Source organism: Streptomyces sp. NPDC087215, from assembly GCF_044744885.1.
GTDB lineage: Bacteria > Actinomycetota > Actinomycetes > Streptomycetales > Streptomycetaceae > Streptomyces.
Map to the genome: position 1 here is coordinate 96,809 of NZ_JBIUZD010000013.1, position 56,055 is coordinate 152,863.

Genomic DNA, 56,055 nt, shown 5'->3' on the forward strand with positions numbered 1-56,055 from the left:
GCGCGACCAGCAGGGTCAGCGCCGTCGACGCCAGCGCCTGCCAGAGGGTGAAACCGAGGACGTCGAGGATCTCCGGGCGGGCCAGGGTCTCCCCGATCCGGCCCAGCCGCCAGCCGCCGTCGGGCCGCAGCCCCCGGTCCACGATCGACACGACGGGCCAGGCGAAGAAGACCGCGAAGAACGCGACGGGCAGGGCCATCAGGCCCAGCCGCGTCACGTTCCCCCGGACGTCGCGCGCTACTTCACGACCAGCGACGACCACTGCTGGATCCACCCGTCACGCTTCGCGGCGATCTTCTCCGGCGCCATCGTCTCCGGCTCGCCCACGACCACGCCGTGCTTCGTGAACAGCTCGGGAAGCACCGCGTCCGTCACCACCGGGTTGACGAACATCTGGAGCGGCATGTCCTCCTGGAACTTCTTCGAGATCAGGAAGTCGATCAGCGCCTTGCCGCCCTCGGGGTTCTTCGCCCCGTTCAGCAGCCCCGCGAACTCGGTCTGCCGGAAGCAGGTGCCGGTGGACACGCCGGTCGGCGCCACCTTCGGCCGCGGCTCGCCGTAGAGCACCTCGACCGGGGGGCTGGAGGCGTACGACACGACCAGCGGCCGGTCGCCCTTGGCCTGCTTGCCGCCGGCCGAACCGGAGAACTCCTGGTTGTAGGCCAGCTCCCAGCTGTCGACGGTCTTCACTCCGTTGGCCCGGAGCTTCGACCAGTAGCCCGGCCAGCCGTCGTCGCCGTACTTCGCGGCGGTGCCGAGCAGGAAACCGAGCCCCGGGGACGACCGCTCGGGGTTCTCCACCACGAGGAGGTCCTTGTAGGCGGGCTTCACCAGGTCGTCGAAGGTGACGGGCGGCGCCAGCTTCTTGTCCGCGAAGTACTTCTTGTCGTAGTTGACGCAGATGTCCCCGGAGTCGACCGGGGTCACCCGGTGCTCCTTGTCCAGCCGGTACGCGGCCGGGACCCGGTCCAGCCCCTTCGCCTCGTACGGGACGAAGATCCCGTTGTCGAGAGCGCGGGACAGCAGCGTGTTGTCGACGCCGAAGAAGACGTCACCCTGCGGAGAGCCCTTGGTCAGGATCTCTTTGTTCACCGCCTCGCCCGCGTCCCCGCTCTTGAGGACCTTCACGGTGAAACCGGTCTGCTTCGTGAACTCCGCCAGCACCTCCTTGGAGGCGTTGAAGGAGTCGTGGCTCACGAGGGTCACGGTCTTCGGCGCGGGCGCGCCGGACTTCCCCGCCGCGTCGCGGGCGTCGTCCGCCCCGCACGCGGCCAGCGTCGTGACGCCCAGCGCCGCGACGAGCGCGACGGCGGCCGCCTTCTTGGTGCTCACTGACATTCCTCCTGGGTGTGACCAGGAAGAGACGCGGCCCCGCCCACCCGGAGGTGGGCAGGGCGCAACAGCTCGAGTTACGACCGAACTTCCTACCCAGAATGACCTGGGCGAGGTTCAGAGGGTCTGCGGCCTGACGGTCACCGCACTCTCAGCGCTGTGGCGCTCCCCTGTCGGAATATGAAGATGTGTTCGACCTCAGAGTACAAGGTCAGCGTTCGGAGGCCGCCAGCTGTCCACAGGCGCCCTCGATCTCCTGGCCCCGGGTGTCCCGCACGGTCACGGGCACCCCGTGCCGGGCGATGGCCTCGACGAACGCCTTCTCGTCCTCGGGACGGGACGCGGTCCACTTCGAGCCGGGCGTCGGGTTCAGCGGGATGAGGTTGACGTGCACCCGCTTGCCCTTGAGCAGCCGCCCGAGGAGGTCACCGCGCCAGGCCTGGTCGTTGATGTCCCGGATGAGGGCGTACTCGATCGAGATCCGGCGCCCGGACTTCTCCGCGTACTCCCAGGCCGCGTCCAGCACCTCCCGCACGTTCCAGCGGGTGTTCACCGGCACCAGGGTGTCGCGCAGCTCGTCGTCGGGCGCGTGCAGGGAGACCGCGAGACGGCACTTGAAGCCCTCGTCGGCGAAGCGCAGCATCGCGGGGACGAGCCCGACGGTGGAGACGGTGATCCCGCGCTGGGAGAGGCCGAGCCCGTCCGGCTCGGGGTCGGTCAGCCGCCGGATGGCTCCGACGACCCGCTTGTAGTTGGCGAGCGGCTCGCCCATCCCCATGAACACGATGTTCGAGAGGCGGGCGGGCCCACCGGGGACCTCGCCGTCGCGCAGCGCGCGCATCCCGTCGACGATCTGGTGCACGATCTCGGCGGTCGACAGGTTCCGGTCGAGGCCCGCCTGTCCGGTCGCGCAGAACGGGCAGTTCATCCCGCACCCGGCCTGCGAGGAGATGCACATCGTCACCCGGTCCGGGTAGCGCATGAGCACCGACTCGACCAGCGTGCCGTCGTGCAGCCGCCACAGCGTCTTACGGGTGGTGTCGTCGTCGCAGGACAGGTGCCGCACCACCGACATCAGGTCGGGCAGCAGCTCCCCGGCCAGCTTCTCCCGCGAGGCGGCGGGGATGTCGGTCCACTCGGCGGGGTCGTGCGCGTACCGCGCGAAGTAGTGCGCCGACAGCTGCTTGGCGCGGAAGGGCTTCTCGCCGATGGCGGCGACGGCCTCCTTCCGCTCGGCGGGCGACAGGTCCGCGAGGTGCCGCGGCGGCTGCTTGGCACCGCGCGGGGCGACGAAAGTGAGTTCTCCGGGGGTCGGACGGGCCACGACGGGCGTCTCCTCAGGACGACGAGGTCTGGCACCACCCGACGGGCGGGGAACCACGGCGGCGCACTGCCGGAGCCGGGACCTCAGGATCACCCCCGCGGCAGCGGGGCGTACGAAGGGCCCGCGACGCGGTGCGCCACGAGCCCTTCCAGAGTACCCGCTGTCCGTCAACCCGTTCCGACGAAGAGCGCGAGCAGCAGCCAGACCACCGGCGCCGTGGGCAGCAGCGAGTCCAGCCGGTCCATGATGCCGCCGTGACCGGGCAGCAGCGTGCCCATGTCCTTGATGCCCAGGTCCCGCTTGATCATCGACTCGCCGAGGTCGCCGAGCGTCGCGCTCGCCGCCACCGCGAGGCCGAGGACCAGACCCTGCCACCAGACGCCGTCGTCGATCAGGAACCGCATACACAGCGCGCCCGCCGCCATCGCGAACACCACCGCGCCGACCAGACCCTCACGGGTCTTTCCGGGGCTGATCCTCGGGGCCAGCTTGTGCTTGCCGAACCGCCAGCCGATCGCGTACGCCCCCGTGTCGCTGACCACGGTCAGGAGCAGGAACGTGAGCACCCGCTGCGGACCGTCGTCGGCGGACAGCAGCAGCGCCACGAAGGTCGCCAGGAACGGCACGTAGAACGCGGCGAACACACCCGCCGTGACGTCCCTCAGATACCCCTCGGGGGGCTCCGTCATCCGCCATACGAGCACCGCGAGCGCCGTCAGGGCCATCACCACCCAGGCGCCCTCGGCACCCCGGAGGTAACCGGCGACGACCATCGCCGCGCCGCCCACCGCGAGCGGCACCAGCGGAGCCTTGATCGCCTTGCGCTCCTGGAGGCGGGAGGTCAGCTCCCACAGGCCCACGACCACGGCGACCACGAGCACGCCGACGAACGCCGGCTTCCAGAACAGCGACGCGATGATGACGACGCCGAGTCCGACCCCGACCCCTATGGCCGCGCCCAGATCGCGCCCCGCGTTCTTCTTCTGCCGGGGCTCCGCGGGCGGCCCGGACGGCGGAGGCGGAGTGGGGCTGGGCATGGGCTCCTGCGGGTGCTCGTGCGGCGTCTCGTCACGGAACAGGGGACCGCTCGGGTGAGCGGCCCCCCGGCCGTGATCGTCCTGGAATCCGCCGGCGGGAACGTCGGGCACGATGGGCATGGGGCGAGTCTGCGGTGCCCCGTGCCGATCGTGTGCGGGACCCGCCGGGACGGGCCCCTGGTCGGGTCCCCCACGGCCGGAACCGGCCGGGGCCCCCCAGGAAGAGTCGTTCATCAGACCTCGAGCAGCTCGGCTTCCTTGTGCTTGAGCAGCTCGTCCACCTGCGCGCCGTACTTCGCGGTGGTGTCGTCGAGCTCCTTCTCGGCGCGGCGGCCCTCGTCCTCGCCGACCTCGCCGTCCTTGACGAGCTTGTCGATGGTCTCCTTGGCCTTGCGGCGGACCGCGCGGATCGAGATCTTCGAGTCCTCGGCCTTGCCCTTGGCGACCTTGATGTACTCCCGGCGGCGCTCCTCCGTCAGCTCGGGGAACACCACCCGGATGATGTTGCCGTCGTTGCTCGGGTTGACCCCGAGGTCCGAGTCGCGGATGGCCTGCTCGATGTTGCGCAGCGCGCTCTTGTCGAACGGGGTCACCACGGCCATCCGGGGCTCCGGGACGGAGAAGGAAGCCAGCTGGTTGATGGGGGTGATGGCGCCGTAGTAGTCCGCCACGATCTTGTTGAACATCGCCGGGTGCGCACGGCCGGTGCGGATCGCGGCGAAGTCCTCCTTGGCGACCACGACGGCCTTCTCCATCTTCTCCTCGGCCTCGAGGAGGGTCTCTTCGATCACCACTTGCTCCTGCGTGTCGTCGCGTTGGGTCCTGCACGGTGTACGACCGGCAGGGCTCTGTCCATCCCCTTGCGGGGGGGTTTCCCCGGTTCGGGTCAGGCCCGGGTGCCCTGGTCGCTCACGAGTGTGCCGATCTTCTCACCCTTCACCGCGCGAGCGATATTGCCCGTGGTGAGGAGTTCGAAGACGAGGATCGGGAGGTTGTTGTCCCGGCACAGCGTGATGGCGGTGGCATCGGCGATCTTGAGGTTGCGGGAGATCACCTCGCCGTACTCGAGCGCGTCGAACTTGACCGCGTCGGGGTTGGTCTTGGGGTCGGAGTCGTAGACGCCGTCCACGCCGTTCTTGCCCATCAGCAGGGCCTCGGCGTCGATCTCCAGGGCACGCTGGGCGGCGGTCGTGTCGGTGGAGAAGTACGGCATTCCCATGCCCGCGCCGAAGATCACGACGCGCCCCTTCTCCAGGTGGCGCACGGCGCGCAGCGGAATGTACGGCTCGGCGACCTGCCCCATGGTGATGGCGGTCTGGACGCGGGAGTCGATGCCTTCCTTCTCCAGGAAGTCCTGGAGGGCGAGGCAGTTCATCACGGTGCCGAGCATTCCCATGTAGTCGGAGCGGGCCCGGTCCATGCCGCGCTGCTGGAGCTCGGCGCCCCGGAAGAAGTTGCCGCCGCCGATGACCACCGCGATCTCCGCGCCGTCGCGGACGACGGCCGCGATCTCACGCGCGACGGCGTGCACGACGTCGGGGTCGACGCCGAGGCCGGTGCCGCCGGAGAATGCCTCTCCTGACAGCTTCAGCATGAAGCGGCCGGTCTTGTCACCGTTGCCGCTGTTGTCGCCCTGTACGGCGCCCTGGTTCATGGAGATCTCCTCGTGCACATACGAAGGAGGCCATTGCCTTGGGTCCTCGCGGTATCCCGTGCGGCAATGGCCTCCTCGTCAGATCTGCGGTCGTCCTGCGCGGGCGCGGACGACTGCTTCAGACCCTATCGGGGTCCGGTGTCCGTCGCGTTCGCGGACGGACTCAGATGCCGACCTTGATGCGGGTGAAGCGCTTCAGGGTGACACCGGCCTCGTCCAGGATCTGCTGGACCGACTTCTTGCTGTCCAGGGCGTACGCCTGGCCGAGCAGGGTGGCGTCCTTGAAGAAGCCGTTGACGCGACCCTCGACGATCTTCGGGAGCGCGGCCTCGGGCTTGCCCTCGGCGCGGGTGGTCTCCTCGGCGACGCGACGCTCGGTCTCGACGATCTCGGCCGGGACGTCCTCACGGGTGAGGTACTTCGGCGCGAAGGCGGCGATGTGCTGGGCGACGCCCTTGGCGACGTCGGCGTCGGCCTTGTCGAACTCGACGAGGACACCGATCTGCGGCGGCAGGTCGGGCATCGTGCGGTGCATGTACGCGTAGACGAAGCCGTCGGCGTACTGCGCGAAGCGGTCGAGGACGATCTTCTCGCCGAGGTTGGCGTTGGCCTCGTCGACGTACGCCTGCACGGTCTTGCCGGCCTCGATCTCGGAGGCGAGCAGCGTCTCCAGGTCGGCCGGGGCGGTGGCGGCGACGTGCTTGGCGAGCTCGGCGGCGACGGCCTGGAACTTGTCACCCTTGGCGACGAAGTCCGTCTCGCACTTCAGCTCGACGAGGACACCGGAGGTGTTGTCTTCGGCGATGAGGGAGACCACGGCGCCGTTCTCGGCAGAGCGGCCCTCGCGCTTGGCGACGCCCTTCTGACCCTTGATGCGCAGTGCCTCGACGGCCTTGTCGACGCTGCCGTCGGCCTCGTCCAGGGCCTTCTTGCAGTCCATCATGCCGGCGCCGGTGAGCTCGCGGAGCTTCTTGACGTCAGCGGCGGTGTAGTTCGCCATGAGTCTGTTTCTCTCTCGAAGTCTGAAAGATCGGGCGGGTCCACGGGTGAACGGCGGGGGCTTCGTGGGCCCCCGCCGTCAACACCCGAAGGTCCTGAAGGGTCAGGCCTGCTCGGCGTCCGCGGCCGGAGCCTCGGCGGCCGGGGCCTCGGCGTCGGCGGCCGGGGCCTCGACGGCCTCGACGGCGGCCGGAGCCTCGGTGGCCTCGGCGTCCGCGACCTTCTCGGTCTCGGCGGAGGTCTGGACCTCAGCGGCCTCGACGGTCTCGTCGGCCTTCTTGTCGCCCTCGAGCAGGTCGCGCTCCCACTCGGCGAGCGGCTCGCCCGCGGCCTTCTCGCCCGGCTTCGAGTCACCGGTCGCGGCACCGGAGCGGGCGATGAGGCCCTCGGCGACGGCGTCGGCGATCACGCGGGTGAGCAGGGTGACGGAGCGGATCGCGTCGTCGTTGCCCGGGATCTTGTAGTCGACCTCGTCGGGGTCGCAGTTGGTGTCGAGGATCGCGACGACCGGGATGTGGAGCTTGCGCGCCTCACCGACGGCGATGTGCTCCTTCTTGGTGTCGACGATCCAGACGGCGCTCGGGACCTTCTGCATCTCGCGGATGCCACCGAGGGTCTTCTCCAGCTTGGTCTTCTCGCGGGAGAGGACCAGGAGCTCCTTCTTGGTGAGGCCGGAGGCGGCCACGTCCTCGAAGTCGATCTGCTCGAGCTCCTTGAGGCGCTGCAGACGCTTGTAGACGGTCGAGAAGTTGGTGAGCATGCCACCGAGCCAACGCTGGTTGACGTACGGCATACCGACGCGCGACGCCTGCTCGGCGATGGCCTCCTGCGCCTGCTTCTTCGTACCGACGAACATGATCGAGCCACCGTGCGCGACGGTCTGCTTGACGAACTCGAAGGCGCGGTCGATGTACGACAGCGACTGGAGCAGGTCGATGATGTAGATGCCGTTGCGCTCGGTGAAGATGAAGCGCTTCATCTTCGGGTTCCAGCGACGGGTCTGGTGACCGAAGTGGACGCCGCTCTCCAGCAGCTCCCGCATCGTGACGACGGCCATGGCCATCTCCTTGGTTTTCTCGGTTGTTTTGTCCTGACGCCCCGGCGCGCCATGCCCACGAGGGACCGAAAGGCGCTGCCACGGCCGGTGAGGGCAGTGGCGGGGCGTGCGAAGTCGACCCGGTGACCCGGGTCGCCATAGGAAGTGTACGGGACCGGTGGAGCAGCGGGTGACGGCGCTGTCCACAACGGGTGGGCGGTCCACAGGAACCGCTCGGGCCCGGCGGAGGCCGGGCCGGGGCGGGAGTCTGGCCCCATGTCTTTCACCACCACGGTCCTGACCCTCGCCCTGACCCTGCCCTCCGGGCTCCTGGGCCCCGGCCCCGGCCCGATGGGGCCCCACTCCGGCTCTCCGGCGTCGGTCTTCGGCTCTCCGGTGTCCGGCTTCGGCCTTCCGGTGTCCGGCTCCCCCTGGCCCGGCTCCGTGTGGCCGGTGGGGCCTCCGCCTCCGCCGGTCCTGCGTGGCTGGGAGCCGCCGCCCGGCCCCTACGCCCCCGGCCACCGAGGGGTGGATCTCGCCGCCGTGGCGGGCACCCCGGTGCTGGCACCGGTCGCGGGCACGGTCGCCTTCGCGGGTCCGGTGGGCGGCCGGGGCGTTCTCACCCTGACGCTGCCGGGGACGGGGTCTCCCCCGCTGCGCACCACGTTCTCACCGGTGGCTCCGCTGGTGGCGGTGGGTGACCGGGTCGCTCCCGGCACTCCGGTCGCCCGGGTGGCCCCCGGCACCCATTGCGCGCGGGACTGTCTCCACTGGGGCCTGCTGAGGGGCGAACGCTATCTGGACCCGCTCGTCCTCATGGAACGGGAACCGTCCCGTCTGCTGCCGCTCCCGCCCCTGCCGCCGTACGCCTACTGAGGCCGATCCGGGGGCGCTCTCGGGGGGCGCTCCGGGGCCGACGGTCCGGGGCTCCCGGAGGCGGAGTCCGGTGGAGGCTTCGGGGCGCTCCGGGGACTCCCAGCGGGGGGGGCAGAGCCCGATGTCGCCCCGGACCGGGCCGGGACGAGGTGGCGGGTCCTCCCCCCGGGGGAGAGGAGGTCCGGTGTCGGGCGGCTCAGGCGGCGGAAGCGCCGTCGGGGACCCCGTTGACCCCGTGCAGGGCCATGGCGACCGCCGCCTCGGCGATCTCCGTCGGGTCCTCGGCCACGCCGAGTTCGATGCGGCGGACGGCCGCGTCGACGACGCCCTGGAGGAGCATGGCGCCGAGGCGGGGCTGTCGCTGGCCCAGCTCGGCGAGGGCCTCGACGATCATCGCGACGAGGCCGCCGTGGGAGGCCCGGATCTTCTCGCGGGCGCCGTCGTCCAGCTCACTGGCCGAGATGGCGACGACCGCGCGGTGACGCCGGTCACCGACCAGTTCCAGCTGGGTGCGGACGTACGCCTCGACCTTGCCCTGCGGGGTCCCGGCACCGTCCATGGCCAGCTCGACCTCGGCGGCCCAGACCGGGAAGTCGACGGCGCACAGTTCCTCGACCACGGCCGCGCGCGACCGGAAGTACTCGTACACCGAGGAACGGGCCAGGCCCGTCCGCTCGGCGAGGGCGGGGAAGGTCAGCGCCTCCGTCCCGCCCTCGGACAGCAGGGATCGCGCGGCGTCCAGGAGGGCGCCGCGCTGCATCGTCCGGTGCTCGGCCACCGAGGCCGCTCGAATCCTGGGCACGGGTCCACTGTACGACCGGCCGGCGGCGGTCAGCGTCCGACGTCGGCCAGCTTGGCCCGGAGCTGGAGGACGGACTTGGTGTGGATCTGGCTGACACGGCTCTCGGTGACGCCGAGGACATGGCCGATCTCGGCCAGGGTCAGCCCCTCGTAGTAGTAGAGCGTGACGACGGTCTTCTCCCGCTCGGGGAGCGTGTTGATGGCGCGTGCGAGCAGCCGGCGCAGCTCGCGGCCCTCGGCGACCTCGACCGGGTTGTCGGCGGCCGTGTCCTCCAGGGTGTCCATCAGGGAGAGCCGGTCGCCGCCCTCGCCGCCGACGTGCAGCAGTTCTTCCAGCGCCACGACGTTCGCCAGGGACAACTGGCTGAAAACCGCGTGCAGTTCCTCCAGCGTGATGTCCATCTCTGCGGCCACCTCGCTCTCCGAGGGGGTGCGCCTGAGCTGGGCTTCGAGGGTGGCGTAGGCGCGCTCGACATTGCGCGCCTTCTGGCGCACCGAGCGGGGGATCCAGTCGAGGGCGCGCAGTTCGTCGATCATGGCGCCGCGGATCCGGGTGATCGCGTAGGTCTCGAACTTGATGGCACGCTCGACGTCGAACTTCTCGATGGCGTCGATGAGGCCGAAGACCCCGGAGGAGACGAAGTCGGCCTGTTCCACATTGGACGGGAGGCCGACGCTGACGCGTCCGGCGACATATTTGACGAGCGGCGAGTAGTGCAGGATCAGCTGCTCCCGCAGGCGCTCGTCTCCCGTGTCCTTGTACGACCGCCAGAGCTCGTCGAGGGAGGTCGGTGCGGGTGGCCGCACGGTGCCCCGGGCCGCTGGGGGCACCGCAGCACGGTCAGACCCGGAGGTGTGCTGGGGCATGTGTTGCCTTGAGCCGTTCTGCTGTCGGATGTGCAGATGTGGGTGTCCTGGGGGGAATCCTGGTGAGCGTAGCGTGAGTGGGGCGTAGCGGTGAGCGAACATCGGCGGATCGCGCCGCGCCGGGGGACCACCGTCGTTCATGCCTTCGAACCCGGGCCGTGGCGCGCGTCGGCCCTCCGGGCGCCGCCGAGAGAACTCGCTTGTTCATCTGCATCACCCTTTCACCCGAATGCTGCGGGTCAAGTACCGCCTCGCCGCGCGTTCGACGCCGGGGTGGCGGTGTTCGCCAACCGCCAGCCCTCCCCGTGCCGTTGGACGAAGCCCAGGGAGTGGAGTTCGTAGAGCCTGGCGAGGGTGTCGTCGGGGGCGGTCCCGGCCCGCCGGGCGATGTCGGTCGTGGGGGTGGGTCCACCGGCGGGGACCGCTTCGAGGACCTGCCGGGCGGCGGGGGCGAGGAGATCGCGGGGAAGGACCGGTCCCCGGCGCGTCGGGGTGAGCTGCCCCATGGCCCCCACGAGTTCGACGACCTCGTCGGCGTCGCTGACGAGAGTGGCCTCGCCCCGCAGGAGTTCGTGCACTCCGGCGGAGAGCGCACTGGTGACGGGGCCGGGGACACCCATGGTGTGGCGGCCCAGGCGCGCGGCGACACGGGCGGTGACGAGGGAGCCGCTGCGGTGCCGTGCCTCGATGACGACGGTTCCCCGGGTGAGGGCGGCGATGAGCCGGTTCCGGAGGATGAATCGGCTCGGCGTGGGATGACTCCCCGGCGGCAACTCCCCTACGACCAGGCCCTGTTCGGCGATGCGGTCGATGAGCTGCTGATGGCCCCGGGGGTAGGGGGTGTCGACTCCGCAGGCGAGGACGGCGACGGTGGCACCGCCCGCGGCGAGCGCCCCCCGGTGGGCGGCGCCGTCGATGCCGTAGGCCGCTCCGGAGACGACGACCCAGCCCTGGCGGGCGAGGCCCGTGGCGAGCTCTGTGGCGGTGTGGGCGCCGTACGGGGTGCAGGCGCGGGCGCCGACGAGGGCGACCGACCGGAGGGCCCAGGTCCGCAGGTCGGCGGGGCCCCTGACCCAGAGGCCGAGGGGGCGGGTGTCTCCGAGGTCGTCGAGTTGACGCGGCCATTCGATGTCCCCGGGGACGACGAACCGGCCACCGAGCCGGTGCACGGTGTCGAGGTCACGGACGGGGTCGGCGGAATTGGCGCGCATACGCCAAGAGGCGACGCGTTTCGCCCCGGTCCCGGGAAAGGAGTCGTCGCCCGGCCCCGGGAACGCGCCGGTCACGGCGGACGCCCGGGAGGTGCGCGTGAGGGACGGGGCCCCGGTGGTACCGGCGAAACCTGCGGCGTCCGGGGTGCCGGAGCTGTCCGGGGTGCCGGAGCTGTCCGGGGTGCCTGGGGCGCCCGAGCTGCCCGGGGCATCCGCGGTGCCCGGGATGCCCCGGGCGTCCGCGGTGTCTGAGGCACCCGGGGTGCCTGGGCCGTCCGTGAGGTACCGAGCGGGGTGGGGTTCCCGGTCTTCCGCGGCGCCGGGTCGGGCCGGTGTCCCGAGGAGGTGGGCGAGGAAGCCGATGGCTCCGTACCGGCGGAGCCATCGTCCCGCGTGTTCGTCGCCGGGTTCGACGGCCCGGCTGAGGGCGGCGCGGGCGAGCCGCTCGTCGGCGGAGGGCCGGAGGGTCATGAGCGCTCCCCCGTCGTGACGGGAACGCCCCGGGGGACGCCGGTGCGCAGTTCGAGGGCGAGGGCGACGTCCTGGTGGTCGGGCCGGTCGTGGCCCACGAGGTCCGCGAGGGTCCAGGCGACCCGGAGGACCCGGTCGAGCCCCCGGGCGGTGAGCAGCCCGCGCTCCATGTCGCGCTCCGCCTCGGCGAGGGCCCCGGGGGCCGCCGGATACCGGGTGCGCAGTTCGTGGCCGGGGATCTCGCTGTTGACCCGCCAGGGGGTGTCGGAGAGTCGGGCGGCGGCGCGGGCGCGGGCCTCGCGGACGCGTTCGGCGACGGCGGCGGTGCTCTCGCCCCGGCCTCCCCTGCCGAGGAGGTCGGCGCGGGTGACGGGTTCGGCCTCGATCCGGAGGTCGACGCGGTCGAGGAGGGGTCCGGAGAGACGGGCCTGGTAGCGGCGGACGACCGCGGCGGTGCATTCGCAGCCGGAGCCGTGCCGGGTGTGACGCCCGCAGGGGCAGGGGTTGGCCGCCAGGGCGAGGAGGAAGCGGGCGGGGAGCCGGACGACTCCGGCGGCGCGGGCGATGACGACGTGTCCGGACTCCAGGGGCTGGCGCAGGGCGTCGAGCGCCTTTCCCGAGAATTCGGGAGCTTCGTCGAGAAAGAGGATGCCCCGGTGGGCGAGGGAGACGGCGCCGGGTCGTGGGAGGCCGTTCCCGCCACCGACGAGGGACTGCATGGTGGCGGAGTGGTGGGGTGCGCAGTAGGGGGCGCGGCGGACGAGGGGCTGGCCCGGCGGGAGGAGGCCCGCGACGGAGTGGACGGCGGTGACTTCGAGGGCTTCCTGTCGGGTGAGGGGCGGGAGGATGCCGGGGAGCCGCTCGGCCAGCATGGTCTTCCCCGCGCCGGGCGGGCCGGAGAGGAGCAGGTGGTGGCTGCCCGCCGCGGCGACTTCGAGGGCGCGGCGGGCCCGGTGCTGTCCGGCGACGTCGGCCAGGTCGGGGCCTTCGGCGGGGTCGGCGGTGAGTCCGGTGCCGAGGCCCGCGCCGGGGACGAGGAGCCCGGCGAGCATGGAGTCCGGGCGGCCCTCCTCGGTGGGTTCCTCCTCGGGGACGGGTTCGTCGGTGAGGACGGCGATGAGCTGGCGGAGGCTGCGGATGCCGAGGACGGAGACCCCGGGGACGAGGGAGGCCTCCCCCGCGGTCTGTTCGGGGACGACGACCTGCTGGTATCCGGCGTCGGCCGCGGCGAGGACGGCGGGCAGGGTGCCGCGGACTGGCCGGACGCGTCCGTCGAGCCCCAGCTCACCGATGAGGACGAGGTCGGCGATGGTGCGGGGGTCGATCCGTTCGGCTGCGGCGAGCACCGCGGCGGCGACGGCCAGATCGAATCCGGAGCCGCTTTTGGGGACGGACGCCGGGCTGAGGCCGACGGTCAGTTTCTTCTGGGGCCACTCGGCGCCGGAGTTGACGACGGCGGCGCGGACGCGGTCACGGCTCTCGGTGAGGCTCTTGTCCGGGAGACCGACCAGGGTGAAGGCGGCGACGCCCGGTTCGAGGTCGGCCTGTACCTCGACGACGACGCCTTCGACGCCGACGAGGGCCACGGAGCAGGTGCGGGCGAAGCCCATCTCAGGCCACCCCCCGGGCGTGGGTGAGGACGGGGGCGCCCCGCCGGGGAAGGACGATGCCGACGAGGTCGATCCGGACGCCGCCGTCGGGCGCGGGGGTGTCCGTGCGGTCGAGCCAGCAGTCGGCGAGGCGGCGCAGGCGCGCGGCCTTGTGGGGTGTGACGGCGGCCATCGGGTGCTCGTAGGCGCCGTGGCGTCGGGTCTTGACCTCGCAGATCACGAGGGTGTCGTGATCGCGGGCGACGATGTCGATCTCGCCGGTGCGGCCGCAGCGCCAGTTGCGGGCGAGGATGCGCAGTCCGGTGGCGGTGAGCCGTCGGGCGGCCAGTTCCTCGCCGTACCGCCCGAGGGCCCGGGTCTCGCGTGACCTGCCCGTTCCGCCCGGCGGCCGGGCCGTGCCGCTCGTCGTGGCCGTACGCCGTGTCCCGTGCTCGGGGCACGTACGCCGCGCCGGGCACGTACCGTCCGCCGAGGACACCCGCCCCGTGCGGCACCTCGGGTCTCCGCCGGACGCCTGGTCCTCGGGTCCGGTGCGATCCGAAGATCCGGTGCGATCGGTGGGGCCGGTGCGATCCGTGGGGCCCGTGCGGTCCGTACGGCTGGTCTCGTGGGTCGTGTTCATGTGACCACCTCCGTCACCGACTGTGACGGAGGTGGGCGGATCGTGTGCGGCGCTGTGGACGGCCGGAGACCTGTGGAAAACCCGCTCACCCGGGCGGGTGAGGCGGGGTCAGCTGCCGGGCAGTTCGAGGTCGCTCTTGTTGAGCTCCTCGATGTTCACGTCCTTGAAGGTGAGGACACGGACCTGCTTGACGAACCTGGCCGGCCTGTACATGTCCCAGACCCAGGCGTCGGCCATGCTGACTTCGAAGAAGACCTCGCCCTGGACCGAGTGGACCTGCATCTCGTAGTCGTTGGTGAGATAGAAGCGCCGCTCGGTCTCGATCACGTATTTGAACAGCCCGACGACGTCGCGGTACTCCCGGTAGAGCTTCAGCTCCATCTCGGTCTCGTACTTCTCGAGGTCCTCGGCGCTCATGGCATGTTCCCCTTCAGCCGTGCGTCCCCCCATTGTGCGCCAACCGTCCGCGCCCCTAGACGATTTCCGGGGCGAGGACCACCGGTGCACTCGGAGGTCCCTCGTCGAGCAGCGTGCGGAGCAGCTCGGCGAGTCTGGTCGGGTACACCGTCTCATGGGCCGCGGACAGTTCGGCGGAGGTCCACCATCTGAGGCCCGTGACGCTGCGCGTCTCCAGCTCGGTGAGGGCCTTGGGCCGGGGCTCGGCCTCGGGTCCCCGGGTGCGGGCCAGGTAGTACCACTCGTCCTGCTCCCAGCGCCGCCCGTCGAAGGGGAAGGCGCAGTACCGCTTCCAGAGCACCGGGCCGAGGTCCACATCGGTGATGCCGGTCTCCTCGGCGAGTTCACGCCGGGCGGCCTCCTCGTGGCTCTCCGCGCCTTCGAGACCGCCGGCCGGGGGTGAACCACCAGGTGTCTCCGGGGTCGTCGGGCTCCCGTCCGTGCATCAGGAGGACGCGGTCGTCGGGGTCGAGGAGGATCACCCGCGCGACCCTGCGCCGGGCCCCCGCCCCGCCCTCGGACTCCGTCGTCGCTCCGCCGCCGCCCGGCCCCACCGGGTCTGCGGTCCCCGCGGCCCCGCCGTCCGTATCCGTCATGTCCCCACCTTCTCGCGCCGTCCGGCCGCCCGGGGTCCCGTCGGGGGCCGCTTCGTGAAGAGCCGGGCGACCGGTCCGTACGCGGCCCCGAGGAGGACGAGGACGGCTCCGGCGACGACGGCGGTGAGGAGCGGGCGTACGGGCCCGGGTTCGGAGACACCGCCCGGCAGTCCGGTGAAGCCCGTGGGCCGGTCCAGGAGCCCCTCGGCGGGCCAGACGACGGCGTCGACACGGGCGACGACGGCCGAACGGGGCACGGAGCCCCGCCCGGTCTCCTGGAGGTGGGTCCGGGAGTCCAGGGAGGTGAACCGGTCGTCGCCGAGCAGGAAGAGGTCCTCCCCGGGGACGGTGACGGAGAACCCGGTGCCGGAGGCGACGACCCGCCCGCCGGGGCCGGGGCTCAGATAGGGCTCCCGCACGGGTGTGCCGTCGACGGTGAGGCGGCCGTCGCGGTCGCAGCAGGCGACGGTGTCCCCGCCGACGGCGACGACCCGCTTGACCACGGGCGAGTCGCCCCAGAGCGGGTCGTGGAAGACGACGACGTCCCCCCGGCGCACCTCGGCGCCGTCGACGCGTTCGGCGAGGACACGGGAGCCGACGGCGAGGGTGGGGGTCATGGAGTCGGTGGGGACGGTGTACGGCTGGTAGACCAGGGCTCCCCAGACGAATCCGCCGAGGAAGAGCACACAGCCGACGGCCACGGCCAGTCCCGACAGCACGCTGCCGGAACGGCCGTGGCCGCCCTTCGTCCGTACGTTTCCGCTCATGCGCGCATCCCGGGGTTCGGTGACGGGTCCCGGTCCGTCGACGGTCCGGGACGGCACCCTACCCGCGGGCCGCTACTCGGCGGTACGCCGGTCGGCGAGCTTCTTCCTGCGCCAGAGGAGCAGCGGCAGGGCTCCGGCGACGCTCGCCGCGCCGAGCGGGGCGACGGCCATGGCCTTGTTGAGCTCCGGGTTGTCGAAGATGCCCGGGACCGGCAGGGTCGCCCAGCGGGTCACCGGCCAGGCGATGACCACGGCACGGCCGACGACCTCGTCGCTGGAGACGGTGCCGCCGCCGGGGAGCTGCTGGTGGAAGCGGGAGTCCAGGGAGTTCTGCCGGTTGTCGCCCATGACCCAGATGCGGCCCTCGGGGACCTTGATCGGGCCGAAGGAGTCCTGGCAGGGCAGCGAGCCGGGGTACAGGTAGGAGGTCTCGTCGAGCGCGACGCCGTTGAGGACGACCTTGCCGCCCTCCTTGCAGGAGACGGTGTCGCCGCCGACGGCGATGACGCGCTTGATGAGGTCCTTCTCCTCGGCGGACGGCATGAGTCCGATGAAGCTGAGGAACTTCTGGACCACGTTGGGCTCGGGGGCCGTCTGGCCTTCGAGCCAGCCGCCCGGGTCGTGGAAGACGACGACCTCGCCGCGCTCGGGCTCGGAGCCGAACCAGGGGGTGAGCTTGTCGACGAGGACCCGGTCACCCTTCTGGAGGGTGTTCATCATCGATTCCGAGGGGATCGAGAACGCCTGGACCAGGAAGGTCTTGATCAGCAGGGCGAGCACGAGGGCGATGCCGACGAGGAGCGGCAGTTCCTTCCAGAAGGAACGCTGCTTCTTGGGGCCCCTGCCGGCCCCGCCCGCCGTGTCGTCGTCGCCGGGGGCGCCGCCGCCCGGTGTGCCGCCGCCCGGCTGCGTCTGCTCGTCACCCGTCACGTCGTCACCCGTCGTGTCATCGCGGAAGGCCCCGTCGGCCCCCTTGTCGGGCCCATCGTGTCCGGATCGTGCGCCGACGGCCAAATCCCCCACATCCACTCCTCAGTCCGTGCGAACGCCCGCCCCGGAACAGGGACAGGCCCACCACTCCCATAACGAGCAGAAGTTCCGCAGGGGTCGGGAGCCCGGGGAATCCGTTCAGATTCCGCTGAGACACACTATGCGACAGATCGTTCGCGGAATCGGAACTCGTACGGTTGTCCGGGACGGTGGCGAAGGTGTCCCGTTCCTCCAGGCTCCGCCAGTGCCCGAAGGGCCAGGCGATCACCACGGCACGCCCCACGACCTGCTCCTCGGCGACGGTTCCGCGGTCCTTCTCGTCGAGGTGGAACCGGGAGTCCGCCGAGTCGGAGCGGTGGTCGCCGAGGACGAAGATCCGGCCCGGGGGGACCTCGACCGCGAACGGGATGCTGGACGGCGGGTTCCCCGGGTGCAGGTACGGCTCGTCCAGGGATACGCCGTTGACGGTGAGGCGGCCGTCCTTGTCGCAGCAGACCACCCGGTCGCCGCCGACGCCGATCACCCGTTTGATGAGGTCGCGGTCGTCGGCCGAGGGCAGCAGCCCGATGAAGGTGAGGGCCTGCTTGGCCTGCTTGACGCCGACGGGGTCGTCGGCGGGCGGGACGGTGTCCGGCGGGAGCCAGTCGCCGGGGTCCTTGAAGACGACGACGTCGCCGCGCTGGGGGCGGGAGCCGAACCAGGGGGTGAGCTTGTCGACGAGGACCCGGTCGGAGATCCGGATCGTCTGCTCCATGGAACCGGAGGGGATGACGAACGCCTGGACCAGGAAGGTCTTGAGGACCAGCGCGATCAGCACCGCCACGGTGATCAGGACGGGGATCTCCCGCAGCGCGGAGCGCTGCCGCCGTCGCTTGACCCTGCGGGCGAGCCTGCGCCGGTCGGCCCGGCCGGGCAGCGCCTGGCCGCCGTCCGGTTCGGCGGCGCGACCGCCCGGTGGCCGTCCCCGGCTACCCATGGGCGCCTGTCCCGTGCCCGCCCCCGGGCGGGGCCGGTACGGCGTCGAAGGCGCCGCTGCCCGCCACGCCGGACCAGCGGCCGAAGGGCCAGGCGATCCAGTCGGCGCGGCCGACGACCCGGTCGACGGGGACCATGCCTCCGCCGGGGCTGCCGAGGTGGTCGCGGGAGTCGCTGGACTGGCTGCGGTGGTCGCCCATGACCCAGAGCCGGTCGGGCGGGACCACGATGTCGAAGGGCACGCTGGACGGCTCGTCGCCGAGCATCACGTACCGCTCCTGGACGGGAACGCCGTTGACGGTGAGGCGGCCGTCCTTGTCGCAGCAGACCACCCGGTCGCCGCCGACGCCGATCACCCGCTTCACGAAGTCGGTCTCGTCGGGCTCGGCGAGCCCCAGGGCCGCGGCGCCGTCGCGCAGGAAACCGGTGACCGGATCGCCCTGCGGCCGTTCGCGTACGAAGGAGCCGGTGCCGTCGAAGACGACGGCGTCCCCCCGGCGCGGCTCATCGCCGAAGCGGTACGCCAGCTTGTTGACCAGGATGCGGTCGCCGACCTGGAGCGTCGGCTCCATGGAGCCGCTCGGGATCAGGAAGGGCTGGAGCACGAAGTGGCTGAGGAGCAGCAGGAAGACGACGCAGGCGCCTCCCACGAAGGCGGTGCGCCGCCAGGAGGACCGGGGGCCGGGGCCGGGGTCCTCGGAAACGCGCGCGGAGCGCGACCCGTCCTCCGTGCCGGAAGAGGGGTCGCGCTCCGTGGGCTGTGCTTCGGTGTCCATCGCTGGCAGAGCCTATCCGGCCTGCCTGTGCGGGGCCCCGGAAGCTCAGGGCGTGCCGGGAGCCGGGGCTCAGCGGTCGCGCTTCTCCTTGATCTTGGCGGCCTTGCCGCGCAGCTCGCGCAGGTAGTAGAGCTTGGCGCGACGGACGTCACCGCGGGTCACGAGCTCGATCTTCTCGAAGATCGGGCTGTTGACCGGGAAGGTGCGCTCGACACCGACGGAGAACGAGACCTTGCGGACCGTGAAGGTCTCGCTGACGCCCGAGCCCTGACGGCGGATGACGACACCCTTGAACTGCTGGATGCGGGAGCGGCTGCCTTCGATGACGCGCACGTGGACGTTCACGGTGTCGCCGGGGCGGAAGGCGGGGAGGTCGGAGCGGAGCGAACCCGCGTTGACCTGGTCGAGCAGGGAGGCCATGGAGGTCTCTTTCCTCGCTGATGCCACAGGCCATCAGCGGTGCGTTCGAAGGTGATGATGTGGTGTCGGCCGTTTCGGACGGCGTCGTTCCCCCTGTGGCAGGGGCGCACGCCGGACGGACGACAGCGGCCTATTCTTCCACGTCGTGGAGCCTGCGCCAAAATCGGCCACCGGGCTCGGGGGCCCAGCCCAGGATCGAGAGGATCTCCCGGTCCTTCTTGTCGAAGGCCGAGGGGTCGCAGCGCTCGATCAGATCGGGCCGGTTCGCGGCGGTGCGCCGGAAGGCCTCGTCGCGGCGCCAGCGGGCGATCCTGCCGTGGTGGCCGCTGACGAGGACGTCCGGGATGCCCCGGCCGCGCCACTCGGGGGGCTTGGTGTAGACGGGTCCTTCGAGGAGGTCGGCCATGGCGCCGGGCGCGAAGGAGTCGTCCCGGTGGGACTCGGCGTTGCCGAGGACTCCGGGCAGGAGACGGGCGACGGCCTCGGTGACGACGAGGACGGCGGCCTCCCCGCCCGCGAGGACGTAGTCGCCGATGGAGACCTCGTGGACGGGCATCCGGGTCGCGTACTCGTCCATGACGCGCCGGTCGATGCCCTCGTAGCGGGCCGGGGCGAAGATCAACCAGGGGCGCTCGGACAGCTCGACGGCGAGTTCCTGGGTGAAGGGGCGGCCGCTGGGGGTGGGGACGACGAGGACGGGGCCGTGGGCGCCGCCCTCGTAGCCGTCGGCGAGGGTCTGGTCGAGCGCGTCGCCCCACGGGTCGGTCTTCATGACCATGCCGGGTCCGCCGCCGTACGGGGTGTCGTCGACCGTGTTGTGCCGGTCGTACGTCCAGTCCCGCAGGTCGTGGACGTGGACGTCGAGCTGTCCGCGCGCGCGGGCCTTGCCGACGAGGGAGACGTTCAGCGGTTCCAGGTACTCGGGGAAGATGGTGACGACGTCGAGCCTCATGCCTGGCCCTCACCGGACTCGTCACGGGACTCGCCACCGGACTCGGCCCCGGTCGTGCCACCGGTCCTGTCGGCGGGCCGCTCGTCGGACTCCTCGCGGGAGGAGACGATCTCGGCGGCGTCGTCGATGAGGCCGGGCGGGGGGTCGATGACGGCCCGCTGGCCCTCCAGGTCGATCTCGGTGACGATCTCCCCGACGAACGGGATCATCAGCTCGGTGCCGTCGGGGCACTCGACGATGAAGAGGTCCTGGGACGGCAGGTGGGAGATCTCGGTGATGCGGCCGATCTCGGTGCCGTCGGCGAGGACCACGTCGAGGTCCATGAGCTGGTGGTCGTAGTACTCGTCCTCCTCCTCGGGCACCGCCGTGGGGTCGACCTCGGCGATGAGGAGGGTGTTGCGCAGGGCCTCGGCGCCGGTGCGGTCGCGGACGCCCTCGAAGCGCAGCAACAGACGGCCGCTGTGCACCCGGCCGGTCTCGATGGTCAGCGGCCCGACGCCCGCCGGTTCGGTCAGCAGTACGGCACCGGGGCCGAGCCTCAGCTCGGGCTCGTCCGTCCGCACCTCGACGGTGACCTCGCCCTTGATGCCGTGGGCGCGGCCGATCCGCGCGACTACCAACTGCACTGCTCCACACTCTCCTGTCACACAGCTCGTACGACCTGCTCGTACGACAACGGGCCGGGGCGGGCTCTTCAGCCCTCCCCGGCCCGTGCCGGCACAACTCAAGGAAATACTGCCGACCTGCTCAGCGGACCTGGTCCACGTCGACGAGGTCGACCCGGATGCCGCGGCCGCCGATGGCGCCCACGACCGTACGCAGCGCACGCGCGGTGCGGCCGTTGCGGCCGATCACCTTGCCGAGGTCGTCCGGGTGGACCCGGACCTCCAGCACGCGACCGCGACGCAGGTCGCGCGAGGCGACCTGCACATCGTCGGGATTGTCGACGATGCCTTTCACGAGGTGCTCGAGAGCTTCCTCGAGCATGATCAGGCCTCGGTCGACTCGGTGGACGCGGCCTCGGCCTCGTCCGCCTTCTTGTCGGCCTTCTTGGCCTTCGGGGTGATGGCCTCACCCTTGTCGTCGCCGCTTTCGAGGGCCTTCGCGAACTCGTCGAACGACGCGCGCCTGGCCTCCTTGGTGGCCGGGACGAGCAGGGCCTTCTCCGGGGCCGGGAGGCCCTTGTGCTTCTGCCAGTCGCCCGTGAGCTTGAGGATGGCGAGAACCGGCTCGGTCGGCTGGGCGCCGACGGACAGCCAGTACTGCGCACGCTCGGAGTCGACCTCGATACGCGACGGGTTGTACGTCGGGTGGTAGAGGCCGATCTCCTCGATCGCGCGACCGTCCCGACGGGTGCGGGAGTCGGCGACGACGATGCGGTAGTGCGGCTGGCGAATCTTGCCGAGGCGCTTGAGCTTGATCTTGACTGCCACTGGAGTGGTGTCTCCTGGTCTTGACGTGGTTGGGCACTTTGAGATGCCACGTGGGGTTGCGGTACTCGGATGCCCGATGGACGCGTCAGCCGGAGGAGAGAGGGGTCCTGTGCGACTGTCGAGTACAGCTAGCCATTGTGCCACACACCGCGAGGTCAGCTCGCGGCGCCCACGGCCTCCGGGATGCGGAACGGCTTGCCGCAGCCGCCGCAGACGATCGGCGCCTGGGCCAGCACCGAAGGCACCACCCGGACGTTCCGCCCGCAGTCGCAGACGGCCTTGACGCGCACGCCGCCGCCGGAGGAGCCGTGCCGGGCCGCCGGGCCCCGGAAGGAGCGCTTGGTGTCGGCCGCCGTGGCGACCGTGTGCGCCTTGAGGGCGCGCTGGAGCCGCTCGATGGTGGGCCGGTAGCGGCGCCTGGCCTCGGGGTTGAGCGTGACCAGGGAGAAGCCGCTGCTCGCGTGCGGCTCCTCGGGGTGGTCGAGGCCCATCTCCTCGGCGATCGCGAGGAATCTGCGGTTGTGGTACCGGCCTGCGCGGGAGGTGTCGCGGACCCCCCGGGCGGCGGCGATGCCGTGGACTGCCTCATGGAGCAGTCGTTCGAAGGAGAGCTCGGCGCCGCAGGCGGACGAGGACTCTCCGATCAGGGACTCGGGCGCGGCAAGGTCGGGCAGCTCGGGGTGGTGCCGCTGAATGTCGGCCCACGCCTGTGCCAGCTCTGCGGCGAGAACAGGTGGTGTCGTGCTCACGTCGCTTACAACGAGCCGAAGCGCCCTCGGGTTCCATTCCGGGGCATCCCAAATATTTTGCACGTACCCGTCAGTTGCCGTTGATGCGTCGGGACGAGGGCCAGTGCGCAGATCTGTGGAGAAGTCGCGCAGGGCGCGTCAAGCCGGTGCGTAGCGGCGCATACGCCCCGCGTGCGGCGGGGGGTCGCGCGCCCCTGAAGGGGCGGTTCCCCGTACCCGGGCCCGGCGGACGGGCGGGGAGCGTGGCAGGGACCTTACCGGGTCCCCGCGCGCGGGTGCGCACCGCCCCCGTCCCGGCGGCTCCCCCGGGCGAACCGGTCCGGCGCGAGCACTGGACGCGGCCCCGGAAGCGCAGTTCCCTGACTACGGGGGGCAGTCGTCCGCATACGGATTGGAGCGCTTCTCCATGACATCCGCACTCGTCCCGCACCACCCCGCGCGTGACTGGGCCGAGATCCAGGAACGGATGCTCGTCCCGCTCTACGAGGCGGTGTACGAACGTCTCGGCGTGGGCGCGGGGTCCCGGGTCCTGGGGCTCGGCTGCGGTTCCGGCCTCGCGCTCCTGATGGCGGTGGCCCGGGGTGCCCGGGTCACCGGCGCCGACCGGGACCACGCGCGCGTGGAGCTGGCCAGGGCGCGGCTCCCGAAGGACGTCACGGTGACCCCGGAGGCGCCGGAGGCCGGGGCCCACGACGTGGTCACCGCCTTCCACGCGACCGCCGGGCTCCTTCCCGAGCTGGTGGCGCTCACCCGTACGGCGCAGCCCGGGACGACCGTCGTCCTCGCGGGCTGGGGGCCGCCCGAGCGGTGTGCGGCGGAGCGGGTGCTGCGGGTAGCGGCGCGGCTCGCGGACCGGGCCCCGGAGGCCGGGGCCGATCCTGACCGGCTGGCGGCGGCGGCCGGGCTGCGGCCGGCGGGTTCGGGTCGGGTGTCCTGTCCCTTCGGGTACGCGAGCGGGGCCAGCGCGGTGCGGGGTCTGTTGTCGACGGGCGCGTTCGACGAGGCGGTCCGGGTGGCGGACCCGTCCCGGGTGGAGAAGGAGATCGAGGAGGCCCTGGCCCCGTACGTGCGCCCGGACGGCACGGTGTGGATGGCGAACGTCTTCCGGTACGTGGTGGCGCGCGTGGCGTAGCCGGACCGGCGTGGACGGCCGTACGCGTTCCGCCCGCTCACGGGCCCGCGCCCCGCCCGAGGGGTCTCCAGCGGGGTCGTGCGCCCCGGCCGCCCGCCCACGGCCTCGCGCGCCGCGCATCCCCGTGGCCGTACGCCCCGGGTCCGCGCCGGGTCTCCGGCGGCCGTACCCCCGCACTCCGTCGGCCCGCCCGTGGGCCGTACGCGCGTCTCCCTGAGGGGGCCGCCGTACCGCCCCGTCGTCCCCCGCCGCCGTGCGCTCTCCTCGTTCAGCTCCCGCCGTCCTCCTTCCGCAGGCGCGGGATGCCGGCCGCGCGGTAGGCGGCGGCCTCCTCCAGGGTCTCGTTCTCCAGGAGCGCGGCGGCCAGCGCGTCCAGGCGGCCCCGGTTCTCCCTGAGCTGGCGCAGGGCGCTCTCGTAGCACTCGTCGACGATCCGGCGCATCTCCGCGTCGACGGCGTCGAGGGTCGCCGGGGCGGCCGAGAGCCCGTAGGCCTGCTGGGCGTCGGCCGGGATCGCGGTCAGCCGGCCGACGGTCTCGCTCATGCCCCAGCGGCCGACCATGCCCCGGGCGATGCCGGTGACCTGCTCCAGGTCGCTCTCCGCGCCGGTGGTGACCACCCCGTAGACGACCTGCTCGGCCGCCATGCCGCCGAGGGCACCGATGATCCGGCCGCGCAGGTACTCCTCGGTGTAGGCGTACTTGTCGGCGTCCGGGGTGGAGAGGGTGACGCCCAGGGCCCGGCCGCGCGGCACGATGGTGATCTTGCGGACGGGGTCGGCGCCGGGCTGGAGCATCCCGAGGAGGGCGTGCCCGCTCTCGTGGTACGCGGTCCTGCGCCGCTCCTCTTCGGGCATGACGAGCGGTCGTTCCGCGCCGAGCTGGACCTTCTCCAGGGCGTCGGACAGGTCGGACTGGGTGACGGCCTTCTGCTGCCGCTTCACGGCGAGGAGCGCGGCCTCGTTGGCGAGGTTGGCGAGTTCGGCGCCGGTCATGCCGGGGGTGGTGCGGGCCACCTGCTCCAGGTCGACGTCCCCGGCGAGGGGGATCTCGCGGGTGTGGATCCTCAGGATGGCCTCGCGGCCGCCCCGGTCGGGCGGGTTGACGTGGACGACCCGGTCGAAGCGGCCGGGCCGGGTGAGGGCCGGGTCGAGGACGTCGGCCCGGTTGGTGGCGGCGAGGACGATGACGCCCTCGGAGCCGGTGAAGCCGTCCATCTCGGTGAGGATCTGGTTGAGGGTCTGCTCGCGCTCGTCGTGGCCGCCCATGCCGGCACCGCCGCCCCTGGCCCGGCCGATGGTGTCGATCTCGTCGATGAAGATGATCGCGGGGGCGACCTTGCGGGCCTCGGCGAACAGTTCGCGCACCCGGGAGGCGCCGACACCGACGATCATCTCGATGAACTCGGACGCGGAGGCGGAGAAGAACGGCACCCCCGCCTCGCCCGCGACCGCGCGGGCGAGCAGCGTCTTGCCCGTTCCGGGCGGGCCCGCGAGGAGCACGCCCCGGGGCATCTTGGCGCCCATCTCCCGGTACGCCTGCGGGTTCTTGAGGAAGTCGACGACGTCGTTGAGCTCGCCCTCGACCTCGTCGATGCCCGCGACGTCGGCGAAGGTGGTGCGCTGCTCGCCTTCGAGCTCGACCGGTTTGGGCGGGGTCTTGCGGCCGAGCATTCCGCCCGCGCCGCCCATGCCCGCGCTCATCCGGCGGGCGATGAACACCCACAGCACGACGAGCAGCAGCATCGGGGCGAGGGAGATGAGGAGGTTGGCGAGGAAGCTGCGCTCCTGGACGACGGGCTCGGCGGTGACGGTGACCTTCTGCTGGGTCAGCTGGGCCCAGAGGTTGTCGTCGGCGAAGGCCGGGCGCTGGGTCTGGAACTTGGTGTAGTCGCCCTTGCCGTCGGGGACGGGCTGCTTGTTCTTCAGCTCTCCCTGGATCGCGTCGCCCTTGGAGTAGATCTTGGAGACGTTCCCGGCGGCCACCTGCTTGTCGAACTCGGTGTACGAGATCGTCGGCCCGCCGCCCTCGTTGAAGAACGACAGGACGATGTTGGCGAGCAGATAGACCACGAGCGCGGTGAGCACCAGGCTGCGCCAGCCGCCCGGCATCCGGCGCTTGGGCGGCGGGGGCGGCGGTGCCCCTTCCGAGCGCCAGGGCTGGTCGGTCCGGTCGCGCGGGGGTACGGGGTTGGCCACGTGGCTCTCCTCGGGGCGGCAGTGGCCCCAGTATCGAAGAGCGGGCGGCGGGCGGCACGGCGGACGGTCCCGAGGGGTGACGGCGGGCCGGGGACGGTTCCAGAGGGGTTCCGGGGCTGGTCCGAGGCGGGTCCGAGGCGGGTCCGGGCCGGGTTCGGGGCCGGGTCCGGGTGAGGCGGGGGGCGCCGCCGGGGCGCGTAGGGCGGGCGCGAAGACCGTCGCGGCGCCGGGCCCCGCGGTGCGGCCGACCGGGCTTCGTGGGCGGGAAGCGGCCCGGAGCGGTCGCGCACGGTCGCGCACGGGCGAGGAGGGGCCCGGAGGCGGCCCCGTACCCGGAGCGGCCCTTACCGTCCCCGTCCCCGTCCCCCGAGCGGCCCCGACCTGCCCCGGACGGCGAAGAGGGGCCCGCGACGGTTCCGTACCGTCCCGGGCCCCTCCCGCTCAGGGCCTCACGGCCTCATCGCGCCTCATGACCTCGCGGCCCGGTCCCCCGGGCCGCACGGGTCACTGCATGAACTTCTTGAACTCGTCCGGCAGCTCGAAGTCCTGCGGAGCCTGCCCGGCCGCCGGGAGGCCGAACGCGCCGCCCTGCTGCGCCTGCTCGCGGCGGTCGGCCGCCGCCTGCTCCTCCGCCTTGCGCTTCATCGGGTTGCCGCTCTTGCGCTTGCCCTTGGCCTGCTTGATCTGCTTCTTCTGCCGACCGGGCCCGCCGCCCATGCCGGGCATCCCCGGCATACCGGGGAGGCCGCCGCCCTGCGCCATCCGGGACATCATCTTGCGGGCCTCGAAGAACCGCTCGACCAGGCTCTTGACCGCGCTGACCTCGACGCCGGAACCCTTGGCGATACGGGCGCGGCGGGAGCCGTTGATGATCGTCGGGTCCTGGCGCTCGGCCGGGGTCATCGACTTGATGACGGCGGCGGTGCGGTCGACGTCCCGCTCGTCGATGTTGGCGATCTGCTCCTTCATCTGACCCATGCCGGGCAGCATCCCGAGGAGCTTGGAGATGGAGCCCATCTTGCGGACCTGCTCCATCTGCGCCAGGAAGTCGTCGAGCGTGAACTCCTGGCCCTGCTTCGAGGCGAGCTTCGAGGCCATCTTGGCGGCCTCTTCCTCGTCGAAGGTCTGCTGCGCCTTCTCGATGAGGGAGAGCATGTCGCCCATGCCGAGGATGCGGGACGCCATGCGGTCCGGGTGGAACGCGTCGAACTCGTCCAGCTTCTCGCCGTTGGAGGCGAACATGATCTGCTTGCCGGTGACGTGCGCGATGGAGAGCGCGGCACCGCCGCGGGCGTCGCCGTCGAGCTTGGAGAGCACCACGCCGTCGAAGCCGACGCCGTCGCGGAAGGCCTCGGCGGTGTTGACCGCGTCCTGGCCGATCATGGCGTCGACGACGAAGAGGACCTCGTCGGGGCTGACGGCGTCGCGGATGTCCGCGGCCTGCCGCATCAGCTCCTGGTCGATGCCGAGGCGGCCGGCGGTGTCGACGACCACGACGTCGTACATCTTGGTCCGCGCGTGCTCGATGGAGTCCTTCGCGACCTGGACCGGGTCGCCGACGCCGTTGCCCGGCTGGGGGCCGTAGAAGGCCACGCCCGCGCGGTCGGCGACGACCGAGAGCTGGGTGACGGCGTTCGGGCGCTGGAGGTCGCAGGCGACGAGCAGCGGGGAGTGGCCCTGGCTCTTGAGCCAGAGGCCGAGCTTTCCGGCGAGGGTGGTCTTACCGGCGCCCTGGAGACCGGCGAGCATGATCACCGTGGGCGCGGTCTTGGCGAACCGCAGCCGCCGGGTCTCGCCGCCGAGGATGGCCACGAGCTCCTCGTTGACGATCTTGATGACCTGCTGGCTGGGGTTCAGCGCCTTGGAGACCTCGGCGCCGAGGGCCCGCTCCTTGACCCGGGAGATGAACGCGCGGACGACCGGCAGGGCGACATCGGCCTCGAGGAGGGCGATACGGATTTCCCGGGCCGCGCTGTCGATGTCCTGCTCGGTGAGGCGGCCCTTGCCCCGGAGGGACTTGAAAGTCGCGCTGAGGCGGTCGGAAAGCGTATCGAACACGGTGGTCGCGGTCCTCGGGTCGGGGCGGATGGTCGCCCCCAGGGTATCCGGCCCGGGGGCGGGGCGGCCCGCTACGGTCGGACCGGTCCGGCGGGACCCTCAGCGCAGTGCCGTCTCCAGGGCGCGGGCCAGGTCGATCGCCTCCTCGTCGGGGAGCGGGGTGCCGTCGGGACGGGTCACGTACAGGGTGTCCACGGCGTTGGCGCCGAGGGTCGAGACATGGGCGCTGCGGACCCGTACCGCCGCTCCCTCCAGGGCGCGGCCGACGCGGTGGAGGAGGCCGGGGGCGTCCTGGGCGCGGACCTCGATGACGGTGGCGAGGCGGGAGCCCGCGGCGGCGACGGTGACCCGGGGCGGCGGGGCGGCGAGGCCCCGGCGGCGGGGGTGGGCCGCCTCGCGTTCGGCGAGGCGGGCGGTGATGTCGAGGGTGCCGTCGAGGGCGCGGACGAGGTCGGCGCGGAGCCGGGCGGCCTCGGGCAGGGAGCCGTACTCGGCGGCGACCCGCCAGTCGAGGACGAGGACGGTGCCGGTGCCGAGCTCCCCGGGGAGGGCGACGGCCCGCAGGTCGGCGGCGCGGACGGTGAGCCGGTGGAGGGCGAGGACCCCGGCGACGGCGGGCAGGACGCCGGGCCGGTCGGGGACGGCGATGAGGAGTTCGACGCCGACGGGTTCGGGGGTGTCGGGGTCGAGGGGCTGTTCGGCGCGGGCGCGCAGGGTGAGGACGGGTTCGCCGGTGCGCAGGGCCTCGACGGCGAGGCGTTCCTGGTCGGCGCCGGGGGCGGCGGCCTCGGGGTCGGGCGGCTGTTCGCCCGCGAGGACTCCGGTGACCCGTTTGACCAGGTCGTCGACGAGTTGGGCGCGCCAGGCGGACCAGGCGGCGGGGCCGGTGGCGAGGGCGTCGGCCTCGGTGAGGGCGTGCAGGAGTTCCAGGGTGCCGACGGTGCCGACGGCGGTGGCGACGGCGTGGACGGTGGCGGGGTCGTCGAGGTCGCGTCGGGTGGCGGTCTCGATCAGGAGCAGGTGGTGGCGGACGACGGTGGCGAGGGTGGCGGTGTCGGCGCGGTCGAAGCCGATGCGGGCGGCGAGGTCGCGGGTGATGGTCTCGCCCGCGACGGAGTGGTCGCCGGGCCAGCCCTTGCCGATGTCGTGGAGGAGGGCGGCGACGAGGAGGAGGTCGGGGCGGCCGACGCGGCGGGTGAGGGAGGAGGCGCGGACGGCGGTCTCGACGAGGTGGCGGTCGACGGTCCAGGTGTGGACGGGGTTGCGCTGGGGGCGGCAGCGGACGCGTTCCCAGTCGGGCAGGAGGCGGGTGACGAGCCCTTCGGCTTCGAGGGCCTCCCAGACGGGGACGGTGGCCCCGCCCGCGCCGAGGAGGGTGACGAGTTCCTCGCGGGCCTCGGCGGGCCAGGGCACGGGGAGGGGGGCGGCGTGGGCGGCGAGGTGGCGGACGGCGTGCGGGGAGAGGGGCAGGGCGGACTGGGCGGCCGCGGCGGCGGCGCGCAGGGTGAGGACGGGGTCGCGTTCGGGGCGGGCGGTCCTGGCGAGACCGGCCTCGCCGTCCATCTCGACGACGCCTTCGGCGAGCGGGGTGCGGGCGGCGGGGGGCCTGCCGGGGGCGCGGGCGCCGAGGAGGGCCCGGAGGCGGGGCCGGGCGGAGCGGGCCTTGAGGACGCGGTGGACCTCGCGCCAGGTGACGTCGGAGGCGTACGAGATGGTCCGGGCGGCCTCGTAGACCTCGCGGAGCAGGGTGTCGGCGTCGAGGAGGCCGAGTTCCCCGGCGACGGCGTCCTGTTCCTGGAGGGCGAGCCGGTCGGTGGCGCGGCCGGTGGTGAGGTGGAGGGCGTCGCGGGCGTCGAGGAGGCGGCGGCGGGCGGTGTCGAGGCCCTCGCGGGGGGCGTCGGCGAGCCAGGAGGCGGCGACGGCGCGGAGGGCCTGGGCGTCGCGGAGGCCGCCCCGGGCCTCCTTGAGGTCGGGTTCGAGGAGGTGCGCGAGTTCTCCGGCGCGTTCGGCGCGTTCGCGGCAGAGGGCGTCGAGCTCGGGGAGGCGGCGGGGGGCCTGGTTGCGCCAGTCGGCGAGGACGGTGGTGCGCAGGGCGGCGACGAGTCCGTGGTCCCCGGCGACGGTACGGGCGTCGAGGAGGCCGAGGTGGACCTTGAGGTCGTCGGTGGCGGCGGCGCGGGCCTCGGCGGGGGTGCGGACGGAGTGGTCGAGGGCGATGCCGAGGTCCCAGACGGGGTACCAGAGGCGGTCGGCGAGGGCGGCGAGCGCGGCCCGGTCGGCGCTGCCGTCGTGGAGCAGGAGGAGGTCGAGGTCGCTGCGGGGGGAGAGTTCGGCGCGACCGTAGCCGCCGACGGCGACGAGGGCGGTTCCCCGGGGTGGCGCGGCGGCGGCGAGGAGTCCGGCCAGCCAGTCGTCGGTGAGGCGGGCGAGGGCGGCGCGGCGCGGCGGCCCGGACCGCTCCTTCTCGTGGAGGAGGAGCAGCCGGGCCGCCGCGTAGCCGTCGGGTGCCGTGGGTTCGGTGTCGTCGCTGGTGTGGGGGGTGATCATCCGGCGGCTCCTTCGGGTGGAGTGGGGGCCCGCCCGGAAGGTGGTGTCCCGGGCGGTTCTTTCCGGGGATGCCCTACAGGGCGTCCGGGCCGCGTTCGCCGGTGCGGACCCGTACGGCGGTCTCGACCGGGACGCTCCACACCTTGCCGTCGCCGATCTTGCCGGTCCTGGCGGCCTTGACGACGACGTCGATGAGCTGTTCGGCGTCCTCGTCCTCGACGAGGACCTCGATGCGGATCTTGGGGACGAGGTCGACGGTGTACTCGGCGCCCCGGTAGACCTCGGTGTGGCCGCGCTGGCGGCCGTAGCCGCTGGCTTCGGTGACGGTGAGGCCGTGGACGCCGAACGCCTGGAGGGCCTCCTTGATCTCGTCGAGCCGGTGCGGCTTCACTACCGCGGTGATGAGCTTCATGCGTCCACCTTCTTGTTCTGCGTGACGGCCGGGGCGGCGGGGGCGGTGGAGCGGGAGGAGGCTCCGCCGCCCGCGCCGCTGAAGTCGTACGCGGTCTCGGCGTGCTCGACCTGGTCGATGCCGGAGACCTCGTCGTCCTCGGGGACCCGCATCCCCATCGTCCTGTCGATGACCAGGGCGAGGAGCGCGGAGGCGACCAGGGAATAGGCGAGGACCGCGGCGACGCCGACGGCCTGCTTGCCGAGCTGTTCGAGGCCGCCGCCGTAGAAGAGGCCCTTGGCGTCGGACTGGACGCCGCCGGTGGCGAAGAGGCCGACGAGGAGGGAGCCGATGACACCGCCGACGAGGTGGACGCCGACGACGTCGAGGGAGTCGTCGTAGCCGAACCGGTACTTGAGGCCGACGGCCAGGGCGCAGGCGAGTCCGGCGATCGCGCCGACGGCGATCGCGCCGAGGGGGCTGACGGAGCCGCCGGCCGGGGTGATGGCGACGAGGCCCGCGACGGCGCCGGAGGCGGCGCCGAGGGTGGTGAAGGCGCCGTGGCGGATCTTCTCGTAGGCGAGCCAGGCGAGCATGGCGGCGGCGGTGGCGACCTGGGTGTTGACGAACATGACGGCGCCGACGCCGTCGTCGTTGCCGAGCCAGGAGCCCGCGTTGAAGCCGAACCAGCCGAACCAGAGGAGACCGGCGCCGAGCATGACGAGGGGGAGGCTGTGCGGGCGCATCGGGTCCTTCTTGAAGCCGACGCGCTTGCCGATGACGAGGATGACGCCGAGGGCGGCTGCGCCCGCGTTGATGTGGACGGCGGTGCCGCCCGCGAAGTCGATGACGCCCATCTCGAAGAGCCAGCCGCCCGCGCCCCAGACCCAGTGGGCGACGGGGAAGTACACGATCGTGGCCCAGAGGGTGACGAAGAGGGCCCAGGCGGTGAACTTGACGCGGTCGGCGAGGGCGCCGCTGATGAGGGCGGGGGTGATGACCGCGAACATCAGCTGGAAGACGGCGAAGACGTACACCGGGATGGTGTAGCCGTCCCAGAGTTCGGTGATGCCGATGCCGCTGAGTCCCACGTAGTCGGAGGACCAGCCGACGAGGGAGCCGATGTCGGTGCCGAAGGCGACGCTGAAGCCGAAGAGGACCCAGAGGATCGTGACGATCCCCAGGCTGATGAAGCTCATCATCAGCATGTTGAGGGTCGATTTGACGCGGACCATGCCTCCGTAGAAGAAGGCGAGTGCCGGGGTCATCAGCATGACCAGGGCGGAGCAGATGAGCATGAACCCGGTGTTGGCGGCGGACAGCCCCGGGGCTTCTGCTGCCAGGGTCGTGACGGCTGGTGCCATCGGCGTCTCCTCGTCGTCGGTGCGGCCGGGGCGGCGCGGGCCGGTGGGGGGCGGCCCGGCCGCGCGGAGTGGCCGGTTATATGCGCCAGAGGTTGGCGCAGCGCCGTTTCCGTCGATGCCGCAGGGTGTTTCGGAGCCGTGACGAAGGGGCGGGGAGTGTTACGCGGCGGTGAACGCCCGGAGGCGCGGGCGCGGTGGGCACGGCGGGCGGACCGGGACGGTGGGGGCGCCGGGAGGACCGGGGCGAGGGGCCGGGAGGGCCGGGGGCGGAGCGTCGGGCCGGGACGTGGACCGGCCGCGTCGGCGTCCGTGTGACCTCGCGGCGGGGGAGCCGAGTCGGGCGGTACGGGACGTCCGGCGCGGCCGGGGTCTGGGGTGGCCGGTGGGGCCGGTGGGCTCAGACGGCTTCGGCGGACTCCGGGAGCAGCTGGGTGAGCCGGTCGGTGAGCTGGACGACCTCGGCGATGTCGCTGTAGTTGCGGGCGGCGTGGTCGACGGTCTTGCGGAGCCTGGTGTTGACGCGTTCGGAGCGGATGCTGCGGGCGACGCCGAGGGCCTTCTCGGCGAGGACGACGGACTGTTCCGGTTCCCGCTTGAGGAGGTGGACGGTGGCCATGCCGATGAGGTTGAGGGCGTAGGACCGCTGGTGGTCGGAGTCCTTGCCGAAGAGTTCGACGGCCCGTTCCATGACGGGTTCGGCGAGGGAGGCGTAGGTCGGGGAGCGTCCGGCGACATAGGCGAGGTCGCGGTAGGAGTGGGAGTTCTCGCCGTTGAGTTCGGCCTCGGAGAAGAAGCGGATCCAGTCGGGCTCGGGCTCGCCGTCGAGGCCCACGTCGGCGAAGGTGTCCTCGGCCATCCGGACGGCCCGTTTGCACTTGGAGGGCTGGCCCATGTTGGCGTAGGCGCGGGCCTCCATCGCATACAGCATGGCCTGGGTGCGGGGGGTGGCGCAGTCCCGGCTGCCGTACTGGGCGAGGTGGATGAGTTCGAGGGCGTCGTCGGGGCGGCCGAGGTGGATCATCTGGCGGCTCATCGAGGACAGGATGTACGAGCCGAGGGGTTTGTCGCCCGCTTCCTTGGCGGCGTGCAGGGCGAGCACGAAGTACTTCTGGGCGGTGGGCTGGAGGCCCACGTCGTAACTCATCCAGCCGGCGAGTTCGGCGAGTTCGGCGGCGCAGGTGAAGAGCCGCTTGGCGGTGGCGGCGGGCTGGGGTTCCTGGAGGAGGTCGGTGACCTCGTGGAGCTGGCCGACGACGGCCTTGCGGCGCAGTCCGCCGCCGCACTGGGCGTCCCACTTGCGGAACATGGCGGTGGTGGACTCCAGGAGGTCGAGTTCGATCTCGGAGAGCCGGTTGGGGCGGCGGGCGTCGGTGCCCGGGTCGGGGCGCCCGGTGTCGGCGCCGGGGGTGGGGACGAGCCAGCGCTGCATCGGTTCGATGAGGGCGGGTCCGGCGGCGAGCGAGAGGGAGGAGCCGAGGAAGCCCCGGCGGGCGAGCATCAGGTCGCTGCGGGAGAAGTCGCTGAGCAGGGAGACGGTCTGGGGGCCGGCCCAGGGCAGGTCGACGCCGGAGACGGAGGGCGACTGGTGGGCGGTGCGCAGGCCCAGGTCCTCGACGGCGACGACGGATCCGAAGCGTTCGGAGAACAGCTCGGAGAGGATGCGCGGGATGGGTTCGCGGGGCTGCTCGCCGTCGAGCCAGCGGCGGACGCGGGAGGTGTCGGTGGAGATGTGGTGCGCGCCCATCTGGCGCGCCCTGCGGTTCACCTGCCGCGCGAGTTCGCCCTTGGACCAGCCGCTGCGGACGAACCACGAACCGAGTTGCTCGTTCGGGCGCTTCCCGGCAGTCGAACCGTCCGCGCCGCCGTTGCCGCCCACTGGAACGCCCCCATCACCTGATTGCCTGTCGTGCGAACCCTTACCAGAATGCCGTGTCGCACGGCAGCCGTCCGGCGTTCGTACTCCCTCGAACTGGAAACCGGGTTGCCTCCGGCATACCCGCGCGCGCATGTGTTCCGGAGGGTCGCGTACCGAAAGTAACCCTACGATCACCTCCCCACGAGGGCGATTCGAGAAACGCCACCATTCGCCACCCCTTCGAATGAACTCGCCGCCCGTGGAACGCGATTCACTTGACATGCGACGAACCGGAGACGGCGGACGGATGCGCGGAGAGGCGCGCGCACCGGTCCGCACCACCCCGCACACGACAACGCGCCGGGTTCGGTCACGGATCGTGACGAAGGGTGATGGCGGCGCTCCGGGTCGTAACCACCGGCGCGCTCTACCCGTTGGAGGGGACATGGGTTTCACGATCGGCATTCGTGAGATGCGGTCCGGCGCACGCCGCCGCGTACGCACCACGGAGTGCACCGCGGTGGCGGAGTACACGGGACTGTGGGGCTGGGACGTGGTGCCCGGCGCGCGGGCCTCCTCGGGCCGGTGTTCCTGCGGCGAGGCGTCGTGTACGGCTCCGGGCGCGCACCCCCTCTCCTTCGCGCGGCCCGTCCCGGCGGGCGCGGGCGTCGACGACGCGGCCAAGGCCTGGTCGGAGTACCCGGGGGCGGCCATACTGCTCCCGGTGGGCCGCAGCTTCGACGTGATCGAGGTCGCGGAGGCGGCGGGCCGCCGGGCGCTGGTGCGCCTGGAGCGGATGGGGCTACCGCTCGGGCCGGTGTGCGCGACGCCGACCGGCCGGGCCCGGTTCTTCGTCGCCCCGGGGGCGGCGGCCGAGCTGCCGCAGCTGCTGTACCGGATGGGCTGGGACGACGCCGATCTGGACCTGCGGTGCCTGGGGCCCGGCAGTCACATCACCGCTCCCCCGTCGGACCTCGGCGGTCTCGGTCCCGTGCGCTGGCTGCGCCCGCCGACGCTGGACACCGCGGGGGCACCGCCGCAGGCACGGCTGCTGCTCGGCACCCTGGCGTACATCTGCCACCGGACCCACGACTGACCACGCCTCCCGCGCGAAAAGGGCCCCCGTCACCGAAGTGGCGGGGGCCCTCCCGTGCGCGCGGGAGGCGCGGTCAGTCGCCGATCAGGGCGTCGACGAAGGCGCCCGGCTCGAAGGGGGCCAGGTCGTCCGGGCCCTCGCCCAGACCGATCAGCTTCACCGGGACGCCCAGCTCGCGCTGGACGGCGACGACGATGCCGCCCTTGGCGGTGCCGTCCAGCTTGGTCAGGACGATGCCGGTGATGTCGACGACCTCGGCGAAGACACGGGCCTGGATCAGACCGTTCTGGCCGGTGGTCGCGTCGAGGACGAGGAGGATCTCGTCGAGCGGGCCGTGCTTCTCGACGACCCGCTTGACCTTGCCCAGCTCGTCCATGAGGCCGGTCTTGGTGTGGAGGCGCCCCGCGGTGTCGATGAGGACGACGTCGGCGCCCTCCGCGATGCCCTCCTTGACCGCGTCGAAGGCGATCGAGGCGGGGTCGCCGCCCTCGGGGCCCCGGACGGTGCGGGCGCCGACGCGCTCGCCCCAGGTCTGGAGCTGGTCGGCGGCGGCGGCGCGGAAGGTGTCGGCCGCGCCGAGGACGACGGACTTGCCGTCGGCGACGAGGACCCGGGCCAGCTTGCCGGTGGTGGTGGTCTTGCCGGTGCCGTTGACGCCGACGACCATGACCACGCCGGGCACGTCGGCCGGGCTGTCGGTCCGCACCGTGCGGTCGAGGTCGGGGTCGAGGAGGGTGATCAGCTCCTCGCGGAGCAGCCCGCGCAGCTCCTCGGGGGTGCGGGTGCCGAGCACCTTGACCCGCTCGCGCAGCCGGTCGACGAGCTCCTGGGTCGGGGCGACACCGACGTCGGCGGTGAGGAGGGTCTCCTCGATCTCCTCCCAGGTGTCCTCGTCGAGGTGCTCGCGGGACAGGAGCGTCAGCAGCCCCTTGCCGAGCGAGTTCTGGGAGCGGGCGAGGCGGGCCCGGAGCCGTACGAGACGGCCCTCGGTGGGCTCGGGGACCTCGATCTCGGGGGCCGCCGGTTCGGCGACGACGGGGTCCTCGACGGCCGCGGGCGCCTCGGCGGGGAGCGGGACCTCCTCGACCGTGCGGCGTGGTTCCTCCCGCGGCGTCTCCGCCTCCTCGCCGACGTGCGGTTCGGCGGGCGGAGCGGTGATGGTCGGCGTGGTGGACGGCGGCTCGGCGGGCGGCAGCTGCTTCTTCTTGCGGCCGCTGATCACGAGCCCGCTCGTCACGGCGACCGCGACGACCAGAGCGATGACTACAGCAAGGATGAGTTCCATAACCCGACCAGTATCGGCCACGGAGGCACCGGAGGCGGAGCATCCGGGACCGGACGGCTCCCCCGCGTCCGCGCGGAGCGCCCCGGGACGGCGGCCGGACTGCCGGAACCGTTCCCATCTGACGCAGCGTCAGCTACCGTCCTCCCCTCCGCCCACCAGCGAAGGGGGACCCCCATGCCGTTCAGCGTCGTACGGTTCAACCTCGTCGATCCCCGCGCGACCCCCGACTCCCTCTCCGCCCGCTACCGGGCCGCCGTCGCCATGGCCGCGTACGCCGACGGACACGGCGTCGACACCGTGCAGACCGAGGAGCACCACGGTGTCGAGAACAACTGGCTCCCCTCCCCCTTCGCCTTCGCGGGCGCGGTCTTCGGGGCGACGGCACGGATCGCGGTGACCGTCTCGGCGATCATCGGGCCGCTGCACGACCCGCTGCGGCTCGCCGAGGACATCGCGGTCCTGGACCTGCTGAGCGGGGGACGTCTGGTGACGGTGGCCGGAATCGGCTACCGGCCGGAGGAGTACGAGGAGCGCGGGGTGGACTGGGGGCGGCGCGGCAGGCTCCAGGACGAGCTCCTGGAGACCCTGCTCGCGGCCTGGACCGGGGAGCCGTTCGAGCACCGGGGCCGTACCGTACGGATCACCCCGCGCCCCTTCACCCGGCCGCACCCGCTGCTCCTGGTCGGCGGGTCGTCGCGGGCGGCGGCGCGGCGGGCGGCCCGGCTGGGGCTGCCGTTCTTCCCCAGCGCGCACCTGCCGGAGCTGGAGGCGTACTACCGGGAGCGGTGCGCGGAGTACGGCACGGAGGGCTGGACGATGATGCCGGCCGAGGAGACCCCGCTGCTGCACCTGGCGGAGGACCCGGACCGGACCTGGGCGGAGTACGGGGAGCACTTCCTGCACGAGGCGCGGACGTACGCCTCCTGGCAGTCGAAGGACATCCGTTCGGCGGTGCGGTCGACGGCGACGACGGTGGCGGAGCTGCGCGCGGAGGGGGTGTACCGGGTGGTGACCCCCGGGGAGTGCGCGGCGCTGGGCCTGGAGAGCCTGGTGCTGCACCCGCTGTGCGGCGGGATGCCGGTCGAGGAGGGCTGGCGGAGCCTGCGCCTGTTCTGCGAGGAGGCGCTGCCCCGGCTCGCGGGGTAGGGCCGGGGCGAGGGGGCGGGCGTACCGGAAGACGGGCGGGGGGCCCCGTCAGCCCATCTCCTCCAGCGTCTTGCCCTTGGTCTCCTTGACGTACCGCAGCACGAAGGGGATCGAGAGCACCGCGAAGACCGCGTAGATGACGTACGTGCCGGAGAGGTTCCAGTCGGCGAGGGACGGGAAGCTGGCGGTGATGGCCCAGTTGGCGATCCACTGGGCGGAGGCGGCCACGCCGAGCGCGGCGGCCCGGATGCGGTTGGGGAACATCTCGCCGAGGAAGACCCAGACGACCACGCCCCAGGAGAGGGCGAAGAAGAGCACGAAGACATGGGCGGCGATCAGGGCCACCGTGCCCTGGGTGTTGGGGAGCTTGCCGTCCACGAGGTCGGCGGAGAAGGCCCACGCCTCGAAGGCGAGGGCGATCGCCATGCCCGTGGAGCCGACGAGGGCGAGCGGCTTGCGGCCCACGCGGTCGACCAGGACCATCGCGATCACGGTGCCGATGATGTTGACGATCGACGTGGTGAACGAGTAGAAGAACGAGCTCGACGGGTCGATGCCGACGGACTGCCAGAGGGTCGCGGAGTAGTAGAACGCCACGTTGATGCCGACGAGCTGCTGGAAGACCGAGAGGCCGATGCCGACCCAGACGATGGGCAGCAGCCGGAAGCGGGAGCCCTCGGTGAACAGGTCCCGGAAGGTGGACCTGTGCTCGCGGCGCATGGCCCGGTCGATCTCGGCGACGCGCGCGTCGAGATCGGCGCCCTTCCCTTCGACCTCGGCGAGGACCTCCTTGGCCCGTTCGGTCCGCCCGACGGAGATGAGGAAGCGGGGCGACTCGGGGATGGCGAAGGAGAGCGTCCCGTAGAGGAGCGCGGGCACGACCATCACGCCGAGCATCCACTGCCAGGCCTCCAGGCCGCCGATCCTGCCGCGCTGATCGCCGTCGGCCAGCTGCAGGATGCCGTAGTTGACCAGCTGGGAGATGGCGATGCCGATGACGATCGCCGCCTGCTGGAAGGAGCCGAGACGGCCCCGGTAGGCGGCCGGGGCGACCTCGGCGATGTACGCGGGGCCGATCACCGAGGCCATGCCGATGGCGAAGCCGCCGATGATCCGCCACAGGGCCAGGTCCCACAGGGCGAAGGGCAGCGCGGAGCCGACCGCGCTGACCGCGAAGAGCACCGCGGAGATCTGCATACAGCGGATGCGGCCGATGCGGTCGGCGATCCGCCCGGCGGTGGCGGCGCCGACGGCACAGCCGATCAGGGCGATCGCGATGACCTGCGCGAGGGTGGCGGAACCGATGTCGTAACGGTCGCGGATCGCCTCGACGGCACCGTTGATGACGGAGCTGTCGTAGCCGAAGAGGAAGCCGCCCATCGCGGCGGACGCCGTGATGAAGATGACATGGCCGAGGTGGTCCGGATGGGCCGCCCGGCCCTCCGGCGACGGCGGGGGCGCCTGCGCTGCGCTGGTCACATGGGCTCCTCGGGGCGACGGTCCTTCCACCGGGCGTCCCGGGCCTCCGGTGGCTATCCGGACGTCCGGGGTCTCCGGGGGCTTCCAGTGGCGCACACCTTCCCGCCGTCCACCACTTCAACCGGGCCCGTTCACCGCTTCAGCGGAGCCGCTGGCCGATCACCTTCGAGACGCCGTCGCCCCGCATGGACACCCCGTACAGCGCGTCCGCGACCTCCATCGTGCGCTTCTGGTGGGTGATCACGATCAGCTGCGAGGACTCCTGGAGCTCCCGCATGATCCCGATCAGCCGCTGGAGGTTGGTGTCGTCGAGCGCCGCCTCCACCTCGTCCATCACGTAGAACGGGCTGGGCCGCGCCTTGAAGATGGAGACGAGCAGCGCCACCGCCGTCAGGGACCGCTCGCCGCCGGAGAGCAGGGAGAGGCGCTTGACCTTCTTGCCCGGCGGGCGGGCCTCCACGTCGACGCCCGTGGTGAGCATGTCGTCGGGGTCGGTGAGGACCAGCCGCCCCTCGCCGCCGGGGAAGAGCCGCGAGAAGACGCCCTCGAACTCCCGGGCCGTGTCCCGGTAGGCCTCGGTGAAGACCTGCTCGACCCGCAGGTCGACCTCCTTCACGACCTGGAGCAGATCGGTACGGGTCTTCTTGAGGTCCTCCAGCTGCTCGGAGAGGAACCGGTGCCGCTCCTCCAGGGCCGCGAACTCCTCCAGGGCCAGCGGATTGACCTTGCCCAGCTGGTGGTGCGCGCGTTCCGCGGCCTTCAGCCGCCTCTCCTGCTCCGAACGGACGAAGGGCCGCGCCCCGGCGGGCCCCGCCTCCTCCCCCTCGGGGACCGGCGGCGGCGGAACGAGCTGGTCCGGGCCGTACTCGGCGACCAGATCGGCCGCCTCCACCCCGAACTCCTCCAGGGCCTTCGCCTCCAGCTGCTCGATCCGCAGCCGCTTCTCCGCCCCCAGCACCTCGCCCCGGTGCACGGAGTCGGTCAGCCCGTCGAGCGCGGACTTGAGCTCCCGGCCCCGGGCGCGGGCGGCGGCGAGGCCCTCCTCGCGCTCGGCCCGCGCCGCCTGGGCCGCCACCCGTTCCCGCTCGGCGCGGCCGAGCGAGACCTCGGCGTGGGCGAGGAGCTGCCGGGCGCCGGACGCGACGGCGCCCGCGACCCGCTCCTCGTGGCGCAGCCGGTCCCGGCGCCGCTCGGCACGCGCGCGTGCCTCCCGTTCGGCTCGCGCGGCCCGGTCGAGCGAATCGGCCCGGCCGAGGAGCGCCTTGACCCGCTCCTCGTGCGTACGGACCTGGAGCCGTGCCTCCATCTCGTTCTGGCGGGCGTGCGAGCCGTCGGCGGCGAGCCGGTCGCGGACGCCGGTGTCGGGTTCCCCGGAGCCGTCGTCCCCGGCGTCGGCCGCCTCCTCCGCGACGAGCAGCCGCTCGGCCAGTTCCTCGGCCTCGGCGGTGGCCCGCTCCAGGGCCTCCTGGGCGCGGGCGGCGGCCGCCGCCGTCCGCTCGGCCTCCCCGGCCGCTCCCCTGGCCTGTCCCGCGAGCCGTCCGAGCCGCTGTGCGACGCCGGACTTCTCCCGGTCGGCGGTACGGCGAAGGGCGTCGAGTTCCTCGGTGAGCGCGGCGGCGGTACGGCGCCGCTCCTCGGCCTCGCGCCGGGCGGTGGCCGACTCCTCGCAGCGTACGGCCAGTTCGTCGAGCTCGGCGGCGGCCTCGGCCACCGAGGCCCGGACTTCGAGGAGGCTGGGCGCGCCCGCCGAGCCGCCCTGCGCGAGGTGCGCCCCGAGCAGGTCGCCCTCGGCGGTGACGGCGGTGAGCGCGGGCCGGTTCCTGACCAGGTCGGTGGCCTCGTCGAGGTCGGCGACGACCACCACCCCGGCGAGCAGGCTTCGGACGGCGCCGAGGAGTTCCTCGGGGCCGCGCACCAGCTCGGCGGCGCGCGGGCGGCCCTCGGGGAGCGGGACGGGCTCCGGTGCGGGGGCGTCGGCCAGGAGCAGGGAGGCCCGTCCCGCGTCCTGCTTGCGGAGCAGGCGGAGCGCTTCGGCGGCGGCTCGGGGGCCGGTGGCGGCGACCGCGTCGGCGGCGGCGCCGAGGGCGGCGGCGACGGGCACCTCGTAGCCGGGGGTGACGGTGAGGAGTTCGGCGACGGGGCCGAGGAGCCCGTCGAGTCCGGCGGAGAGCAGGGTGCCGGTGCCGTCCTTGCGGCGCAGTCCGAGGGCGAGGGTGTCGTGCCGGGCCCGGGTGGCGGCGCGGCGGCGTTCGGCGGTGGCCGCGGCCTCGCGGGCGCCGCTCAGTTCGGCCTCGGCCTCGGTGAGTTCGCGGCGGGCGGCCCCGTACCGCTCGTGCTGTTCGGCTTCGGCCGCGTCGAGTTCCTCGACCTCGGCCCTGAGCCGCTCGTACTCCTCCCGGGAGGTCGCGGCGCGCTCCCCCGCCTCGTCCCGGGCGGCGGCGAGCCGGTCGATCTCGGCGCGGGCGGAGGCGGCGCGCGAGCGGGCCGCGTCGGCCTGGCCGCGCAGCCGGGCGAGGCCCTCGCGCCGGTCGGCGTGGGCGCGGGCGAGGTCCTTGAGCCGTCGGTCCTCGGCGGCCAGGGCGTCTTCGAGCCCGGCCCGGTGGACGACGGTCTCCTCCAGGGCGCTCGCCGCCGCCTCCAGGGCGGCGGCGAGCTCGGCCTCCTGTTCGCGGACCCGGGCGGCCTCGCGCTCCAGGTCCTCCGGGTCGCGGCCCCGGCGTTCCTCGGCGGGGGCGGTGGTGGCGCTCTTCACCCGCGCGTCGGCGAGCGAGACGGTGCCCCGGACGCGTTCGGCCAGCTGGGAGAGGGCGTACCAGTTCTGCTGGGCGCGCTCCAGGCGGGGGACGAGGTCCCGGGCCTCCGCCTCCAGGCGTGCCTCGTGGGCGAGGGCGGTGGCCAGTTCGCCCTCGGTGGTCTCCTTGCGGGCGAGCAGGGCGGCCTCGTCGGCGACCTCGGCGGTGAGGGCGCCGCGGAGCAGGACGAGGTCGTCGGCGAGGAGGCGGAGGCGGGCGTCACGGAGATCGGCCTGGATGACGACGGCGCGGCGGGCGACGGCCGCCTGCCTGCCCAGCGGCTTGAGCTGGCGGCGGAGTTCGTCGGCGAGGTCCTGCACACGGGCGAGGTTGGCCCGCATCGCGTCGAGCTTCCGCAGCGCCTTCTCCTTGCGCTTGCGGTGCTTGAGGACGCCCGCCGCCTCCTCGATGAAGGCGCGGCGGCCCATCGGGTCGGCGTGGAGGACGGAGTCGAGCTGCCCCTGCCCGACGATGACGTGCATCTCGCGTCCGATGCCGGAGTCGGAGAGCAGGTCCTGGAAGTCGAGCAGGCGGCAGGTGTCGCCGTTGATCTGGTACTCGCTGCTGCCGCCGCGGAACATGACGCGGGTGAGGGTGACCTCGGCGTAGTCGATGGGCAGCGCGCCGTCGGAGTTGTCGATGGTCAGGGAGACCTCGGCGCGGCCCAGTGGGGGGCGGCCGGTGGTTCCGGCGAAGATGACGTCGTCCATCTTGCCGCCGCGCAGCGACTTGGCGCCCTGCTGGCCCATCACCCAGGACAGGGCGTCCACGACGTTGGACTTGCCCGATCCGTTGGGTCCCACGACACAGGTGATGCCCGGCTCGAAACGCAGGGTGGTGGCCGAGGCGAACGACTTGAATCCGCGGAGGGTCAGGGCCTTGAGATGCACTCCGGGGACTCTACCGGGGCCTTCGCGTTTCACCCGCGAAGGTGCAGGGCAGATCCTCGGGTGAGAAGGGGTGGGACACGGGGGAAACGACGGGTGAAGAGGTGGGGGAAAGAGTGAAGGGACGCCGAGGCGCCCCTTGCGTGTCCAGCTGTGCCTATTGCGGCTGTGCCGGGCGCGAGTGTTTCCCACCTGGCCCCTGGGGGCTGGGTTGTCAGGTGAGCGCAGGCTCCGCCTGGGGTACGTCGAGATCGATGCTGTTCAGCAGCGACTCTCCCTGGTGCTGAGCGGCGGCAGCTGCGAGCGAGTCGTTCTCGGACTGAATCCTTACCAGCTCGGATTCGAGGTCCTGGACGCGCTGCTGAAGCCGTCGCATCTCGGCGAGGAGTCGCGGGTCGGAGCCGCCGACGTAACCGAGAAGCGCCTTTGCCATGATGGATGGTCCTCCACAATGAGTGACCGACCGAAGCGGTGTGGGTCGTGAGGGATTCGCACCCGCGGTGCTCGGCAGTACTGCTGTAGTGACTGCTTGTCGTGCCGGTTCCACTGCCAAACAGCTAAGGTGCGCGGGGCTTCCAGAGTCTCACCAAAAAGTTTGACGGTCAACACGATCACGCCCCGTTCCAAGGGGCGACCGAGGAGTGCGCGCCGACGCGGTGGGCGTCGGGGCTCTCGGACTCGGTGCCTCGGGGCGTCGCGATCATCCTTACCCGGCAGCCTTCCACGGTGGGCGCTCCTTGGCAACCACCAGGAGGTTTCCCCCTCCGCACCCCTGTTACCGACCGTCCGCCCGGGGTCCCTCGCGGTCACCGGACGGAGTCGCGGCGCGGACCCGTCAGCGGATCGCGAAGCCCTCGTATCCACCGCGCGGGGTGGCCCAGATCTCAGTGACACCGTCCACGCGTCCGGGCGTGTCGGCGGAGTGGAGCCAGGCGAGCAGACGGTGGCAATTCTCACGCGGGCCCTCGGCCACCACTTGGACCCGGCCGTCGTCGAGGTTCAGGGCGAAGCCCAGGAGGCCGCCGATCTCCAGTGCGTTTGCCCTGGTGAACCAACGGAAGCCCACTCCCTGTACCCGGCCGCGCACCCAGGCGGTCATCCGTACGTCGTCGCTCATGACTGCACGCTAACGGGCGGATCACCAGATGAGCACATCGCCCCGGCAGCGCATGGACTACAGTCCCGACCGAACGCGCCTCACCCGTTCGGGCGCGCGCCGTTCGATCGGCGGGCCGGGGCGGTACCGACAGCAAAGCCCAGCAAAGGCCCACAGGACCAGCAGGAAGGCAGAGCAGATGGGACGCCACCGTCGTGCCGGAGCCGCACCCGCGGTGGAGGACCACGCGGCCGGTGCGGAACCCCGGCACCGGGGTGCCCGTCGCAGGCGGCGCCCCGTGCGCACCGGTCTGCTCGGCGCCTCCGCCGCCGTCGCGCTCGGTGCCGCCGCCGTCGCCTCGGGCCTGCTGCCCGGCGGGGAGACCTTCACGATCGGCAACGCGGGCGGTGGGGAGCGGCCCGCCGAGTCCCGGCAGGCCCCCGAGCTGACCACCCAGGGCGGCGCGACCAGGACCCCGGCGGGCGACGCGGCCACCGCGGCGGACGCCCGTGCCCGTACGGACGCGGGCGCGGGCACCACGAGGACCGCCTCGCCGTCCGCCACCCCCACCACGAAGCCCACCCCCACCACGAAGCCCACCCCGTCGGCGACCCCGCCGAAGGCCCAGGCGCCGACGGAGCCCGCCGCGCCCCGGACCACGGCCGCACCGGCCCCGAAGGCACCCGCGCCGAAGCCGGCCCCGACCACCGAGGCACCGGCCGCCGAGCGGCCCCCGGCCCCTTCGACCGCCGACCGGAGCGGCGCCGCGGAGGCGGAGGTCCTGCGGCTCGTCAATGCCGAGCGCGCCGAGGTGGGCTGCTCCCCGGTGAGCGCGAACGCCCGGCTGGCGTCGCTGGCCGGGGCGTTCAGCGCGGACATGGCGGCGCGCGGCTTCTTCGACCACACGGACCCGGACGGCGACACCCCGTGGACCCGCGCGGAGCAGGCGGGCGTCACGGGCATGGGCGGCGAGAACATCGCGCGCGGCCAGGCGGACGCGGCGGCGGTGATGGAGTCGTGGATGAACAGCGACGGCCACCGCGCCAACATCCTGAACTGCGACTTCACGTCCCTGGGCGTCGGCGTCCAGTTCGGCGACGGCGGCCCCTGGTGGACCCAGGACTTCGGCTACTGAGCCACCCCGGCCGGACGACCGCGCGCAGACCGGGGCCGTAGGACGTACGGCCGACGGGGACTCGCCGCCGTCAGGGACGCTCGCGGCCCTGAGGAACGTACGGAGAACCGGGTCCGGGTCCTCTTCGCGGTCAGCGCACCCAGAGGATGACGGCGTCGCCGTCCCGGGCGGCGGCCCTGAAGTACAGCCTGAGGCCGTCGAACCAGTACCGGCCCCGTTCGAGCGCCTCCCCGTCCTTCCAGGACGACGGGTGGACCTCCGCCGCGACGAGTTCCGCCGGGTCCACCCCTTCGAGGAGCCGGTCGTACGTCAGGGCCTGAGGCGCCTCGGCGGCGCGGCGGACCCGGTCGGGGGCGAGGTGGTGCGGCGGGCCGTATCCCCAGTCGCCGCCCTCCGACACCGGGCGGTCCGGTCGTGCCGGGCGTCGGAACCCGGCACGACCTGCGGCGGAGATCAGGCGGCGGCGCGGCCCAGCGTGAAGGTCGCGGCGGTTTCGGCGACTCGGCGGCCGAGGTGTTCGGCGGTGGCGATGTCCGCCTTGTGGACGCCGTCCGGGCCCCGGTCGGCGTCGGTCTGGGCGGCGGCTCCGGTGAAGAAACCGAGCCGGTTGAGGTCGTTCTCGGAGGCGTCGCTACGGTTCCAGCCGGGCTTGAGGCCCAGGTTGACCCAGGTCATGCCGTGCTGACCGGCGAGGATCTGGAAGAACTGGAGGGTGTGCAGCTTGTCGCCGCTCTTGGATCCGGAGTTGGTGAACCCGGCGGCGAGCTTGTCCTGCCAGGCACCGGCGAACCAGCGCTTCGAGGAGTCCTCCGCGAAGCGGTGGAAGGCGCCGGAGGCGGTGCCCATGTAGGTCGGGGAGCCGAAGATGATCGCGTCGGAGGCGTCGAGCAGGTCCCACTCGGCGTCGGTGAGGGTGCCGACGTCGATCAGGTGGACGGTGGCGCCCGTGTCGGCGGCACCGGCACGGACCGCCTCGGCCAGGACGGCGGTGTGCCCGTAGCCGGAGTGGTAGGCGACGGAGACGACGGGGGTGGTCACAGGAGTGCTCCTCGGAATCGGAGGTCGGCGGAGGGGTGATGCCCGGAAGCAAAGCACTAACTTTTTGAAAGCGCAAGCTATAGGAGAGCGCAGCCGTGGCAGTAAGCGCTGTACGGGAGTACGGTGGCGGGCATGACTGACGACCTCGCCTACGACGTGTTCGCGCGGGCCTGCCCCTCGCGCGGAGCCCTGGAACACGTGACGGGCCGCTGGGGCAGCCTGACCCTGGGCGCCCTGTACGACGGGACGTTCCGCTTCAACGAACTGCGGCGCCGGGTCGACGGCGTGAGCGAGAAGATGCTGTCGCAGACCCTCCAGGCCCTGGAGCGCGACGGACTCGTCCACCGGGAGGCGCAGCCGACGAACCCGCCCCGGGTCGACTACCGGCTCACCCCGCTCGGCCGTGAGATCGCGGAACGCCTGATCGGTCTGATCGAGCTGGTGGAGGGCCGGATGCCCCAGGTCGAGGCGGCCAGGGAGAGCTACGACACGGAGCGGGCGACGGCCTCGGTCTGAGTCCCGGGAGCGGGCCGCGAAGCCCCCCGGGAGCGAGGGGGCGAGAAGTGCCCGAGAGGCTGATGTGCGTCTCGGGGTCTCGTGCGCGCCTCAAGCACCGAGAACGGCTCGACGGCCCGGATGAGAGCTCAGACCCGATGGGAGCTCCGGCCCGATGGGAGCTCCGGCGCCCGGAAGACGATTCGGGACCGGTAGAGGCTCCGGCGCCCGGGAGACGGCTCGGAAGCCGAAGAGGGCTCGGGGCGCCGATCGAGCACCCCCGCCCCTGCAATCGGCCGGCCTCCGGTCGGGCGTGCCCGTCAGCCCGTCGTCGGGCGGGGCGGGCGCTGGCAGCGGGGGCAGAAGTAGCTGGAGCGGTTCATCCAGGGGCGGCGGCGCATCGGCGTACCGCAGCGGTGGCAGGGCTCGTCCTCGCGTCCGTACGCGTCGAGCGAGCGGTCGAAGTAGCCGGACTCCCCGTTGACGTTCACGTAGAGGCTGTCGAAGCTGGTGCCACCGGCGTCGAGGGCGGCGTTCATCACGTCCCGGACGTGTCCGAGCAGTTCGGCCGAGCGCGGACGGGTCAGGGTGGCCGTCGGACGGTCGTAGTGCAGCCGGGACCGCCAGAGCGCCTCGTCGGCGTAGATGTTGCCGACGCCGCTGATCAGGGACTGGTCGAGGAGCGCCCGCTTGACGGTGGTGCGGCGCAGCCGCAGCGCGCCCTGGAAGGCGTCGTCGTCGAACTCGGGATCCAGCGGGTCGCGGGCGATGTGCCCGATGACGTCCGGGAGCCCGTCGGGCGTCTGGTCGTGCAGCGACAGACCGCCGAAGGTCCGCTGGTCGACGAAGCGCAGCTCGGTGCCCTCGGAGTCGTCGAAGCGGACCCGGACGCGCAGATGCCTCTCGTCGGCGGAGTCCTCCGGCTGGACGAGCAGCTGGCCGCTCATCCCGAGGTGCCCGAGGACGGCGGTGCCGGAGTCGGCGAGCGGCAGCCAGAGGTACTTGCCGCGCCGCCGGGCCGCCTCGAACCGCTGTCCCGTCAGCCGGGCGGCGAAGTCCGGGCCGCCCGCCGGGTGCCGCCGTACGGCCCTGGGGTGCAGGACCTCGACCTCGGTCACGGTCCGCCCGGCGACCCAGCGCTCCAGTCCGCGCCGGACGACCTCGACCTCGGGCAGTTCGGGCACGGGACTCCTCCGGACGTCTTCGGATCGGACTCCCAGCGTACCGCCGGGGGATCACCCGCGAGGCCCGGTGAAAACGCGGGAACCCCGCCCTGGGGCGGGGTTCCCGGGAAGCGGGGGTACCGGCCGTCAGGCCGACGCCCGGTGGGGGGCCGGAGAGGGGGTGGTGCCCTCCGCCGGTCCCGCCTCGGCCGCGGCCTTCGCCGCCGCCGCGCGTTCGTCGGCGGCCGCGCGGATCTCGCGCCACGCGGACTCCGCCGCCTGCTGTTCCGCTTCCTTCTTGCTGCGGCCGGTGCCGGTGCCGTACGAGACACCACCGACGCGGGCGGCAGCAGTAAAGGTCTTCTCGTGGTCCGGACCCTCTTCGGAGACGAGGTACTCCGGAACACCCAGACCCTCGGCCGCGGTGAGCTCCTGGAGACTGGTCTTCCAGTCCAGGCCCGCACCGAGGTTCGAGGACTTCTCGATCAGCGGGTCGAAGAGCCGGTGCACCAGCTCACCCGCCGCTTCGAGGCCCTGGTCGAGATAGACCGCGCCGATCACCGCTTCGAGGGTGTCGGCGAGGATGGACGCCTTGTCCCGGCCACCCGTGCCCTCTTCGCCCCGGCCGAGCCGGATGAAGGAGCCGAGTTCCAGTTCGCGCCCCACGTCCGCCAGCGCACGCGAGTTGACCACCGCGGCCCGCAGTTTGGCCAGCTGGCCTTCCGGCAGGTCGGGGTGGGTGCGGTACAGCGTGTCCGTGACCACCAGACCGAGCACGGAGTCCCCGAGGAACTCCAGCCGCTCGTTGGTGGGCAGACCGCCGTTCTCGTACGCGAAGGAACGGTGGGTCAGCGCACGCACCAGAAGGGCGGACTCGAGCCGATAGCCGAGCCGCCCTTCCAGAAGCGTGTGGGACGAGGCATGGTCCGTCTTGTCGTCCGTCTTGCGGGACTCAGACATTGCGCCTCTCACCAGCCCAATCAGACCGAGAGGACCTGGCGCTTGTTGTAGGTGCCGCAGCTCGGGCACGCGATGTGCTGGAGCTTCGGCTCCTGGCAACGCTCACACGAAACCAGGGTGGGGACCGCAGCCTTCCACTGCGACCGGCGGTGGCGCGTGTTGCTGCGCGACATCTTCCGCTTCGGAACAGCCACGGCTACTTCTCCTGCTTCTCGGCGGCGCTTCGGACGTCCCCGTCAGAGGCCTTGCCGCTCATGTTGTCCTTCTCATCGGTTCCGAGCGAACCGGCGAGTCCCTGCAGTGCCGCCCAACGGATGTCGACGGCGTCATGGTGGTGGTCCGGGTTCTCGTTCAGGCTGGCTCCACACTGGGAACACAGACCCGCACAGTCCTCCCGGCACACCGGCTGCATCGGCAGTGCGAGCACCACCGCATCACGCAGCACGGGTTCGAGGTCGAACATGCCGTCCTCGAGGGGGGTCATGCTCTCGTCTTCCTCGGCTTCGTCGTCCGCGGCCGCCTTCGAGCGGCCCCGGTCGTCGGAGTCGGGGTACGAGAACATCTCCTGGAAGTCCACGTCGAGATCGAGCTCGACGGGCTCCAGACACCTTACGCACTCCCCCTCGGCCGATGCACGGGCGGTGCCTGTGACAAGCACCCCTTCCATGACCGACTCAAGACGGAGATCGATGTCGACCGAAGAGCCCTCGGGCACTCCGATCACTCCCTCAACGCCGAGGTCCCGGGGGGCCTCGATCGAACGCGAGAGCCGCTGGAGGGAGCCAGGACGCCGCCCCAGCTCGTGTGTGTCGAACACGAGGGGGTTGCGGTGGTCGAGGCGCGTGCTCAGGGCTCTTCCTGCTTTCGGATCGTGCTGCGTCGGGGAGAGGCTGCCGAACGTGGGCAGCGTGGATCGCGGAATACACGCGACCGAAGAGCCAGGATACTGGACGCTTCGCCCAGGGCCCAATCGGGGGCTTGCGCCCCCCGATGCCCCTTTCCGGCCGGTCAGTGCCCCTGCTCGTACCGGCGCAGCTGCTCCAGATCGATCATGCCGGTGTCGAAGAAGCTGGTCTCGTCGAGCCCCCCGTCCCGCTGGGGCTGCTGGGGCTGCTGCTGGACGGGCGGCTGGTAGGCGTAGGGGTCCTGCTGGGGGTAGCCGTACGGGTCGGCCTGCTGCGGCTGCTGGTAGGCGTAGGGGTCGGCCTGCGGCACCTGCTGCGGGTATCCGTACGGATCGGCCTGCGGGACCTGCTGCGGCACCTGCTGGTAGGCGTACGGGTCGGGCTCCGGGACCTGCTGCCGGTCCTGCTGCCGGGCCGGGACGCGGCCCGGCCCGGGGTCCGCGAGCTCCGCGAGTCCGGCCAGGTAGTCGGCGTCACTGGTGTGCGTGGAGCCGCCGAGGCCGTCCTGCGCGGCCATGTGCTCGCCGAGGTCGTCGCTGGCGATCCGGCCGTGCAGCTTCTGCCGGCCCCGGCCGACGGCCTCCAGGGTCGTGCTGAGGACCGCCTCGAAGGCGCCGAGCTTGGCGTCCACGTACGCGTCGGCCCGGTGGATCAGGGTCTGGGGGTCGGAGCTGTGCTCCGGGGCGTCCTCGTCCGCGTAACCGTTCTGGTCGAGGCCGGGACCCCGGCCGAGGAGCTTCTCGCGGCCCCGGTCGACCGAACCGATCGTCTTGTTGAGGACGACCTCGAAGTTGGCGAGCTTGGAGTCGACGTAGTCGTCGGCCTCGGCGCGGACCTCCTCGGCCTCGCGGCGGGCCTCGGAGAGGATGCGGTCGGCCTCCCCCTGCGACAGCCGGGCGACCTGGGTGTCGGAGACGATCGAGCCCCGCTCGGCATGGGCCGCCTCGATGATCCGGTCGGCCTCCTGACGGGCCTGCTCGACCAGCTGCTCGCGGCCCCCGATCAGCTCCCGGGCCTGGGCGAGGGAACCGGGCAGGGCCTCCCTGACCTCTTCGAGCAGGGCGAGCAGCTCGGCCCGGTTGACCACGCAGGATGCCGACATCGGCATGGAGCGGGCGCCCTGCACGGTCGCGACGATCTCGTCGAGCTTCTTCTGCACGTCCACCTGGTGCTCGCCACTCTCTACAGCTGGATGGAGACGGACGGGACGACTGTAAGGGCAGTCGGCGCCCGCCCGACACCAGGTGACGGAGCGTCAGCGGGGGTGGCGGCGCGTCACTTCCGCGTCAGGCGCTCGGTGAGGTGTCCCAGGACCGTCGGCGGGACCAGGTGGGAGACGTCCCCGCCCCAGGCGGCGACCTCCTTGACCAGCGAGGAGGAGAGGAAGCTGTACGTGGGGTTGGTGGGGACGAACAGGGTCTCCACGCCCGTGAGGCCGTTGTTCATCTGCGCCATCTGCAGCTCGTAGTCGAAGTCGCTGACGGCCCGCAGGCCCTTCACGATGGCGGGGATGTCGCGCTGCTTGCAGAAGTCGACGAGGAGGCCGTGGAAGGACTCCACCTCGACGTTGCCGAAGTCGGCGGTCACCTCGCGGATCAGCTCGATCCGCTCGTCGATCGTGAACAGGCCCTTCTTCGACTGGTTGATCATCACCGCGACGTGTACGACGTCGTAGAGCTTGGAGGCTCGGGCGATGATGTCGAGGTGTCCGTTGGTGATGGGGTCGAATGACCCCGGACAGACGGCGCGGCGCAACGTGGGTCCCTCGCTCTCCGGTCCGGTCATCGTGCGTCTTCGCACGTAGAGGCGGCGCGACCGTACCAAAACGTTCCCTCGCCGTAGCGACGGGCCCGCAGTGGCTCGAAGCCGTCCGGCCAGCCGAATTCCCCGCCCCTGGTGCTGCGCTCCACGGTGACGAGGGCGTCGTCCGTGAGCCAGCCCCCCGCGCGGAGTGTGAGGAGGATCTCGCGCAGCTCCTCGTCGGAGACCGCGTACGGCGGGTCGAGGAAGACCAGGTCGTACGGCTCGGCCGGGGCCGGTCCCGCCACGATCTGCTCGGCCCGGCCGCTGCGGGCCTCGGCGCCGGGCAGCCCCAGCGACCGCACGTTCTCCCGGATCGTCTTCGCCGCGCGCGGCTCCGCCTCGACGAGCAGGGCGTGGGCGGCGCCCCGGGAGAGCGCTTCGAGGCCGACGGCGCCGGAGCCCGCGTACAGATCGGCGACCCTGGCTCCGTCGAGGCTCCCGAGGAACGCCTCCCAGGTGGAGAAGAGTCCCTCGCGCGCCCGGTCGGAGGTGGGTCGGGTGCCGTTGCCCGGCGGTACGGCCAGGCGCCGCCCGCCGGCCGTACCGGCGATCACGCGGGTCATCGTGTCCTCGTCTTCCATGAGCGGGTGCCTACGCCCCGGGTCTTCCCTGAGCGGGTGCTTACACCCCAGCTTATGGCCGCCCGCCGTGGTCAGCCCTTCTCCAGGTACTCCTCCCGGTCCTTGTCGAGCAGGGCGTCGAGCGCGGTCCGCAGCGCCGGGTGGGCGGCGAGGTCCGGATCGGCGAGGACCAGTGCGGTGGCCTCCTCGCGGGCGGCGGCGATGACCTCCTCGTCGTCGATGACGGTGAGGACCCGCAGCGAGGAGCGGACGCCGGACTGGGCCTGGCCCAGGACGTCGCCCTCCCGGCGCTGCTCCAGGTCGATGCGGGACAGCTCGAAGCCGTCGAGGGTGGAGGCGACGGCGCCGAGCCGCTGCCGGGCCGGGCTCGCCTCGGGCATCTCGGTGACCAGGAGGCAGAGGCCGGGGGCCGAGCCCCGGCCGACCCGGCCGCGCAGCTGGTGGAGCTGGGAGACGCCGAACCGGTCCGCGTCCATGATCACCATGGCGGTGGCGTTGGGCACGTTCACGCCGACCTCGATGACGGTGGTGGCGATGAGGACGTCCAGCTCGCCCGCGGCGAAGCGGCGCATCACGTCGTCCTTGTCGTCGGGGTGCATCCGGCCGTGCAGGACGGCGATCCGGAGCCCGGCGAGGGGTCCCGCGCCCAGCTTCTCCGCCATGTCGAGGACGGCGAGCGGGGGCCGCTTCTCGGCGTCGTCCCCGGCGGGCCCGGCCTTCTTCTTCCGGTCCTCCTCGTCGCCGATGCGGGGACACACCACGTACGCCTGGTGCCCCTTGGCGACCTCCTCGCGGACCCGCTCCCAGGCGCGGGTGAGGAAGTGGGGTTTGTCGGCGGCAGGCACGACATGGCTGGCGATCGGGGAGCGTCCGGCGGGCAGCTGGTCCAGGACGGAGGTCTCCAGGTCGCCGAAGACCGTCATGGCGACCGTCCGGGGAATGGGGGTGGCGGTCATCACGAGGAGGTGCGGGGGCTGCTTGCCCTTGCCCCGCAGGGCGTCGCGCTGCTCGACGCCGAAGCGGTGCTGTTCGTCGACGACGACCAGGCCCAGGTCGTGGAAGCGGACCTTGTCCTCGATGAGGGCGTGGGTGCCGATGACGAGGCCCGCCTCGCCGGTGACCAGGTCGAGGAGGGCCTGGCGGCGGGCGGCGGTGCCCATGGAGCCGGTGAGCAGGACGACCTTGGTGGCCCGCTCGGCACCGCCGAACATGCCCCTCTCGGCCAGCTCGCCCATCATCTCGGTGACCGAGCGGTGGTGCTGCTGGGCCAGGACCTCGGTGGGGGCGAGCAGGGCGGCCTGCCCCCCGGAGTCGACGACGGCGAGCATGGCGCGCAGCGCGACCATCGTCTTTCCCGAGCCGACCTCGCCCTGGAGGAGGCGGTGCATGGGGTGCTCGGTGGCGAGGTCGTCGAAGATCTCGCGGGAGACCTTGGTCTGGCCGTCGGTGAGGGTGAAGGGGAGCTTGGCGTCGAAGGCGTCGAGGATGCCGTCGGGGGCGGGGCGGCGGGCGACGGCGGGCAGTTGGGTGTCGGCGTGGCGGCGGCGGGCCAGGGCGACCTGGAGGACGAAGGCCTCGTCCCACTTGAGCCGGTCGCGGGCGGCCTCGATGTCGGCCTTGGTACGGGGGCGGTGGATCAGCCGCAGGGCGTCGGGGAGTTCGGCGAGGCCACGGCCCTCGCGCAGGGCGTCGGGGAGCGGGTCGACGGCGTCGGCGGCGCTCGGCAGGACGGCGTCGACGGCCTTGGCGATCTTCCAGGACTCCAGCTTGGTGGTGGCCGGGTAGATCGGGATGAGGGCGCCCGCCCAGACGTCCACGGACTGCTCGCCGTCACCGCGCAGGAGTTCGTACGCGGGGTGGGCGAGCTGGAGGCGCCGGTTGAAGAGCGACACCTTGCCGGAGAACATCGCACGGGTGCCGGGCAGCAGGTCCTGGTGCGGTTTGTGCACGCCCTTGCCGAAGAAGACCAGCTGGAGGCGGCCGCTGCCGTCGGTGATGGTCACTTCGAGGCGCTGGCCGCGCCCCTTGGAGCCGTTGAAGGTGAGCACACGGGCGTCGGCGACCTGGGCGACCACGGTGACGTGCTCGTCGAGCGGCAGGTCGGAGAGCGTGGTCAGCTCGCCCCGCTCGGCGTACCGGCGGGGGTAGTGGTGGAGCAGGTCACCGACCGTGTGCAGGCCGAGGGCCTCGGCCATGACCTTGGCGGTGGCGGGGCCGAGGGACTTCTTGAGTGGTTCGTCGAACGCGGGCACGCGTTCCATTGCACACCACGGCACCGACAGACGCGTCCGACACGGCGTCTCACTCCACGCCGATGAGCAGCGGCGGGGCTCCGGCGCCCGCGTGGTAGGTGGTGGTGTCGACGGCCAGGTAGCCGCGCCTGACGTGGTGTTCGAGGTCGGGGGCGAGGCCGGGCGGGGTGTCGTCGGCGACGACGAGGGTGACGAGTTCGCCGCCCGCGGAGAGCATCCGGTCCAGGACGGTACGGGCGGTCTCGGTGAGGTCCTTGCCGATGACGGCGACGTCGCCCTCGATGAGCCCGAGGACGTCGCCCGCCTGGCAGACGCCGGCCGAGGTGAAGGAGCGGTGTTCGGCGACGGCGAGTTCGGCGTAGCGGGTGGCTCCGGCGGCGGCGGTCATGGCGACGACGTCCTCGTCGAAGCGCCGGTCGGGTTCGTGGACGGCGAGGGCGGCGATGCCCTGGACGGCGGCCCGGGTGGGGATCAGGGCGACGCGGATGCCTTCGGCCCTGGCGCGTTCGGCGGCTTCGGCGGCGGTCCCGCGCAGGTCGGTGTCGTTGGGCAGGAGGACGACCTCGCGGGCGTGGGCGCGGCGGATGGCGTCGAGGAGTTCGTCGCCCTCGGGGGGTTCGCCGGGCCGGGTCCGCACGGTGGTGGCGCCCGCCTCGGCGCAGAGTCCGGCGAGGCCCTCGCCGGGGACGACGGCGACGACCGCGCGCTGGGCGCGTTCGGTGCGGCCGGGGGAGGTGGCGGCGTCGGCGGCGAAGTGGCTGACGCGGATGCGGTGGGGGCGGCCGGCCTCGACGCCCGCCTCGACGGCGGCTCCGGGGTCGTCGACGTGGACGTGGACGTTCCACAGTCCGTCGCCGCCGACGACGACGAGGGAGTCCCCCAGGGCGTCGAGCCGGGCGCGCAGCAGGGCGACGGCCTCGTCGTCGGCCTCCAGGAGGTAGATGACCTCGTAGGCGGGGCCGTCCTCGGGGAGGCACTTCTGGTCCGGTGCGGCGAGGACGCCGGGCGCCGGGCCCGGGGCGCTGCCGGGGGGCCGTACGGCTCCGCTGTCCGGCGCGGGCCGCACGGCTCCGGCGGCCGGTGCGGCCCGTACGGCTCCGGTGTCCGTCACGGGCGGCCGCGGGGGTTCGCCCGTGACGGTCTCCACGAGGGCACCGAGGACGGCGACGAGTCCCCGGCCGCCCGCGTCGACGACTCCGGCGCGGGCGAGGACGTCGAGCTGGCCGGAGGTGGCGGCGAGGGCGGTCCCGGCGCCCTCGTGGGCGGCCCTGGCCACCTGGGCGAGGGGGCCGCCGCCCGCGCAGGCGACGGCCGCGGCGGCGGCGACGGTGAGGATGGTGCCGTCCACCGGGCGGGCGACGGCCTGCCGGGCCGCGGCGGCGGCCTCGGCGAGGGCGCGGGCGAGGTGATCCCCGTCACCCCCCTCGGCGAGGACCCCGGCCATGCCGCGCAGGAGCTGGGAAAGGATGGTGCCGGAGTTGCCCCGGGCGCCGAGCAGGGCGCCGTGGGCCATGGCCCGTACGGTCTCGGCGGTGTCGGGCGCGGAGGCCGCGAAGACGGCTTCGACGGCCTGGTGGGCGGCTTCCGCCGTGAGGTAGAGATTGGTGCCGGTGTCCCCGTCGGCGACGGGGTAGACGTTGATCGCGTCGATCTCCTCGCGCTCCCTGCCGAGGGCGTCCAGCGTCCGCGCGGACCAGGTCCTGAGCGCCGCTGCGTCGAGCTCGGCGAGCTCCTCGGAGGGCTGAAGGGCTCGCGGCAACGGGGGTCCTCCTTGGGCGGTGAGCTCACCGCAGGGTAGACCCGGGGTGCCCCTCCGGTGACCGGGGCCCGGGGCGAGGTCCACGCAGACCATGGTAGTTTCGTTTCACCGGAGCAGGCGTTGTATGCTGCTTCGGTTGCCCGGTCCACACCGGGCCGTTCCCCGGCAAGCCACTTCAGACTCCTGATTCCGGTGCGCCGGATTTCACTGTAATTCTGAAGTCTTTGGAGTGACCCGTGGCTGCCAACTGCGACGTCTGCGGCAAGGGGCCGGGCTTCGGCAACAACATTTCGCACTCGCACCGCCGTACGTCCCGTCGCTGGAACCCGAACATCCAGCGCGTGCGTGCCGTGGTCGGTCGGACGCCGAAGCGGCTCAACGTCTGCACCTCGTGCATCAAGGCCGGCAAGGTCTCGCGCTAATTGCGACGTTCTGTCGTAGCGCAGCCCCTGCGGTTGCCTTGAAAGGCCGGTTCACCTAGGTGAACCGGCCTTTTGCCGTACCCGGAGCCGGGCGGGCGGACCGCCCCCGGTGCCGGAGGGGCCGTCCGCTCCTCAGTCCCTGAAGCGCCAGCCGTGGTCGACCGGGCCGATCCCCGCCCCCAGGGCGAACCCGGCGCCTATGGCCCCCGTCACGTACTCCTTGGCCCGTCGTACGGCCTCGGGGACGGCGAGGCCCAGGGCGA

The 56,055-nt window shown here is 72.5% G+C and carries 53 protein-coding genes, 2 pseudogenes and 1 riboswitch (2 of these 56 only partly in view); of the genes and pseudogenes, 7 read left to right on the forward strand and 48 right to left on the reverse strand.

What is annotated here, in order from left to right:
* The 8 genes from ACIO92_RS27035 to rpsB form a co-directional block, all read right to left on the reverse strand.
* On the reverse strand, positions 1-199 hold the 5' portion of the coding sequence (locus tag ACIO92_RS27035; protein ID WP_401241439.1) for an ABC transporter permease. The gene continues 1,433 nt to the left of window position 1, outside the view; only the first 199 of its 1,632 coding nucleotides appear in the window; the start codon lies at positions 197-199; its stop codon lies beyond the left edge, outside the window.
* 38 nt (positions 200-237) lie between these two features.
* Entirely contained in the window at positions 238-1,338 is a 1,101-nt protein-coding gene (locus ACIO92_RS27040) for a thiamine ABC transporter substrate-binding protein (RefSeq protein ID WP_366443953.1), read from the reverse strand.
* A gap of 65 nt (positions 1,339-1,403) precedes the next feature.
* Positions 1,404-1,514, reverse strand: a riboswitch (TPP riboswitch).
* A gap of 29 nt (positions 1,515-1,543) precedes the next feature.
* Positions 1,544-2,656: a 23S rRNA (adenine(2503)-C(2))-methyltransferase RlmN gene (gene rlmN / locus ACIO92_RS27045; protein WP_366443952.1), complete on the reverse strand. Its 1,113-nt coding sequence runs from the start codon at positions 2,654-2,656 to the stop codon at positions 1,544-1,546.
* A 167-nt stretch (positions 2,657-2,823) separates the two neighbouring features.
* The gene (locus tag ACIO92_RS27050; protein ID WP_402283498.1) at positions 2,824-3,927 is read right to left on the reverse strand and encodes a phosphatidate cytidylyltransferase; all 1,104 of its coding nucleotides are present in this window, start codon (positions 3,925-3,927) and stop codon (positions 2,824-2,826) included.
* Positions 3,927-4,484, reverse strand: a complete 558-nt coding sequence (frr, locus tag ACIO92_RS27055) for a ribosome recycling factor (RefSeq protein WP_366443950.1) — start codon at positions 4,482-4,484, stop codon at positions 3,927-3,929. The genes ACIO92_RS27050 and frr overlap by 1 nt, the downstream gene beginning before the upstream one ends.
* Positions 4,485-4,579: 95 nt before the next feature.
* On the reverse strand, positions 4,580-5,347 hold the full coding sequence (gene pyrH / locus ACIO92_RS27060) for a UMP kinase (protein ID WP_366443949.1): 768 nt from the start codon (positions 5,345-5,347) through the stop codon (positions 4,580-4,582).
* Positions 5,348-5,510: 163 nt separating this feature from the next.
* The gene (tsf, locus tag ACIO92_RS27065; protein WP_366443948.1) at positions 5,511-6,347 is read right to left on the reverse strand and encodes a translation elongation factor Ts; all 837 of its coding nucleotides are present in this window, start codon (positions 6,345-6,347) and stop codon (positions 5,511-5,513) included.
* Positions 6,348-6,449: 102 nt separating this feature from the next.
* Positions 6,450-7,403, reverse strand: a complete 954-nt coding sequence (gene rpsB / locus ACIO92_RS27070; protein WP_366443947.1) for a 30S ribosomal protein S2 — start codon at positions 7,401-7,403, stop codon at positions 6,450-6,452.
* Between the two features lie 255 nt (positions 7,404-7,658).
* Here rpsB and ACIO92_RS27075 point away from each other — a divergent pair, with 255 nt between their 5' ends.
* Positions 7,659-8,258, forward strand: a complete 600-nt coding sequence (locus tag ACIO92_RS27075) for a M23 family metallopeptidase (protein ID WP_366443946.1) — start codon at positions 7,659-7,661, stop codon at positions 8,256-8,258.
* A gap of 196 nt (positions 8,259-8,454) precedes the next feature.
* Here the strand turns inward: ACIO92_RS27075 and ACIO92_RS27080 are convergent, their stop codons facing one another.
* The 17 genes and pseudogenes from ACIO92_RS27080 to ACIO92_RS27160 all read right to left on the reverse strand — a co-directional run bounded on the left by ACIO92_RS27080 (position 8,455) and on the right by ACIO92_RS27160 (position 21,954).
* On the reverse strand, positions 8,455-9,036 hold the full coding sequence (locus ACIO92_RS27080) for a helix-turn-helix domain-containing protein (protein WP_366444024.1): 582 nt from the start codon (positions 9,034-9,036) through the stop codon (positions 8,455-8,457).
* 53 nt (positions 9,037-9,089) lie between these two features.
* Positions 9,090-9,926 carry an RNA polymerase sigma factor WhiG gene (gene whiG / locus ACIO92_RS27085; RefSeq protein ID WP_351787185.1) on the reverse strand — a complete coding sequence of 279 codons (837 nt, stop codon included), beginning with the start codon at positions 9,924-9,926 and terminating at the stop codon, positions 9,090-9,092.
* A 239-nt stretch (positions 9,927-10,165) separates the two neighbouring features.
* Positions 10,166-11,608: a DNA-processing protein DprA gene (dprA, locus tag ACIO92_RS27090; RefSeq protein ID WP_402283500.1), complete on the reverse strand. Its 1,443-nt coding sequence runs from the start codon at positions 11,606-11,608 to the stop codon at positions 10,166-10,168.
* Entirely contained in the window at positions 11,605-13,218 is a 1,614-nt protein-coding gene (locus tag ACIO92_RS27095; protein ID WP_366443945.1) for a YifB family Mg chelatase-like AAA ATPase, read from the reverse strand. Before ACIO92_RS27095 ends, dprA begins: the two co-directional genes overlap by 4 nt.
* A 1-nt stretch (position 13,219) precedes the next feature.
* A pseudogene (locus ACIO92_RS27100) lies at positions 13,220-13,579 on the reverse strand (YraN family protein); the annotation flags it as partial.
* Between the two features lie 369 nt (positions 13,580-13,948).
* A complete protein-coding gene (locus ACIO92_RS27105) occupies positions 13,949-14,257 on the reverse strand; it encodes a DUF2469 domain-containing protein (RefSeq protein WP_005311352.1) in 309 nt (102 codons plus the stop codon).
* A 55-nt stretch (positions 14,258-14,312) separates the two neighbouring features.
* Positions 14,313-14,892 (reverse strand): annotated as a pseudogene (locus tag ACIO92_RS27110) (NUDIX hydrolase).
* Positions 14,889-15,659, reverse strand: coding sequence for a signal peptidase I (lepB, locus tag ACIO92_RS27115; RefSeq protein ID WP_402283502.1), 771 nt, complete (start codon positions 15,657-15,659; stop codon positions 14,889-14,891). The pseudogene ACIO92_RS27110 and the gene lepB (ACIO92_RS27115) overlap by 4 nt, the downstream one beginning before the upstream one ends.
* 72 nt (positions 15,660-15,731) lie before the next feature.
* Positions 15,732-16,673 carry a signal peptidase I gene (gene lepB / locus ACIO92_RS27120; protein WP_366444022.1) on the reverse strand — a complete coding sequence of 314 codons (942 nt, stop codon included), beginning with the start codon at positions 16,671-16,673 and terminating at the stop codon, positions 15,732-15,734.
* Entirely contained in the window at positions 16,606-17,625 is a 1,020-nt protein-coding gene (lepB, locus tag ACIO92_RS27125; RefSeq protein WP_366443942.1) for a signal peptidase I, read from the reverse strand. Before lepB (ACIO92_RS27125) ends, lepB (ACIO92_RS27120) begins: the two co-directional genes overlap by 68 nt.
* Entirely contained in the window at positions 17,618-18,400 is a 783-nt protein-coding gene (lepB, locus tag ACIO92_RS27130) for a signal peptidase I (RefSeq protein WP_366443941.1), read from the reverse strand. Before lepB (ACIO92_RS27130) ends, lepB (ACIO92_RS27125) begins: the two co-directional genes overlap by 8 nt.
* A 69-nt stretch (positions 18,401-18,469) precedes the next feature.
* Complete coding sequence (rplS, locus tag ACIO92_RS27135; RefSeq protein ID WP_053644504.1) at positions 18,470-18,820, reverse strand: 50S ribosomal protein L19; 351 nt, start codon at positions 18,818-18,820, stop codon at positions 18,470-18,472.
* Positions 18,821-18,950: 130 nt separating this feature from the next.
* Positions 18,951-19,772: a tRNA (guanosine(37)-N1)-methyltransferase TrmD gene (gene trmD / locus ACIO92_RS27140; protein WP_366443940.1), complete on the reverse strand. Its 822-nt coding sequence runs from the start codon at positions 19,770-19,772 to the stop codon at positions 18,951-18,953.
* The gene (gene rimM, locus ACIO92_RS27145) at positions 19,769-20,398 is read right to left on the reverse strand and encodes a ribosome maturation factor RimM (RefSeq protein ID WP_366443939.1); all 630 of its coding nucleotides are present in this window, start codon (positions 20,396-20,398) and stop codon (positions 19,769-19,771) included. The genes trmD and rimM overlap by 4 nt, the downstream gene beginning before the upstream one ends.
* 121 nt (positions 20,399-20,519) lie before the next feature.
* Positions 20,520-20,759 (reverse strand): RNA-binding protein, encoded by a 240-nt coding sequence (locus ACIO92_RS27150; protein WP_014153811.1) that lies wholly within the window; start codon positions 20,757-20,759, stop codon positions 20,520-20,522.
* A gap of 2 nt (positions 20,760-20,761) precedes the next feature.
* Positions 20,762-21,205, reverse strand: coding sequence for a 30S ribosomal protein S16 (rpsP, locus tag ACIO92_RS27155; RefSeq protein ID WP_366443938.1), 444 nt, complete (start codon positions 21,203-21,205; stop codon positions 20,762-20,764).
* 155 nt (positions 21,206-21,360) lie between these two features.
* Positions 21,361-21,954: a hypothetical protein gene (locus ACIO92_RS27160; RefSeq protein WP_351787236.1), complete on the reverse strand. Its 594-nt coding sequence runs from the start codon at positions 21,952-21,954 to the stop codon at positions 21,361-21,363.
* Between the two features lie 406 nt (positions 21,955-22,360).
* On the opposite strand from ACIO92_RS27160, the gene ACIO92_RS27165 reads away from it, so the two are divergent.
* On the forward strand, positions 22,361-23,086 hold the full coding sequence (locus ACIO92_RS27165) for a methyltransferase domain-containing protein (RefSeq protein WP_366443937.1): 726 nt from the start codon (positions 22,361-22,363) through the stop codon (positions 23,084-23,086).
* 268 nt (positions 23,087-23,354) lie between these two features.
* On the opposite strand, the gene ftsH is transcribed toward ACIO92_RS27165, so the two are convergent.
* From ftsH to ACIO92_RS27195, 6 genes are all read right to left on the reverse strand, one after another.
* Positions 23,355-25,283 carry an ATP-dependent zinc metalloprotease FtsH gene (gene ftsH, locus ACIO92_RS27170; RefSeq protein ID WP_366443936.1) on the reverse strand — a complete coding sequence of 643 codons (1,929 nt, stop codon included), beginning with the start codon at positions 25,281-25,283 and terminating at the stop codon, positions 23,355-23,357.
* A 504-nt stretch (positions 25,284-25,787) separates the two neighbouring features.
* Positions 25,788-27,341 (reverse strand): signal recognition particle protein, encoded by a 1,554-nt coding sequence (gene ffh / locus ACIO92_RS27175; RefSeq protein WP_366443935.1) that lies wholly within the window; start codon positions 27,339-27,341, stop codon positions 25,788-25,790.
* Positions 27,342-27,440: 99 nt separating this feature from the next.
* A complete protein-coding gene (locus tag ACIO92_RS27180) occupies positions 27,441-29,888 on the reverse strand; it encodes a [protein-PII] uridylyltransferase (RefSeq protein WP_366443934.1) in 2,448 nt (815 codons plus the stop codon).
* 73 nt (positions 29,889-29,961) lie between these two features.
* Positions 29,962-30,300 (reverse strand): P-II family nitrogen regulator, encoded by a 339-nt coding sequence (locus tag ACIO92_RS27185; protein WP_015036464.1) that lies wholly within the window; start codon positions 30,298-30,300, stop codon positions 29,962-29,964.
* Positions 30,297-31,643: an ammonium transporter gene (locus ACIO92_RS27190; RefSeq protein ID WP_401241342.1), complete on the reverse strand. Its 1,347-nt coding sequence runs from the start codon at positions 31,641-31,643 to the stop codon at positions 30,297-30,299. Before ACIO92_RS27190 ends, ACIO92_RS27185 begins: the two co-directional genes overlap by 4 nt.
* 397 nt (positions 31,644-32,040) lie before the next feature.
* On the reverse strand, positions 32,041-33,519 hold the full coding sequence (locus tag ACIO92_RS27195; RefSeq protein WP_366443932.1) for a hypothetical protein: 1,479 nt from the start codon (positions 33,517-33,519) through the stop codon (positions 32,041-32,043).
* A 424-nt stretch (positions 33,520-33,943) separates the two neighbouring features.
* Here ACIO92_RS27195 and ACIO92_RS27200 point away from each other — a divergent pair, with 424 nt between their 5' ends.
* Positions 33,944-34,594, forward strand: a complete 651-nt coding sequence (locus ACIO92_RS27200) for a bifunctional DNA primase/polymerase (RefSeq protein ID WP_402060176.1) — start codon at positions 33,944-33,946, stop codon at positions 34,592-34,594.
* A gap of 73 nt (positions 34,595-34,667) precedes the next feature.
* Here ACIO92_RS27200 and ftsY read toward each other — a convergent pair whose 3' ends face one another.
* Positions 34,668-35,879: a signal recognition particle-docking protein FtsY gene (ftsY, locus tag ACIO92_RS27205; protein WP_366443930.1), complete on the reverse strand. Its 1,212-nt coding sequence runs from the start codon at positions 35,877-35,879 to the stop codon at positions 34,668-34,670.
* Positions 35,880-36,053: 174 nt separating this feature from the next.
* Here ftsY and ACIO92_RS27210 point away from each other — a divergent pair, with 174 nt between their 5' ends.
* Entirely contained in the window at positions 36,054-37,025 is a 972-nt protein-coding gene (locus ACIO92_RS27210; protein WP_366443929.1) for an LLM class flavin-dependent oxidoreductase, read from the forward strand.
* A 48-nt stretch (positions 37,026-37,073) separates the two neighbouring features.
* Here ACIO92_RS27210 and ACIO92_RS27215 read toward each other — a convergent pair whose 3' ends face one another.
* The 4 genes from ACIO92_RS27215 to ACIO92_RS27230 all read right to left on the reverse strand — a co-directional run bounded on the left by ACIO92_RS27215 (position 37,074) and on the right by ACIO92_RS27230 (position 43,300).
* On the reverse strand, positions 37,074-38,504 hold the full coding sequence (locus tag ACIO92_RS27215; RefSeq protein WP_366443928.1) for a sugar porter family MFS transporter: 1,431 nt from the start codon (positions 38,502-38,504) through the stop codon (positions 37,074-37,076).
* 139 nt (positions 38,505-38,643) lie between these two features.
* Positions 38,644-42,186, reverse strand: coding sequence for a chromosome segregation protein SMC (gene smc, locus ACIO92_RS27220; protein ID WP_366443927.1), 3,543 nt, complete (start codon positions 42,184-42,186; stop codon positions 38,644-38,646).
* Between the two features lie 211 nt (positions 42,187-42,397).
* On the reverse strand, positions 42,398-42,616 hold the full coding sequence (locus ACIO92_RS27225; protein WP_015036455.1) for a hypothetical protein: 219 nt from the start codon (positions 42,614-42,616) through the stop codon (positions 42,398-42,400).
* 402 nt (positions 42,617-43,018) lie between these two features.
* Positions 43,019-43,300 (reverse strand): acylphosphatase, encoded by a 282-nt coding sequence (locus ACIO92_RS27230; RefSeq protein WP_351787273.1) that lies wholly within the window; start codon positions 43,298-43,300, stop codon positions 43,019-43,021.
* 178 nt (positions 43,301-43,478) lie between these two features.
* Between ACIO92_RS27230 and ACIO92_RS27235 the strand changes: the two genes are divergently transcribed.
* A complete protein-coding gene (locus ACIO92_RS27235; RefSeq protein WP_401241333.1) occupies positions 43,479-44,414 on the forward strand; it encodes a CAP domain-containing protein in 936 nt (311 codons plus the stop codon).
* 130 nt (positions 44,415-44,544) lie between these two features.
* Here ACIO92_RS27235 and ACIO92_RS27240 read toward each other — a convergent pair whose 3' ends face one another.
* Together ACIO92_RS27240 and ACIO92_RS27245 are read right to left on the reverse strand one after the other, a co-directional pair.
* Entirely contained in the window at positions 44,545-44,814 is a 270-nt protein-coding gene (locus ACIO92_RS27240) for a DUF1877 family protein (RefSeq protein WP_366443925.1), read from the reverse strand.
* A gap of 53 nt (positions 44,815-44,867) precedes the next feature.
* Positions 44,868-45,452: a flavodoxin family protein gene (locus ACIO92_RS27245; RefSeq protein WP_366443924.1), complete on the reverse strand. Its 585-nt coding sequence runs from the start codon at positions 45,450-45,452 to the stop codon at positions 44,868-44,870.
* 132 nt (positions 45,453-45,584) lie between these two features.
* Here ACIO92_RS27245 and ACIO92_RS27250 point away from each other — a divergent pair, with 132 nt between their 5' ends.
* On the forward strand, positions 45,585-45,968 hold the full coding sequence (locus ACIO92_RS27250; RefSeq protein ID WP_351787285.1) for a helix-turn-helix domain-containing protein: 384 nt from the start codon (positions 45,585-45,587) through the stop codon (positions 45,966-45,968).
* Positions 45,969-46,267: 299 nt separating this feature from the next.
* On the opposite strand, the gene mutM is transcribed toward ACIO92_RS27250, so the two are convergent.
* From mutM to ACIO92_RS27295, 9 genes are all read right to left on the reverse strand, one after another.
* A complete protein-coding gene (mutM, locus tag ACIO92_RS27255) occupies positions 46,268-47,131 on the reverse strand; it encodes a bifunctional DNA-formamidopyrimidine glycosylase/DNA-(apurinic or apyrimidinic site) lyase (RefSeq protein ID WP_401241329.1) in 864 nt (287 codons plus the stop codon).
* A gap of 126 nt (positions 47,132-47,257) precedes the next feature.
* On the reverse strand, positions 47,258-48,070 hold the full coding sequence (gene rnc, locus ACIO92_RS27260; RefSeq protein WP_366443922.1) for a ribonuclease III: 813 nt from the start codon (positions 48,068-48,070) through the stop codon (positions 47,258-47,260).
* 20 nt (positions 48,071-48,090) lie between these two features.
* The gene (gene rpmF / locus ACIO92_RS27265; RefSeq protein ID WP_015036448.1) at positions 48,091-48,264 is read right to left on the reverse strand and encodes a 50S ribosomal protein L32; all 174 of its coding nucleotides are present in this window, start codon (positions 48,262-48,264) and stop codon (positions 48,091-48,093) included.
* Between the two features lie 2 nt (positions 48,265-48,266).
* Positions 48,267-48,887 (reverse strand): DUF177 domain-containing protein, encoded by a 621-nt coding sequence (locus ACIO92_RS27270; protein ID WP_366443921.1) that lies wholly within the window; start codon positions 48,885-48,887, stop codon positions 48,267-48,269.
* Between the two features lie 191 nt (positions 48,888-49,078).
* Positions 49,079-50,140, reverse strand: coding sequence for a cell division initiation protein (locus tag ACIO92_RS27275; RefSeq protein ID WP_366443920.1), 1,062 nt, complete (start codon positions 50,138-50,140; stop codon positions 49,079-49,081).
* Between the two features lie 110 nt (positions 50,141-50,250).
* Entirely contained in the window at positions 50,251-50,730 is a 480-nt protein-coding gene (gene coaD / locus ACIO92_RS27280; protein WP_366444021.1) for a pantetheine-phosphate adenylyltransferase, read from the reverse strand.
* Between the two features lie 26 nt (positions 50,731-50,756).
* Positions 50,757-51,341: a 16S rRNA (guanine(966)-N(2))-methyltransferase RsmD gene (gene rsmD, locus ACIO92_RS27285; protein ID WP_366444020.1), complete on the reverse strand. Its 585-nt coding sequence runs from the start codon at positions 51,339-51,341 to the stop codon at positions 50,757-50,759.
* An 89-nt stretch (positions 51,342-51,430) separates the two neighbouring features.
* Positions 51,431-53,620, reverse strand: coding sequence for an ATP-dependent DNA helicase RecG (gene recG / locus ACIO92_RS27290; protein ID WP_401241325.1), 2,190 nt, complete (start codon positions 53,618-53,620; stop codon positions 51,431-51,433).
* A 40-nt stretch (positions 53,621-53,660) separates the two neighbouring features.
* A complete protein-coding gene (locus ACIO92_RS27295) occupies positions 53,661-55,370 on the reverse strand; it encodes a DAK2 domain-containing protein (RefSeq protein WP_366443918.1) in 1,710 nt (569 codons plus the stop codon).
* Between the two features lie 236 nt (positions 55,371-55,606).
* On the opposite strand from ACIO92_RS27295, the gene rpmB reads away from it, so the two are divergent.
* On the forward strand, positions 55,607-55,792 hold the full coding sequence (rpmB, locus tag ACIO92_RS27300; RefSeq protein ID WP_003957616.1) for a 50S ribosomal protein L28: 186 nt from the start codon (positions 55,607-55,609) through the stop codon (positions 55,790-55,792).
* A 132-nt stretch (positions 55,793-55,924) separates the two neighbouring features.
* On the opposite strand, the gene thiD is transcribed toward rpmB, so the two are convergent.
* On the reverse strand, positions 55,925-56,055 hold the final stretch of the coding sequence (thiD, locus tag ACIO92_RS27305) for a bifunctional hydroxymethylpyrimidine kinase/phosphomethylpyrimidine kinase (protein WP_401241319.1). It continues 670 nt past the right edge of the window; only the last 131 of its 801 coding nucleotides appear in the window; its start codon lies beyond the right edge, outside the window — the gene reads right to left on this strand; it ends in the stop codon at positions 55,925-55,927.

Excerpts from the sequence above, each read along its gene's own strand:
- ACIO92_RS27040 (WP_366443953.1), bottom strand. The coding sequence starts at position 1,338 with ATGTCAGTGAGCACCAAGAAGGCGGCCGCCGTCGCGCTCGTCGCGGCG.
- ACIO92_RS27050 (WP_402283498.1), bottom strand. The coding sequence starts at position 3,927 with ATGAACGACTCTTCCTGGGGGGCCCCGGCCGGTTCCGGCCGTGGGGGA.
- pyrH (WP_366443949.1), bottom strand. The coding sequence starts at position 5,347 with ATGAACCAGGGCGCCGTACAGGGCGACAACAGCGGCAACGGTGACAAG.
- tsf (WP_366443948.1), bottom strand. The coding sequence starts at position 6,347 with ATGGCGAACTACACCGCCGCTGACGTCAAGAAGCTCCGCGAGCTCACC.
- rpsB (WP_366443947.1), bottom strand. The coding sequence starts at position 7,403 with ATGGCCGTCGTCACGATGCGGGAGCTGCTGGAGAGCGGCGTCCACTTC.
- ACIO92_RS27075 (WP_366443946.1), top strand. The coding sequence starts at position 7,659 with ATGTCTTTCACCACCACGGTCCTGACCCTCGCCCTGACCCTGCCCTCC.
- whiG (WP_351787185.1), bottom strand. The coding sequence starts at position 9,926 with ATGCCCCAGCACACCTCCGGGTCTGACCGTGCTGCGGTGCCCCCAGCG.
- dprA (WP_402283500.1), bottom strand. The coding sequence starts at position 11,608 with ATGACCCTCCGGCCCTCCGCCGACGAGCGGCTCGCCCGCGCCGCCCTC.
- ACIO92_RS27095 (WP_366443945.1), bottom strand. The coding sequence starts at position 13,218 with ATGGGCTTCGCCCGCACCTGCTCCGTGGCCCTCGTCGGCGTCGAAGGC.
- ACIO92_RS27105 (WP_005311352.1), bottom strand. The coding sequence starts at position 14,257 with ATGAGCGCCGAGGACCTCGAGAAGTACGAGACCGAGATGGAGCTGAAG.
- lepB (WP_402283502.1), bottom strand. The coding sequence starts at position 15,659 with ATGAGCGGAAACGTACGGACGAAGGGCGGCCACGGCCGTTCCGGCAGC.
- lepB (WP_366443942.1), bottom strand. The coding sequence starts at position 17,625 with ATGGGTAGCCGGGGACGGCCACCGGGCGGTCGCGCCGCCGAACCGGAC.
- lepB (WP_366443941.1), bottom strand. The coding sequence starts at position 18,400 with ATGGACACCGAAGCACAGCCCACGGAGCGCGACCCCTCTTCCGGCACG.
- rplS (WP_053644504.1), bottom strand. The coding sequence starts at position 18,820 with ATGGCCTCCCTGCTCGACCAGGTCAACGCGGGTTCGCTCCGCTCCGAC.
- trmD (WP_366443940.1), bottom strand. The coding sequence starts at position 19,772 with ATGAGGCTCGACGTCGTCACCATCTTCCCCGAGTACCTGGAACCGCTG.
- ACIO92_RS27150 (WP_014153811.1), bottom strand. The coding sequence starts at position 20,759 with ATGCTCGAGGAAGCTCTCGAGCACCTCGTGAAAGGCATCGTCGACAAT.
- ACIO92_RS27165 (WP_366443937.1), top strand. The coding sequence starts at position 22,361 with ATGACATCCGCACTCGTCCCGCACCACCCCGCGCGTGACTGGGCCGAG.
- ACIO92_RS27180 (WP_366443934.1), bottom strand. The coding sequence starts at position 29,888 with ATGATCACCCCCCACACCAGCGACGACACCGAACCCACGGCACCCGAC.
- ACIO92_RS27185 (WP_015036464.1), bottom strand. The coding sequence starts at position 30,300 with ATGAAGCTCATCACCGCGGTAGTGAAGCCGCACCGGCTCGACGAGATC.
- ACIO92_RS27190 (WP_401241342.1), bottom strand. The coding sequence starts at position 31,643 with ATGGCACCAGCCGTCACGACCCTGGCAGCAGAAGCCCCGGGGCTGTCC.
- ACIO92_RS27200 (WP_402060176.1), top strand. The coding sequence starts at position 33,944 with ATGGGTTTCACGATCGGCATTCGTGAGATGCGGTCCGGCGCACGCCGC.
- ftsY (WP_366443930.1), bottom strand. The coding sequence starts at position 35,879 with ATGGAACTCATCCTTGCTGTAGTCATCGCTCTGGTCGTCGCGGTCGCC.
- ACIO92_RS27210 (WP_366443929.1), top strand. The coding sequence starts at position 36,054 with ATGCCGTTCAGCGTCGTACGGTTCAACCTCGTCGATCCCCGCGCGACC.
- ACIO92_RS27225 (WP_015036455.1), bottom strand. The coding sequence starts at position 42,616 with ATGGCAAAGGCGCTTCTCGGTTACGTCGGCGGCTCCGACCCGCGACTC.
- ACIO92_RS27230 (WP_351787273.1), bottom strand. The coding sequence starts at position 43,300 with ATGAGCGACGACGTACGGATGACCGCCTGGGTGCGCGGCCGGGTACAG.
- ACIO92_RS27235 (WP_401241333.1), top strand. The coding sequence starts at position 43,479 with ATGGGACGCCACCGTCGTGCCGGAGCCGCACCCGCGGTGGAGGACCAC.
- ACIO92_RS27250 (WP_351787285.1), top strand. The coding sequence starts at position 45,585 with ATGACTGACGACCTCGCCTACGACGTGTTCGCGCGGGCCTGCCCCTCG.
- rnc (WP_366443922.1), bottom strand. The coding sequence starts at position 48,070 with ATGTCTGAGTCCCGCAAGACGGACGACAAGACGGACCATGCCTCGTCC.
- rsmD (WP_366444020.1), bottom strand. The coding sequence starts at position 51,341 with ATGACCCGCGTGATCGCCGGTACGGCCGGCGGGCGGCGCCTGGCCGTA.
- recG (WP_401241325.1), bottom strand. The coding sequence starts at position 53,620 with ATGGAACGCGTGCCCGCGTTCGACGAACCACTCAAGAAGTCCCTCGGC.